At 71.9% G+C, this 54,605-nt stretch carries 59 protein-coding genes (1 of these 59 cut by a window edge); 32 read left to right on the top strand and 27 right to left on the bottom strand.

Annotated elements, in window-relative coordinates:
• From AC0680_RS16815 to AC0680_RS16785, 7 genes are all read right to left on the bottom strand, one after another.
• On the bottom strand, positions 1–1,427 hold the 5' portion of the coding sequence (locus AC0680_RS16815) for a HAMP domain-containing sensor histidine kinase (protein WP_478629062.1). 40 nt of this gene lie to the left of the window's left edge; the window shows 1,427 of its 1,467 coding nt (coding positions 1–1,427); its start codon is at positions 1,425–1,427; its stop codon lies beyond the left edge, outside the window.
• The gene (locus AC0680_RS16810) at positions 1,424–2,161 is read right to left on the bottom strand and encodes a response regulator transcription factor (RefSeq protein WP_384486708.1); all 738 of its coding nucleotides are present in this window, start codon (positions 2,159–2,161) and stop codon (positions 1,424–1,426) included. The genes AC0680_RS16815 and AC0680_RS16810 overlap by 4 nt, the downstream gene beginning before the upstream one ends.
• A gap of 132 nt (positions 2,162–2,293) precedes the next feature.
• Positions 2,294–3,322, bottom strand: a complete 1,029-nt coding sequence (locus AC0680_RS16805; protein ID WP_478629060.1) for a S1C family serine protease — start codon at positions 3,320–3,322, stop codon at positions 2,294–2,296.
• A gap of 151 nt (positions 3,323–3,473) precedes the next feature.
• Positions 3,474–4,502 carry a LacI family DNA-binding transcriptional regulator gene (locus AC0680_RS16800; protein WP_384424775.1) on the bottom strand — a complete coding sequence of 343 codons (1,029 nt, stop codon included), beginning with the start codon at positions 4,500–4,502 and terminating at the stop codon, positions 3,474–3,476.
• Positions 4,503–4,526: 24 nt separating this feature from the next.
• On the bottom strand, positions 4,527–5,366 hold the full coding sequence (locus tag AC0680_RS16795) for a response regulator transcription factor (RefSeq protein ID WP_478629057.1): 840 nt from the start codon (positions 5,364–5,366) through the stop codon (positions 4,527–4,529).
• Positions 5,367–6,156: 790 nt separating this feature from the next.
• Positions 6,157–8,172 carry an ABC transporter ATP-binding protein gene (locus AC0680_RS16790; protein ID WP_478629055.1) on the bottom strand — a complete coding sequence of 672 codons (2,016 nt, stop codon included), beginning with the start codon at positions 8,170–8,172 and terminating at the stop codon, positions 6,157–6,159.
• Positions 8,169–9,902: an ABC transporter ATP-binding protein gene (locus AC0680_RS16785; RefSeq protein ID WP_478629054.1), complete on the bottom strand. Its 1,734-nt coding sequence runs from the start codon at positions 9,900–9,902 to the stop codon at positions 8,169–8,171. The genes AC0680_RS16790 and AC0680_RS16785 overlap by 4 nt, the downstream gene beginning before the upstream one ends.
• A 210-nt stretch (positions 9,903–10,112) precedes the next feature.
• On the opposite strand from AC0680_RS16785, the gene AC0680_RS16780 reads away from it, so the two are divergent.
• The 7 genes from AC0680_RS16780 to AC0680_RS16750 all read left to right on the top strand — a co-directional run bounded on the left by AC0680_RS16780 (position 10,113) and on the right by AC0680_RS16750 (position 14,639).
• Entirely contained in the window at positions 10,113–10,358 is a 246-nt protein-coding gene (locus AC0680_RS16780) for a MoaD/ThiS family protein (RefSeq protein ID WP_468977473.1), read from the top strand.
• A 10-nt stretch (positions 10,359–10,368) separates the two neighbouring features.
• Positions 10,369–11,556, top strand: a complete 1,188-nt coding sequence (locus AC0680_RS16775; RefSeq protein WP_478629051.1) for a hypothetical protein — start codon at positions 10,369–10,371, stop codon at positions 11,554–11,556.
• A gap of 218 nt (positions 11,557–11,774) precedes the next feature.
• Positions 11,775–12,473: an LmeA family phospholipid-binding protein gene (locus AC0680_RS16770; protein ID WP_478629049.1), complete on the top strand. Its 699-nt coding sequence runs from the start codon at positions 11,775–11,777 to the stop codon at positions 12,471–12,473.
• A 225-nt stretch (positions 12,474–12,698) separates the two neighbouring features.
• Entirely contained in the window at positions 12,699–12,806 is a 108-nt protein-coding gene (locus AC0680_RS16765) for an Ms5788A family Cys-rich leader peptide (protein WP_384424762.1), read from the top strand.
• Positions 12,807–13,022: 216 nt separating this feature from the next.
• Positions 13,023–13,868, top strand: a complete 846-nt coding sequence (locus tag AC0680_RS16760) for a sulfurtransferase (RefSeq protein ID WP_478629046.1) — start codon at positions 13,023–13,025, stop codon at positions 13,866–13,868.
• A 42-nt stretch (positions 13,869–13,910) separates the two neighbouring features.
• Positions 13,911–14,198, top strand: a complete 288-nt coding sequence (locus AC0680_RS16755) for a DUF1416 domain-containing protein (protein ID WP_030660503.1) — start codon at positions 13,911–13,913, stop codon at positions 14,196–14,198.
• 153 nt (positions 14,199–14,351) lie between these two features.
• Positions 14,352–14,639 (top strand): DUF3099 domain-containing protein, encoded by a 288-nt coding sequence (locus AC0680_RS16750; protein ID WP_478629043.1) that lies wholly within the window; start codon positions 14,352–14,354, stop codon positions 14,637–14,639.
• 60 nt (positions 14,640–14,699) lie between these two features.
• On the opposite strand, the gene AC0680_RS16745 is transcribed toward AC0680_RS16750, so the two are convergent.
• Positions 14,700–15,065 carry a DsrE family protein gene (locus AC0680_RS16745; protein WP_086718474.1) on the bottom strand — a complete coding sequence of 122 codons (366 nt, stop codon included), beginning with the start codon at positions 15,063–15,065 and terminating at the stop codon, positions 14,700–14,702.
• A 340-nt stretch (positions 15,066–15,405) separates the two neighbouring features.
• On the opposite strand from AC0680_RS16745, the gene AC0680_RS16740 reads away from it, so the two are divergent.
• The 6 genes from AC0680_RS16740 (at position 15,406) to ygfZ (ending at position 20,620) form a co-directional block, all read left to right on the top strand.
• Positions 15,406–15,993, top strand: coding sequence for a heme-binding beta-barrel domain-containing protein (locus AC0680_RS16740; protein ID WP_384424756.1), 588 nt, complete (start codon positions 15,406–15,408; stop codon positions 15,991–15,993).
• Between the two features lie 248 nt (positions 15,994–16,241).
• Entirely contained in the window at positions 16,242–17,285 is a 1,044-nt protein-coding gene (locus AC0680_RS16735) for a FecCD family ABC transporter permease (RefSeq protein WP_478629040.1), read from the top strand.
• Positions 17,285–18,094, top strand: coding sequence for an ABC transporter ATP-binding protein (locus AC0680_RS16730; RefSeq protein ID WP_478629038.1), 810 nt, complete (start codon positions 17,285–17,287; stop codon positions 18,092–18,094). The genes AC0680_RS16735 and AC0680_RS16730 overlap by 1 nt, the downstream gene beginning before the upstream one ends.
• Before the next feature lie 8 nt (positions 18,095–18,102).
• Entirely contained in the window at positions 18,103–19,122 is a 1,020-nt protein-coding gene (locus AC0680_RS16725; protein WP_478629036.1) for an ABC transporter substrate-binding protein, read from the top strand.
• 45 nt (positions 19,123–19,167) lie between these two features.
• On the top strand, positions 19,168–19,605 hold the full coding sequence (locus AC0680_RS16720) for a Fur family transcriptional regulator (protein ID WP_478629033.1): 438 nt from the start codon (positions 19,168–19,170) through the stop codon (positions 19,603–19,605).
• Positions 19,606–19,636: 31 nt separating this feature from the next.
• Positions 19,637–20,620 carry a CAF17-like 4Fe-4S cluster assembly/insertion protein YgfZ gene (gene ygfZ, locus AC0680_RS16715; RefSeq protein WP_478629032.1) on the top strand — a complete coding sequence of 328 codons (984 nt, stop codon included), beginning with the start codon at positions 19,637–19,639 and terminating at the stop codon, positions 20,618–20,620.
• Positions 20,621–20,733: 113 nt separating this feature from the next.
• On the opposite strand, the gene dtd is transcribed toward ygfZ, so the two are convergent.
• Positions 20,734–21,159 (bottom strand): D-aminoacyl-tRNA deacylase, encoded by a 426-nt coding sequence (dtd, locus tag AC0680_RS16710; protein WP_468977144.1) that lies wholly within the window; start codon positions 21,157–21,159, stop codon positions 20,734–20,736.
• Between the two features lie 400 nt (positions 21,160–21,559).
• Here dtd and AC0680_RS16705 point away from each other — a divergent pair, with 400 nt between their 5' ends.
• The 4 genes from AC0680_RS16705 to AC0680_RS16690 all read left to right on the top strand — a co-directional run bounded on the left by AC0680_RS16705 (position 21,560) and on the right by AC0680_RS16690 (position 24,681).
• A complete protein-coding gene (locus AC0680_RS16705; protein ID WP_384425609.1) occupies positions 21,560–22,105 on the top strand; it encodes an RsiG family protein in 546 nt (181 codons plus the stop codon).
• A gap of 54 nt (positions 22,106–22,159) precedes the next feature.
• Positions 22,160–23,185 carry an asparaginase gene (locus AC0680_RS16700; protein ID WP_478629029.1) on the top strand — a complete coding sequence of 342 codons (1,026 nt, stop codon included), beginning with the start codon at positions 22,160–22,162 and terminating at the stop codon, positions 23,183–23,185.
• A 284-nt stretch (positions 23,186–23,469) separates the two neighbouring features.
• A complete protein-coding gene (locus tag AC0680_RS16695; protein ID WP_478629027.1) occupies positions 23,470–23,901 on the top strand; it encodes an ankyrin repeat domain-containing protein in 432 nt (143 codons plus the stop codon).
• A gap of 213 nt (positions 23,902–24,114) precedes the next feature.
• Complete coding sequence (locus AC0680_RS16690; RefSeq protein ID WP_478629025.1) at positions 24,115–24,681, top strand: NADPH-dependent FMN reductase; 567 nt, start codon at positions 24,115–24,117, stop codon at positions 24,679–24,681.
• A gap of 55 nt (positions 24,682–24,736) precedes the next feature.
• Here the strand turns inward: AC0680_RS16690 and AC0680_RS16685 are convergent, their stop codons facing one another.
• Positions 24,737–25,342, bottom strand: coding sequence for a TetR/AcrR family transcriptional regulator (locus AC0680_RS16685; protein ID WP_478629022.1), 606 nt, complete (start codon positions 25,340–25,342; stop codon positions 24,737–24,739).
• 138 nt (positions 25,343–25,480) lie between these two features.
• Here AC0680_RS16685 and AC0680_RS16680 point away from each other — a divergent pair, with 138 nt between their 5' ends.
• Positions 25,481–25,894 (top strand): VOC family protein, encoded by a 414-nt coding sequence (locus AC0680_RS16680; protein WP_478629021.1) that lies wholly within the window; start codon positions 25,481–25,483, stop codon positions 25,892–25,894.
• Positions 25,895–25,985: 91 nt separating this feature from the next.
• Here AC0680_RS16680 and AC0680_RS16675 read toward each other — a convergent pair whose 3' ends face one another.
• The 3 genes from AC0680_RS16675 to AC0680_RS16665 all read right to left on the bottom strand — a co-directional run bounded on the left by AC0680_RS16675 (position 25,986) and on the right by AC0680_RS16665 (position 28,602).
• Positions 25,986–26,882: a class I SAM-dependent methyltransferase gene (locus AC0680_RS16675; protein ID WP_478629020.1), complete on the bottom strand. Its 897-nt coding sequence runs from the start codon at positions 26,880–26,882 to the stop codon at positions 25,986–25,988.
• Between the two features lie 67 nt (positions 26,883–26,949).
• Positions 26,950–27,363 carry a VOC family protein gene (locus AC0680_RS16670; protein ID WP_478629017.1) on the bottom strand — a complete coding sequence of 138 codons (414 nt, stop codon included), beginning with the start codon at positions 27,361–27,363 and terminating at the stop codon, positions 26,950–26,952.
• Positions 27,364–27,609: 246 nt separating this feature from the next.
• Complete coding sequence (locus tag AC0680_RS16665; RefSeq protein ID WP_478629015.1) at positions 27,610–28,602, bottom strand: aldo/keto reductase; 993 nt, start codon at positions 28,600–28,602, stop codon at positions 27,610–27,612.
• Positions 28,603–28,970: 368 nt separating this feature from the next.
• Between AC0680_RS16665 and AC0680_RS16660 the strand changes: the two genes are divergently transcribed.
• Positions 28,971–29,852, top strand: coding sequence for a putative protein N(5)-glutamine methyltransferase (locus AC0680_RS16660; protein ID WP_478629013.1), 882 nt, complete (start codon positions 28,971–28,973; stop codon positions 29,850–29,852).
• Between the two features lie 45 nt (positions 29,853–29,897).
• Here the strand turns inward: AC0680_RS16660 and AC0680_RS16655 are convergent, their stop codons facing one another.
• The 3 genes from AC0680_RS16655 to AC0680_RS16645 form a co-directional block, all read right to left on the bottom strand.
• Positions 29,898–30,362, bottom strand: coding sequence for an SRPBCC family protein (locus tag AC0680_RS16655; protein ID WP_478629010.1), 465 nt, complete (start codon positions 30,360–30,362; stop codon positions 29,898–29,900).
• A complete protein-coding gene (locus AC0680_RS16650; RefSeq protein WP_478629007.1) occupies positions 30,350–31,246 on the bottom strand; it encodes an RNA polymerase sigma-70 factor in 897 nt (298 codons plus the stop codon). The genes AC0680_RS16655 and AC0680_RS16650 overlap by 13 nt, the downstream gene beginning before the upstream one ends.
• Before the next feature lie 197 nt (positions 31,247–31,443).
• Positions 31,444–32,613 (bottom strand): FAD-dependent oxidoreductase, encoded by a 1,170-nt coding sequence (locus AC0680_RS16645; RefSeq protein ID WP_478629006.1) that lies wholly within the window; start codon positions 32,611–32,613, stop codon positions 31,444–31,446.
• Positions 32,614–32,894: 281 nt separating this feature from the next.
• Here AC0680_RS16645 and AC0680_RS16640 point away from each other — a divergent pair, with 281 nt between their 5' ends.
• Positions 32,895–33,500, top strand: a complete 606-nt coding sequence (locus tag AC0680_RS16640) for a TetR/AcrR family transcriptional regulator (RefSeq protein WP_478629005.1) — start codon at positions 32,895–32,897, stop codon at positions 33,498–33,500.
• A 68-nt stretch (positions 33,501–33,568) separates the two neighbouring features.
• Here the strand turns inward: AC0680_RS16640 and AC0680_RS16635 are convergent, their stop codons facing one another.
• The 3 genes from AC0680_RS16635 to AC0680_RS16625 all read right to left on the bottom strand — a co-directional run bounded on the left by AC0680_RS16635 (position 33,569) and on the right by AC0680_RS16625 (position 36,619).
• Entirely contained in the window at positions 33,569–34,522 is a 954-nt protein-coding gene (locus AC0680_RS16635; RefSeq protein WP_478629004.1) for an SDR family NAD(P)-dependent oxidoreductase, read from the bottom strand.
• A 231-nt stretch (positions 34,523–34,753) separates the two neighbouring features.
• The gene (locus AC0680_RS16630; RefSeq protein ID WP_478629003.1) at positions 34,754–35,620 is read right to left on the bottom strand and encodes a class I SAM-dependent methyltransferase; all 867 of its coding nucleotides are present in this window, start codon (positions 35,618–35,620) and stop codon (positions 34,754–34,756) included.
• A gap of 120 nt (positions 35,621–35,740) precedes the next feature.
• Positions 35,741–36,619 (bottom strand): GNAT family N-acetyltransferase, encoded by an 879-nt coding sequence (locus AC0680_RS16625; protein ID WP_478629002.1) that lies wholly within the window; start codon positions 36,617–36,619, stop codon positions 35,741–35,743.
• Between the two features lie 169 nt (positions 36,620–36,788).
• On the opposite strand from AC0680_RS16625, the gene AC0680_RS16620 reads away from it, so the two are divergent.
• From AC0680_RS16620 to AC0680_RS16610, 3 genes are all read left to right on the top strand, one after another.
• The gene (locus AC0680_RS16620) at positions 36,789–37,232 is read left to right on the top strand and encodes a helix-turn-helix domain-containing protein (protein ID WP_478629001.1); all 444 of its coding nucleotides are present in this window, start codon (positions 36,789–36,791) and stop codon (positions 37,230–37,232) included.
• A 33-nt stretch (positions 37,233–37,265) separates the two neighbouring features.
• Positions 37,266–37,886, top strand: a complete 621-nt coding sequence (locus AC0680_RS16615) for a hypothetical protein (protein ID WP_478628999.1) — start codon at positions 37,266–37,268, stop codon at positions 37,884–37,886.
• Between the two features lie 155 nt (positions 37,887–38,041).
• Positions 38,042–38,386 carry a DUF2516 family protein gene (locus tag AC0680_RS16610; protein WP_478629291.1) on the top strand — a complete coding sequence of 115 codons (345 nt, stop codon included), beginning with the start codon at positions 38,042–38,044 and terminating at the stop codon, positions 38,384–38,386.
• 79 nt (positions 38,387–38,465) lie between these two features.
• Here the strand turns inward: AC0680_RS16610 and AC0680_RS16605 are convergent, their stop codons facing one another.
• Both AC0680_RS16605 and AC0680_RS16600 read right to left on the bottom strand, forming a co-directional pair.
• Entirely contained in the window at positions 38,466–39,902 is a 1,437-nt protein-coding gene (locus tag AC0680_RS16605; RefSeq protein ID WP_478628998.1) for a PP2C family protein-serine/threonine phosphatase, read from the bottom strand.
• A gap of 300 nt (positions 39,903–40,202) precedes the next feature.
• Complete coding sequence (locus AC0680_RS16600; protein WP_478628996.1) at positions 40,203–41,276, bottom strand: C40 family peptidase; 1,074 nt, start codon at positions 41,274–41,276, stop codon at positions 40,203–40,205.
• A 452-nt stretch (positions 41,277–41,728) separates the two neighbouring features.
• On the opposite strand from AC0680_RS16600, the gene pstS reads away from it, so the two are divergent.
• The 4 genes from pstS (at position 41,729) to pstB (ending at position 45,900) form a co-directional block, all read left to right on the top strand.
• Positions 41,729–42,847 (top strand): phosphate ABC transporter substrate-binding protein PstS, encoded by a 1,119-nt coding sequence (gene pstS, locus AC0680_RS16595; protein ID WP_384424705.1) that lies wholly within the window; start codon positions 41,729–41,731, stop codon positions 42,845–42,847.
• A gap of 135 nt (positions 42,848–42,982) precedes the next feature.
• On the top strand, positions 42,983–43,978 hold the full coding sequence (gene pstC / locus AC0680_RS16590; RefSeq protein ID WP_478628993.1) for a phosphate ABC transporter permease subunit PstC: 996 nt from the start codon (positions 42,983–42,985) through the stop codon (positions 43,976–43,978).
• On the top strand, positions 43,975–45,051 hold the full coding sequence (gene pstA / locus AC0680_RS16585; RefSeq protein ID WP_478628991.1) for a phosphate ABC transporter permease PstA: 1,077 nt from the start codon (positions 43,975–43,977) through the stop codon (positions 45,049–45,051). Before pstC ends, pstA begins: the two co-directional genes overlap by 4 nt.
• A gap of 72 nt (positions 45,052–45,123) precedes the next feature.
• Positions 45,124–45,900 carry a phosphate ABC transporter ATP-binding protein PstB gene (gene pstB / locus AC0680_RS16580; RefSeq protein ID WP_478628988.1) on the top strand — a complete coding sequence of 259 codons (777 nt, stop codon included), beginning with the start codon at positions 45,124–45,126 and terminating at the stop codon, positions 45,898–45,900.
• A gap of 130 nt (positions 45,901–46,030) precedes the next feature.
• On the opposite strand, the gene AC0680_RS16575 is transcribed toward pstB, so the two are convergent.
• Together AC0680_RS16575 and AC0680_RS16570 are read right to left on the bottom strand one after the other, a co-directional pair.
• Positions 46,031–47,029, bottom strand: coding sequence for an inorganic phosphate transporter (locus AC0680_RS16575; RefSeq protein WP_478628985.1), 999 nt, complete (start codon positions 47,027–47,029; stop codon positions 46,031–46,033).
• 9 nt (positions 47,030–47,038) lie between these two features.
• On the bottom strand, positions 47,039–47,659 hold the full coding sequence (locus AC0680_RS16570) for a DUF47 domain-containing protein (RefSeq protein ID WP_030069756.1): 621 nt from the start codon (positions 47,657–47,659) through the stop codon (positions 47,039–47,041).
• Positions 47,660–47,853: 194 nt separating this feature from the next.
• On the opposite strand from AC0680_RS16570, the gene AC0680_RS16565 reads away from it, so the two are divergent.
• Entirely contained in the window at positions 47,854–48,270 is a 417-nt protein-coding gene (locus AC0680_RS16565; RefSeq protein ID WP_384424696.1) for a metal-sensitive transcriptional regulator, read from the top strand.
• A gap of 24 nt (positions 48,271–48,294) precedes the next feature.
• Here AC0680_RS16565 and AC0680_RS16560 read toward each other — a convergent pair whose 3' ends face one another.
• Positions 48,295–48,483: a hypothetical protein gene (locus tag AC0680_RS16560; protein ID WP_478629289.1), complete on the bottom strand. Its 189-nt coding sequence runs from the start codon at positions 48,481–48,483 to the stop codon at positions 48,295–48,297.
• Between the two features lie 116 nt (positions 48,484–48,599).
• The gene (locus AC0680_RS16555) at positions 48,600–49,475 is read right to left on the bottom strand and encodes an SCO4651 family lipoprotein (RefSeq protein ID WP_478628983.1); all 876 of its coding nucleotides are present in this window, start codon (positions 49,473–49,475) and stop codon (positions 48,600–48,602) included.
• 172 nt (positions 49,476–49,647) lie between these two features.
• On the opposite strand from AC0680_RS16555, the gene AC0680_RS16550 reads away from it, so the two are divergent.
• Positions 49,648–49,827: a hypothetical protein gene (locus tag AC0680_RS16550; protein ID WP_478628980.1), complete on the top strand. Its 180-nt coding sequence runs from the start codon at positions 49,648–49,650 to the stop codon at positions 49,825–49,827.
• Between the two features lie 139 nt (positions 49,828–49,966).
• On the top strand, positions 49,967–51,565 hold the full coding sequence (locus AC0680_RS16545; RefSeq protein ID WP_478628979.1) for an FAD-binding oxidoreductase: 1,599 nt from the start codon (positions 49,967–49,969) through the stop codon (positions 51,563–51,565).
• A gap of 100 nt (positions 51,566–51,665) precedes the next feature.
• Here the strand turns inward: AC0680_RS16545 and AC0680_RS16540 are convergent, their stop codons facing one another.
• Positions 51,666–52,379, bottom strand: coding sequence for a phosphatase PAP2 family protein (locus AC0680_RS16540; RefSeq protein ID WP_478628977.1), 714 nt, complete (start codon positions 52,377–52,379; stop codon positions 51,666–51,668).
• Between the two features lie 206 nt (positions 52,380–52,585).
• The gene (locus tag AC0680_RS16535) at positions 52,586–53,584 is read right to left on the bottom strand and encodes a C40 family peptidase (RefSeq protein ID WP_478628975.1); all 999 of its coding nucleotides are present in this window, start codon (positions 53,582–53,584) and stop codon (positions 52,586–52,588) included.
• Between the two features lie 180 nt (positions 53,585–53,764).
• Here AC0680_RS16535 and AC0680_RS16530 point away from each other — a divergent pair, with 180 nt between their 5' ends.
• Both AC0680_RS16530 and AC0680_RS16525 read left to right on the top strand, forming a co-directional pair.
• Positions 53,765–53,887, top strand: coding sequence for a hypothetical protein (locus tag AC0680_RS16530; protein WP_478628972.1), 123 nt, complete (start codon positions 53,765–53,767; stop codon positions 53,885–53,887).
• 284 nt (positions 53,888–54,171) lie between these two features.
• Positions 54,172–54,480: a hypothetical protein gene (locus AC0680_RS16525; protein ID WP_046930918.1), complete on the top strand. Its 309-nt coding sequence runs from the start codon at positions 54,172–54,174 to the stop codon at positions 54,478–54,480.
• Positions 54,481–54,605: the final 125 nt, after the last annotated feature.

The following is a 54,605-nucleotide window of genomic DNA, read 5'->3' as shown; positions in this document are numbered from 1 at the left end:
AGCTGCGGCGGTGGCGTCGGCGCACCCGGCAGGGTCAGCACCGCCTCGGTGCCGCCGAGGTCGGCGGAGCGCAGCCGTACCGCGCCGCCCGCCTGCTCCGCCGTACGCGCCACGATCGACAGCCCCAGGCCGCTGCCGGGCAGGCTGCGCGCGGACGGCGAGCGCCAGAACCGCTCGAAGACGTGCGGCAGCTCGTCCTGCGGGATGCCCGGGCCGTGGTCGCGTACGGTCAGCTCGCCGCCGGCCAAGGAGACCTCGATGCCGCCGCCGGCCGGGCTGAACTTGACCGCGTTGTCCAGCAGGTTGACCACCGCACGCTCCAGCCCGGCCGGCTCGGCCCGTACGTACCAGGGCTCGATGTCGGCGGTGATGGTCAGCGACGGGCCGCGCAGCCGGGCCCGGCCCAGCGCCGAGCCGACGATGTCGTGCAGCGCCACGACCTCGACGGCGCTCTGCCCGGGCTCGGGGTTCCGCGACAGCTCCTGCAGATCGCCGATCAACGCCGCCAGCTCCCCCATCTGCGCCTTCACCGAGGACAGCAGCGCCGCCTTGTCGGCGGCCGGGATCTCGCGGCCGGACTGCTCGCTGCGCACCAGCAGATCGATGTTCGTCCGCAGCGAGGTCAGCGGCGTCCGCAGCTCATGGCCCGCGTCCGCGATCAGCTGCTGCTGCAGGTCGCGGGAGGCGGCCAGCGCCGCGGTCATGGAGTTGAAGGAGCGGGAGAGGCGGGCGATCTCGTCCTCGCCGTCCGCCGGGATGCGGATGGTCAGGTCCTCGGTGCGGGCGACGTGTTCGACGGCTTCGGTGAGGCGGTCGACGGGCTTGAGGCCGGAGCGCGCGATGACCAGCCCGGCCGTGCCCGCGCCGACGACACCCAGTCCCGCGACGGCGGCCAGCAGCAGCGCCAGGGTGTTCAGCGCGCTGTCGATCTCCCCCAGCGGACGCGAGATGGACACCGCGAACTGCCCGCCCTGGACGTCCATGTGCTTGGTCAGCACCCGCACGTCCGCGCCGCCGGTGGTGACCGCGTCGTGCAGGGTGTCCCGCAGCACGCCCTGCGCCACGGCGAGGTCCGTGCGCTGCACGCGTACCGGCTGGGAGTTGGGCCCCACACAGCGCGAGCCGTCGACCTGGACGATCTGGACGTTGTAGTACGACGGCGGGGCGTTGGTGTTCTCGGTGGGGTCGGTGGGCTGGCAGTTGGCGTAGGTGACCTGCAGATAGTCCGCCGGGACACTGACGTTCCGCAGCGAGTTGTCCACCTCGTCGCGCAGCTGGGCGCGGGTGAGCAGCCAGCAGGCGAGCGCGGAGACCGCCACCGCCACCGCCACCGCGGCGGCGGTGAGCAGGGTCAGCCGCGAGCGCAGCGGCAGCCGCCCGAAGTGCGCGCCGAGCCGGCCTCCCGCGCCCGTGTGGCCGTGGTTCATTCCGCTCCGCCGTCCGTCCGCAGGACGTACCCGACCCCCCGCACCGTGTGCACCAGCCGCGGCTCGCCGCCCGCTTCGGTCTTGCGGCGCAGGTACATCACGTACACGTCGAGGGAGTTGGAGGTAGGTTCGAAGTCGAAGCCCCACACGGCCTTGAGGATCTGCTCGCGGGTCAGGACCTGCCGCGGGTGCGCCAGGAACATCTCCAGCAGGGTGAACTCGGTGCGGGTCAGCTCGACCGGCCGGCCGCCCCGGACCACCTCGCGGGTCGACAGGTCCATCCGCAGATCGGCGAAGCGAAGCGTCTCGCCCTCCTCGGGCTGCGCGCCGGCCGCCGCCGCGTAGGAGCTGCGGCGCAGCAGCGCGCGGATCCGGGCGAGCAGCTCGTCCAGCTCGAAGGGCTTGACGAGGTAGTCGTCGGCGCCGGCGTCCAGCCCGGTGACGCGGTCGCCGACCGTGTCGCGGGCGGTCAGCATGAGGATCGGTACGGTCACCCCGCTCGCCCTCAGCCGGCGGGCGGCGGTCAGCCCGTCCATCCGCGGCATCAGGACGTCCAGCACGATCAGCTCGGGGTCGTAGGAGGCGACCTTCTCGACCGCGTCCAGTCCGTCGACCGCCTGCTCGGTCCCGTACCCCTCGAAGGCGAGCGAGCGCTTCAGCGCCTCGCGGACCGCGGGCTCGTCGTCGACGATCAGGATGCGGGCGGGCTGATCACCGTGCTCGGCGGGGCTCATGTGGATGGGTTCCTCGGGTGGGACGACGGGACGAAGGGCTGCTCCTCAGCCTCGCACGGCGGCGGCGGTCCCGGTGCGGGGACGCGGAACGTCCCGTGGCGGGGCGGTCGCGGGCGGCGCAGCGGCGGGCCGTCACACGCCGCTGTTGGAGCCACCGCTCCCGCCGCCGCGCAGCGCGTCGAGGTCGGCCTTGACGGTGTTGATCGGGATGGCGAAGCCGAGGCCGACGCTGCCCGCCGTGCTGCTCGTCGCCGAGCTCGGCGAGTAGATCGCGGAGTTGATGCCGACGATCTGCCCCTGCATGTTGATCAGGGCGCCACCGGAGTTGCCGGGGTTGAGCGAGGCGTCGGTCTGTATGGCCTTGTAGGAGGTCTTCGACGAGCCGGTGTCGCCGTTGTACTGGTTGCCGCCGAACTCGAACGGCCAGCCGCCACCGCCGTCGGGGTCGTTCTGCCGGCCCTGGCCGTCCTCCTTGGGGACGGTGACGTCCCGGTTGAGGGCGGAGACGATGCCGCTGGTCACGGAGCCGGTGAGGCCTTCGGGGGAGCCGATGGCGACCACCTGGTCGCCGACCGCGAGCTTGTCGGAGTCGCCGAGCGCGGCCGCGGTCAGGCCCTTGGCCCCGCGGACCTTGATCAGCGCCAGGTCCTTGCCGGGGTCGGTGCCCATGACCTCGGCCCGCTTGCGGCTGCCGTCGCTGAAGGTGACCACGACCGTGTCCGCGCCCGCGACCACGTGGTTGTTGGTGACGATCTCGCCGTCACCGGTGATGACGACACCGGAACCGGTGGACTGCCCGCTCGCGGTCCGCGCCTTGATCTCCACTATCGCCGGGCTGACCGCCTTGGCCACGCCCGAGACCCCGCTGCCGCTGCTCTTGCCCGCGTTGACCAGCGGGGTCGAGGTGCCGTCGGCGCTCTGCCGGGCGGTCGCACCGGCGATCAGCGCCGCGCTGCCGCCCCCGACGAGACCGGAGACGAGCGCCACCGCCGCGATCAGCGCGACCGGCCGGCGGGCCCGGCGCCGCGGGGGCGCGGGGGCGTAGGGCGGAGGCGGCGGGAAGGCCTGCCCGCCGTGGTGCTCCGCGCCGTGCTCGGTGCCGTACGCGTACGGCCGGTCCTGTGGCATCTCGTCGCCGCTTCGGCGGTAGCTCTCGGTCATGGTGATCACTGTGCTCCCGGTCCATGAGAACCGTCTGAGAACGCCCTGAGAGACCCGACAGAAGTGGGTATGCCCGGTATAAAGAACCCGCGTGGCGGCATGGACGGAGGGACGGCCGGGGGCCGTCCGACGGGTCAGGGCCGGAGCGGCCCTAGCCGCCGTCGCACCCGCACGACCGCCGCACCACCAGCCGCGACGGGAACTGCCGCAGCCGCTCCCGCCGGGAGCCGACCACCCGCAGCCCGTCGTCCAGCACCAGATCGACCGCCGCCCGCGCCATCGCCTCGCGGTCCGAGGCGACCGTGGTCAGCGGCGGATCCGTCAGCGCGGCCTCCTTGACGTCGTCGAAGCCGGCGACCGCCAGTTCCCCGGGCACATCGATCCGCAGCTCGCGGGCGGCCCGCAGCACACCGATCGCCTGGTCGTCGGTCGCGCACATGATCGCCGGCGGCCGCTCCGGCCCGGCCAGCAGCTTCAGCGCGACCTGGTAGGCGTCATAGCGGTTGTACGGCGCCTGGAAGTAGCGGCCGTCCGGTGTCTTGCCCGACTCCAGCATCGCCCGCCGCCAGCCCTCGACGTGGTCGGTGACCGGGTCGCCGGACTTCGGGGTCTCCTCCGTGCCGCCGAGGAAGGCGACATAGGGGTGGCCGTGCTCCAGCAGATGCCGGGTCGCCAGCTGCGCGCCCCAGATGTCGTCGGTCATCACCGCGACGTCGTCGATGGCGTCCGGCCTGCGGTGCAGCAGCACCACCCGGGCGTCCCAGGCGTCGATCTCGGCGGCGGCGTGCTCGCTGGGGCCCTGGCTGATCAGGATCAGCCCCGACACCCGCATCCCGAGGAACGCCCGCAGGTAGTGCACCTCGCGCTCGTCGAGGTAGTTGGCGTTGCCGACCAGCACCATCTTCCCGCGCTCGGCGGCGGCCTGCTCGACCGCGTGCGCCATCTCCGCGAAGAACGGCTGCCGGGTGTCCGGCACGATCAGGCCTATGAGGTCGGTACGGCGGGACGCCATCGCCTGCGCGACGCGGTCCGGCCGGTAGCCGAGCTCCTTGATGGCGGCGAGCACCCGCTCGCGCGTGGCCGGGGCGACCGGCCGGGGTCCGTTGTTGATGACGTAACTGACAACGGCGGTGGACGTACCCGCCAGTCTTGCCACATCATCCCGCGTCACCTTGGCCACGCGCGGCAGTCTACGCGGGTGGTCCTACCGGCGGGCAGGCCGTACGGCGGTGGATTCCGCGCCGGCGGCGACCGCCCTGGGGGAACCGTCACCGTCGACGGCGCCCCGGCCGTCCGCGGACTCGCCCCGGGCGGACCTGGCGGCGGCCTGCTCGGCGCCGTCCTTGGCCTTGGCCTCCGTCTGGCGCTCCGCCTTCTCCGGCGTCACGAAGCGGTAGCCGACGTTGCGGACCGTGCCGATCAGCGACTCGTGCTCGGGGCCGAGCTTGGCGCGCAGCCGCCTGACATGCACGTCCACGGTCCGCGTACCGCCGAAGTAGTCATAGCCCCACACCTCCTGCAGGAGCTGGGCGCGGGTGAAGACCCGGCCCGGGTGCTGCGCCAGGTACTTCAGCAGCTCGAACTCCTTGAAGGTCAGGTCCAGGACCCGGCCCTTGAGCTTGGCGCTGTAGGTCGCCTCGTCCACCGAGAGATCGCCGTTGCGGATCTCCATCGGGCCGTCGTCGGTGGTGATCTGCTGGCGGCCCATCGCCAGCCGCAGCCGCGCCTCGACCTCGGCGGGGCCGGCGGTGTCCAGCAGGACGTCGTCGATGCCCCAGTCGGCGGTGACCGCGGCCAGGCCGCCCTCCGTGACGACCAGCACCAGGGGGCAGCCCGGCCCGGTGGACCGCAGCAGCTGGCACAGGGACCGTACGTGCGGAAGGTCCCGGCGGCCGTCGATCAGTATGACGTCGGCCCCGGGGGTGTCGATGAGGGCCGGGCCCTCGGCGGGGGCCACCCGCACACTGTGCAGCAACAGGCCGAGCGCCGGGAGCACCTCCGTCGACGGCTGGAGTGCGTTGGTCAGCAGCAGGAGCGAACTCACCTCCGACCACCTACCCGGTTCCCGGAGCATTTCGCCCTGTCCTGCTCACGGTCCTGCCTGCTTCGCTCGCCCATGACGTCTGGTTCCTCCTCGGTCCCTGCGACGGGGGCACCTCCCGGCCCTGGCCGGGGGAGTCTGCGGCACTGCTTCGTACGGTCCCCTCAGCCGCGCGGCTCGCGGCTGAAAGCACAAAAGGACCCGGGGGCTACGCTGCCCGGATCCTTCTTGTCCAGCAGAATAGCCCACCCGGCTTCCGAGCCCGAGGCCGATTTTGCACGTTCTTGTGTTCTCTCGATCACTTCGAGTGGTCGGCGCGTGTCCTCAGTTGACGGAAAGAGGGGCCGGCCCACGGCCGCCCACACCCCCGCGAAGCCCGTCCTGAAGCGGATCCGGCGCCCCCGGCCGACGCCGTGGCCGCCGCCCTCGCGCGGCGCCCCGCCGGCGCCGGCCACCTCCGCACCTTTTTTCGCCGCAGCCGCGTTTTCCCAGCATGCGGACATGATCACGGCCTCCCACGAGGTCCGGCGGCGGCCGGACACCGGGCGGCAGTCCCGGCCGCGGGCCCCGGCCGGGTCTGCGAACCGCTCCCCGGGCCGCCGCCCGGCCGCCGCCCCGACCACCGCCCGACCACCGCCGCCGGCTGCCCGCCGGCTCCCCGCCCCGCGCACGAGCGGACGGCGCTTTGCGGCCGGGGGGGAGCACAGGGAGCGCACGGATGCGCACCCCGTGCGCGCCCCGGCCCGGCCCGGCACCGCCGTCAGGTCACGGGCGCACCGCCGGCGAGACGGCCTCACCCCGTCTCGGCCACCGCCTCCGCGAACTGCGCCGCGTACAGCCGCGCGTAGGCGCCGTTGGCGGCCAGCAGCGCCTCGTGCGAGCCCTGTTCGACGATGCTGCCCTGCTCCATGACCAGGATGGTGTCGGCGTCGCGGATGGTGGACAGGCGGTGGGCGATGACGAAGCTGGTGCGGCCGGTGCGGAGTTGGGCCATGGCGTGCTGGATGAGGACCTCGGTGCGGGTGTCGACCGAGCTGGTGGCCTCGTCCAGGACGAGGATCGCGGGTTCGGCGAGGAAGGCGCGGGCGATGGTGATCAGCTGCTTCTCGCCCACCGAGACGTTGCCGCCCTCCTCGTCGATGACGGTGTCGTAGCCGTCGGGGAGGGTGCGCACGAAACGGTCCACGTGGGTGGCCTTCGCGGCGGCGACGATCTTGTCCATGGAGGTGCCGGCGGGGGCGCCGTAGGCGATGTTCTCCGCGATCGTGCCGCCGAAGAGCCAGGTGTCCTGCAGCACCATGCCGATGTGGCCGCGCAGGTCCTCGCGGGACATGGCCGCGATGTCGGCCCCGTCGAGGGTGATCCGGCCGCCGCCGACCTCGTAGAACCGCATCAGGAGGTTGACCAGGGTGGTCTTGCCCGCGCCGGTCGGGCCGACGATGGCGACCGTCTGGCCGGGGCGGACGGACAGCGACAGGTTCTCGATCAGCGGCTTGTCCGCGGTGTACGAGAAGGACACGTCCTCGAACTCGACGCGGCCCGCGACGTGTTCGGGCCGGGCCGGTTCGGCCGCGTCCGGCTCCTGCTCCCGGGCGTCGAGCAGCTCGAAGACCCGCTCGGCGGAGGCGACGCCGGACTGGACGAGGTTGGCCATCGAGGCGACCTGGGTCAGCGGCTGGCTGAACTGGCGGGAGTACTGGATGAAGGCCTGGACGTCACCGATGGACAGGGATCCGGACGCCACCCGCAGACCGCCGACGACGGCCACCAGGACGTAGTTGAGGTTGCCGATGAACATCATCGCGGGCTGGATGACGCCGGAGATGAACTGGGCCCTGAAGCCGGCGGAGTAGAGCGCCTCGTTCTGCTCGCGGAAGAGCGCGGCGGACTCCTTCTGGCGGCCGAAGACCTTCACCAGGCTGTGGCCGGTGTACATCTCCTCGATGTGCGCGTTGAGCTTGCCGGTGGTCTTCCACTGCTGGACGAACTGCGGCTGGGCGCGCTTGCCGACCTTGGTGGCGACGACGACCGAGACCGGGACCGTGATCAGGGCGACCAGGGCCAGCAGCCAGGAGATCCAGAACATCATGGCGAGCACGCCGAGGATGGTCAGCAGCGAGGCCACGATCTGGCTGAGGGTCTGCTGCAGGGTCTGCTGGATGTTGTCGATGTCGTTGGTGGCGCGGGAGAGCACCTCACCGCGCTGCTGCTTGTCGAAGTAGCTCAGCGGCAGCCGGGCGAGCTTCTCCTCGACCTGCTCACGCATCCGGAAGACGGTGCGCTGGACGACCTTGGTGGCGATCCGGGCCTGGACGAAGCCGCACAGGGACGCCGCGGCGTAGATCACGGTGACCCAGAGCAGGACCTGGCCGACCGCGCCGAAGTCGATGCCGTGGCCGGGGACGACCGGCATCGTGGTGAGCATGTCGGCCAGCCCGCCCTGCCCGTCGGCGCGCAGCCGGGCCGCGGCCTCGGCCTTGCTGAGCCCGTCGGGCAGCCGGCGGCCGATGACGCCGGAGACGATCAGGTCGGTGGCGTGCCCCAGGACCTTGGGGCCGACGACGGTCAGCGCCACGCTCAGCACGCCGAGCAGCAGCGCGACGGACATCGCGGCGCGGTCGGGCCGCATCTGGGCCAGCAGCCGCTTGCCGGAGCCCTTGAAGTCCATGGACTTCTCGGTGGGCTGGCCGCCCATCATGCGGGCCGGGCCGGCCGCCGGGGCCGGGCCCCGGGCCGGAGCCTTCGAAGGGGCCTCCTCGGTGGCCGCGGGAGCCGCCGCCCCCTTGTCCGCCTTGTCCGCGGTGGTCACGCCGCCTCCTGCTCGGTGAGCTGGGAGAGCACGATCTCCCGGTAGGTCTCGTTGTCGGCCATCAGCTCGGTGTGGGTGCCGGTGCCCACCACGCGGCCCTCGTCCAGGACGACGATCCGGTCGGCGCCGCGGATGGTGGAGACCCGCTGGGCGACGATCACCACCGTCGCCCGGTCGGTCTCGCGGGCGAGCGCCGCCCGCAGCGCGGCGTCCGTCGCGTAGTCCAGGGCGGAGAAGGAGTCGTCGAAGAGGTAGATCTCCGGGCGGCGCACCAGGGCGCGGGCGATGGCCAGGCGCTGGCGCTGGCCGCCGGAGACGTTGGAGCCGCCCTGTGCGACGGGGGCGTCCAGGCCGCCCTCCATCCGCTCGACGAAGTCCCGCGCCTGGGCGGTCTCCAGGGCGTGCCACAGTTCGTCGTCGGTGGCGTCCGGATTGCCGTAGCGCAGGTTGGAGGCGACCGTCCCGGAGAAGAGGTAGGGCTTCTGCGGGACCAGGCCGATGGTCTTGGCGAGGGTCTCCGCATCGAGGGTGCGCACGTCCACGCCGTCCACCAGGACCGTGCCGCCGGTGGCGTCGAAGAGGCGGGGGACGAGCCCGAGGAGGGTGGACTTGCCGCTGCCGGTCGAGCCGATGACGGCGGTGGTCTCACCGGGGCGGGCGGTCAGCGAGATGTCCTTGAGTACCGGCTGCTCGGCGCCCGGGAAGCGGAACTCGACGTCGCGGAGTTCCAGTTCGCCGTGGCGGCGCAGCTCGGTGACGGGGTGCGCGGGCGGTACGACGCTGGAGTCGGTCGCCAGCACCTCCTGGATGCGCTCGGCGCAGACCTCCGCGCGCGGCAGCATCATCACCATGAACGTCGCCATCATGATCGACATCAGGATGTACATCAGGTAGCTGAGGAACGCGGTCATCGCGCCGATCTGCATGTCGCCGCTGTCGATGCGCAGGCCGCCGAACCAGACGACGGCCACGCTGGAGAGGTTCATGATCAGCATGACCAGCGGGAACATCATCGACATCAGCCGGCCGGCCCGCATCGACACGTCGTACAGGTCGGTGTTGGCCCCGGCGAACCGCTCGCGCTCGTGCCCGTCGCGGACGAAGGCGCGGATGACGCGGATACCGGCGATCTGCTCGCGCAGCACGCGGTTGACGGTGTCGATGCGCTCCTGCACCCCGCGGAAGAGCGGGCGCATCCGGCGCACGATCAGTGAGACGAGGATCCCGAGGGCCGGGACGATGACCAGCAGCAGGGCGGACAGCGGAACGTCCTGGTTGAGCGCCATGACGACGCCGCCGACGCACATGATCGGCGCCGAGACCATCATCGTGAACGTCATCAGCACCAGCATCTGGACCTGCTGGACGTCGTTGGTGGTGCGGGTGATCAGCGACGGGGCGCCGAACGTCCCGACCTCCCGGGCGGAGAAGGACTGCACCCGGTCGAAGACCGCGAGGCGGATGTCCCGGCCGAGCGCCATGGCCGTACGGGCACCGAAGTAGACGGCGGCGATCGCGCAGACGATCTGCAGCAGGGTCACGGCGGTCATGAAGCCGCCGATGCGGAGGATGTAGCCCGCGTCCCCCTTCACGACACCGTTGTCGATGATGTCGGCGTTGAGGGTGGGCAGGTAGAGGGTCGCCAGGGTCTGGATCAGCTGCAGGAGCACGATCAGGGATATCGAACGCTTGTGGGGCCGCAGATGCGCCCGTGCGAGTCGGACCAACACATAGGGAGCCTATGTGAACACTTGCCCTCGGCAATCGAATTTCCCTCAGCCCGCCGGCGACGTGCCGGGCGGTCCGCTGCCGGGACGTGCCCGGAACGGCACCGGCCGCCGCGTGCGCCATCATGGAGGCGGCAGACGACGGGGCGGCACGCAAGGCGGGCGGCCCCCGACCGACACGACGAAGAGGCCGCCGTGACAACAACTGGCACCGTGCGCTACTGGGCCGCGGCCAAGGCCGCCGCCGGCACGGCTGAGGAGCCGTATGCGGCGGCGACGCTCGCCGAGGCGCTCGACGCGGCACGCGCGGCGCACTCCCAGAACCCCGAGTTCGCCCGCGTCCTGATGCGCTGCTCGTTCCTGGTGGACGGCGATCCGGTCGGCACCCGCGACCATGCGGCGGTGCCGCTGGCCGAGGGCGGCACGGTCGAGGTGCTGCCGCCGTTCGCGGGAGGGTGAGCAGGAGACCATGAACGACCATCAGCCGCAGGACCACCAGCCGTACCCGTCGCACGACCCGTACGCGCAGCCGGATCCGTACGCCCAGCAGGCCCGGCACTCCGGGCACCCGCCCCACGACGCCCCGGCGGCGTACGGCGACCCGTACGGGCAGCAGGCCTACGACGCCTACGGGCAGCAGCAACAGCAGCCCCGGCACGACCCGTACGGGCGCAGCCCCTACGGCTACGAGGCGTACGGGCAGCAGCCGCAGCAGCAGCCCGCACCGCCCCAGCAGCACTACGGCCAGCTGCCCGCCCAGCACCAGAGCGCCCCGCCGGCCGAGGAGGCGCACGCCCACCAGCACCCGCCGGCCCGGCCCGCACCGGCCGCCGCGCCGGCTGCCACCGCGCAGGTCGGCACCGCACCGGCCGCCACCGCGCCGGTCGGCACCGCACACCTCGCGCCCAACCAGCGCGCCCGCGCCGAGGGCCGCTCGCCGATCATCCCGCCCGGTATCCAGCCGGCCGCGCTGACCGCCGTGCTCGCGGCCCTGCTCGCGCTGACCGCGCCGCTGGGCCGCCCGGTGCTCGCCGTACCGGTGGCGCTGCTGCAGGCGGTCACCGCCGCCGGCTGGTTCCGGCTGAACGGCATGTGGCCGGCCCGCCAGGGCATCGCGCTGGCGTTCCTGGCCGGACTGACCACCGACGCCGCCCTGCTCGCCACCGACCGCGAGAGCGCGCCGCTGGTCGGCATCGGCACGCTCGGCGTGTGGTGCCTGCTCGTCCTCATCCTCCAGCTGCGCAACCGCAGCAGCGCCGACGAGCGGATGTACGCACTGACCGCCGGGCTGACCTCGACCGCGCTGGCGGTGCTCGCCGCCGGGCAGCTCGCGGCGAGCGGGCACGCGGTGACCGTCGGCGCCGCCGCGGTCGCGGTGGCCACGCTCGCCAGGGCGCTGCCGCTGCCGTCCGCCGTCTCGATCGGCGTCGCCCTGGTGGCCGCCGCCGGGGCCGGCATCGGCGCCGGCCAGCTGACCGGCCTGGGGACGTCCGGCGCGCTGCTGGGCCTGGCGGCCGGCGGCTGCGCGCTGATCGGCCTGCGGGTGGCCAGCTACGACTACCCGTCGCGCTTCGTGCACATGACGGCCGGCGTCGCGCTGCCGCTGGCCCTGGCCGCGCCCGCGGTGTACGTGCTGGGCCGGGCGCTGGGCCAGTAGGGCCGAGCGCCCGCGTCCCGTCCGCCCCGGGGGGGGGCGGGGGGGACCCCGCCTCCCGACGGCCGCCGACGGCCGCATCGCGGCGCTTCTTGCGCCTTGCGGCGGCCGCCGCTCCCGCTTGCTCGACCCCGTCATCTAGGGTCTGTCCGGAACGCAGGCAGGGGGCCTGCACGGACGATCCGGCCGGGTTCCGGCCCAGGTGTGGGGGAAGTGGTTCGATGCGTGCACTTCGCGTGCTGTTGATCATCCTCGTCATATTCGGCGGGCTCTTCGTGGGCGCCGACCGGCTGGCGGTCAATCTCGCCGAGGACAAGGCCGCCGAGAAGATCCGCGGCAGCCAGGGTCTGGAACGGACCCCGGTGGTCTCCATCAAGGGCTTCCCGTTCCTGACCCAGGTCGCCGGCCGCAGCATCGACGAGGTCGACGCCGAACTCGGCGGCATCGAGGCCCGGGCCGAGGGGCGCACCCTGCGGATCGACAAGCTCTCCGCACAGTTCCACGATGTGGCGCTGACCAGCGACTACATGTCCATCCAGAGCGCCGCCTCGGCCACCGGCACGGCCCGGATCAGCTACGCCGACCTGACCAAGGCGGCGGGCGGCGGCGTCAAGATCTCCTACGCGGGGCAGAAGGACGGCCGCAGCCAGGTCAAGATCTCGCCGAACGTCCCGCTGCTGAGCTCGCTGGACGTGACCGGTTCCCTCACGGTGGACGGCAACACCGTCCGGCTGCGGGCCGACAAGGTCCCCACGATGTGCAAGGTGCTCCCGGGCTGCGAGTCGAAGGTGCGCTCCCAGACCGACCACGAGTGGAAGCTCGACCAGCTGCCCGGCAACCTGAAGCTGGACAAGGTCACCACCCGGGCGGACGGCATCTCGATCTCCGCCTCCGGCACGGACGTCAAGCTCCCCGGCTGACCGGGCGGTTCACGGCGGGCCGCCCCACCGGCCCGCCGTCGACCGACCCACCGTCCATTTCCTGAGACACCCGGTCCGTACGCCAGACCCCCCACCGGCGCGCGGGCCCCGGGCCGGCGCCCGCGCCCGCCCCGCACCACCTCTCATCCCACATCACGGACAATCACGTCTCGGTATTTGACACACCGGTGACATGCCCGGCTCCGCGTCCCTACGATCGGTGCCATGCAGAGCGCATGGAGCCCTCTCCGGCATCGGGGACAGGCGGTACTCACGAAGCGGCGGGCAGTAGACCTGTGTCGCGTCGCCGCCATGCTCTGTCGCCCTGCCTGACGGGCTTGAGCACCCTCCCCCGAGCTCTCGGAGCAGCGGAGGGAGCCCCTCGCCCGGTCGGCCCTTCAGGGCCGCAACCCCCCGCGAGTCCCCACTCGGCGCCACTTTGGTCCCCGTTCGAATGAATCGGGCCTTCCGGAAGAGATCGGCGCATAACCGGCGTACCCGCGTGCAAGTCTGCAACCGCCCCCCGCAACTGCCCCGGAGGAGAAGAACATGAGCCGTAGCGACGTCCTCGTAGACGCCGACTGGGTCGAGGCCCACCTCGAGGACCCGAAGGTCGTGATCGTCGAGGTCGACGAGGACACCTCGGCCTACGACAAGAACCACATCAAGAACGCGGTCCGCATCGACTGGAAGAAGGACCTCCAGGACCCGGTGCGCCGCGACTTCGTCGACCAGGCGGGCTTCGAGAAGCTGCTGTCCGCCAAGGGCATCGCCAACGACGACACCGTCGTCCTCTACGGCGGCAACAACAACTGGTTCGCCTCCTACGCGTACTGGTACTTCAAGCTCTACGGCCACGACAGCGTCAAGCTGCTCGACGGCGGCCGCAAGAAGTGGGAGCTGGACTCGCGCGACCTGGTCGACGGCGCGCAGGTGCCCCAGCGTCCGGCGACCGAGTACAAGGCCAAGGCCCAGGACACCGCCATCCGCGCCTTCCGTGACGACGTCGTCGCCGCGATCGACAACCTCAACCTGGTCGACGTGCGGTCCCCCGACGAGTTCAGCGGCAAGCTGCTCGCCCCCGCGCACCTCCCGCAGGAGCAGTCGCAGCGCCCCGGCCACGTGCCCAGCGCCCGCAACATCCCGTGGTCGAAGAACGCCAACGACGACGGCACCTTCAAGTCGGACGACGAGCTCAAGGCCCTCTACGAGGAGGAGTCCGTCGACCTCGCCAAGGACACCATCGCCTACTGCCGGATCGGTGAGCGCTCCGCGCTGACCTGGTTCGTGCTGCACGAGCTGCTCGGCCAGACCAACGTCAAGAACTACGACGGCTCCTGGACCGAGTACGGCTCCCTGGTCGGCGTCCCGATCGAGCTCGGCGCCAACAAGTAAGCAAGACAGCTTCTCCCCCGAACCCCTCAAGGAAGTACCGCTATGTGTGGAGCACAGGCCGGCGGCCCGGACGCCTCGACCATCAAGCCCGGTGAGACCACGATCCAGGGCAGCGTGACCCGCGACGGCCAGCCCGTCACCGGTTACGTCCGACTCCTGGACAGCACCGGAGAGTTCACCGCCGAGGTTCCGACCTCCGCGACCGGACAGTTCCGCTTCTACGCGGCCGAGGGCACCTGGACGCTGCGCGCCCTGGTCCCGGGTGGCACCGCGGACCGCACCGTCGTCGCCCAGAAGGGCGGCCTGGCGGAGGTCGCCATCGCCGTCTGACGGCGGCCTTCGGGCACCTTCGTACGGCCGGAGGGCCGCACCCCAGAGGTTTGGACGCCTTTGCGGGGGTGCGGCCCTTCGGCGTGCCGGGGGGAGCGGAACGGGCCTTCGCGGCGGCTTCTTTCCGCCCCGCCGCGGACTTACCGTGGAGCTATGGACAGCCGCCGCCGGTCGCCCGCCGAGCGCCGCCACCGCCGCTACTTCGTGCTGATGGGCGTGTGCCTGGTGCTGTTCGTGCTGGCCTGGGGCGTGGTGCGGCTGTGGTCGGTGCCGGCCGCGGTGGGCATGTGCCTGGCCGCGATGGTCATCCCGCCGATCGCGGCGATCATCGGCAACCGGCGGGAGCCCGGCGAGCGCTGGTGGGACGAGTCCGGCGACCCCGAGTCCGACCGCTGGTGGCGCGAGCTGGACGACCGGGGCGACGACAAGCATCCGCGGTAGACCGCCCGGCCGGGCGCGCTCAGTACACCGGCGCCCGGTGCGCGTCCGTCGGGACCACGGTCAGTACACCAGCGCCTGCACGTCATCCGGCATGATCTCGCTGACGAAGAGCTGGGACCCGGCGATGCCCGCCCCCTCGATCAGGTCCTTCTGCTCGATGTCCCGCCGGGCCGCGCACTGGGTGCACACCGTGATCGCCCCGCCGCCCGCGCGGATCCCGTCGATCAGCTCCGGCAGCGGCGCGGCGTGCGGCAGCTCGAACTCGGCCGCCCGGCCCGGCAGCGCGAACCACACCGACTCGCCGGTCAGCCACAGCGACACCTCCACGCCACTGGCCACCGCCACCGCCGCCACCGTGAACGCCTGCGAGCACCGCTCGGGCGCGTCCGCGCCCGCCGTCACCTTGATCACGAGCTTCTTCGCCATAAGGTCAAGAGTAGGGCGGGCACCGGCGCGATGGGGGCGCCCCTTGCTCCTTTAGAGCTCGGGGGAAGACCTCACAGCGCCGCCGTCACCCGCGCCGACTAGACTCGCAGGCGGTCCGTTACACCCTCACTCCGTCCAAGGAGCGCGTCGTGCTTGAGGCATTCTTCACCACCCTGCTGATTCTGGTCGGCGTCGGCGTGATCGCGTTCGCCGGTCTGACCTGGAAGAAGCTGTACCAGGGCCAGCGCTGACCGGCCTGCGCGCCGCCCAGCACCGACCTTCGCCAGAGCGCTTCGCGCACCCCTGCCGACTGCCCCCTGAAAAGATCGCCTGAGCTGTCATGATCGAGATCCCGTCCGACCTGAACCCGGCCCTGGTGCCGCTCGCCTTCCTCCTCGGCCGCTGGGAGGGCGCCGGCGTCGCCGACTTCCCGGGCACCGAGAAGTGCAACTTCGGGCAGGAGGTCATCTTCGCCCACGACGGCCGTGACTTCCTCGAATACACCTCGCACAGCTGGGTGCTCGACAGCGAGGGCAACAAGGTCCGCCCGCTGGAGACCGAGAGCGGCTACTGGCGCGTCGACGCGGACCGCAAGGTCGAGATCGTCATGATCCGCGACCAGGGCGTGGTGGAGGTCTGGTACGGCGAGCTGGCCGACAAGAAGCCGCAGATCGACCTGGCCACCGACGCCGTCGCCCGCACCGCCGCCTCCGGCCCGTACAGCGGCGGCAAGCGGCTCTACGGCTACGTCAAGGGCGACCTGATGTGGGTCGGCGAGAAGTCCACCCCGGACGTGCCGCTGCGCCCGTACATGTCGGCGCACCTGAAGAAGGTCGCCGGCCTGAAGGAGTGGGCCGAGAGCCTGCCCGACGACATGCCGGACGGGGTCGCCTTCTTCAACCCGGACGGCACTCCGTACCAGGGCTGATCCGGCCCTTTCGTGTGACGCGCCCCGCGGGGGAAGTCCGGTGAGAGTCCGGCGCTGACCCGCAACGGTAAGCGGAAGCCCCCTTCCGCAAGCCCGATCGCCCGCGGCGGCGCCCGATCCTTTCAACTCGCCGTGGACTGCGAGGGGACGTAGCCGTTGCCTTCGGGCGCCTCCCGGTGTGAGCCGGGGCGCCCCGGCCGCCGCTCCTTTCCTGCGCCCGCGGCCCGAGCCGAAGGCGCAGGCCCCTCTTGGCACCCCCCGCCCGAACGACCCCCCTGGTGGCCGCGCTGTGCGCCGTCCTCCTCGGCTCCCTGCTGTGCGGCGTCGGCCTCGGCGCCGCCGGGGTGAGCTGGGCGCAGGTGCTGCGCTACCTCGGTGCCGGGCTGACCGGCGGCGCCATCGCGCCCGACGAGGTCGCCCCGTACACCATCGTGTGGGAGCTGCGCTTCCCCCGGACGGTACTGGCCGCGGTCGTCGGCGCCGGGCTGGCCGCCATCGGCGTCGCCGTCCAGGCACTGGTCCGCAACGCCCTCGCCGACCCCTTCGTCCTGGGCATATCCTCCGGCGCGGCCGTCGGCGCCAACGCCGTCCTGCTCTTCGGGGCGCTGGGCGCACTGGGCGTCTGGGCGCTGTCGGTGTCGGCGTTCGCCTCCGCGCTGCTGGCCATGGCCCTGGTGTACGCGGCCGCCCGCACCGCCCACGGGCTCACCCCGCTGCGGCTGGTGCTGACCGGCACCGCGATGTACTACGGCTTCTCCGCCCTGACCACCTTGATGGTCTTCACCGCCGACCGCGGCGAGGCGGCCCGCTCGGCGATGATGTGGCTGCTGGGGAGCCTGAGCGGGGCCGGCTGGGGCTCGCTGCCGATCGCCGCGGTCGCGGTGGCCGCCGCGCTGGCCCGTCTGCTGCTGACCGCGGGCCGGCTGAACGCGCTGGCCATGGGCGACGAGACCGCCGCCGCGCTGGGCGTGGACGCCGGGCGGATGCGCCGCGAGCTGTTCGTGATCTCCGCCGCCGTCACCGGCGCGGTGGTCGCGGTCAGCGGCGCGATCGGCTTCGTCGGGCTGATGGTGCCGCATGTGGCCCGGATGCTGGTCGGCGCCGACCACCGCCGGGTGCTGGCCGTCGCACCGCTGCTCGGGGCGGTGCTGCTGGTGTGGGTGGACGCGCTGTCCCGTGTGCTGCTGGCGCCCGTCGAGCTGCCGGTCGGGGTGATCACCGCCGTCATCGGCGTGCCCTGCTTCGTCGTGCTGATGCGGCGGCGCGGCTACAGCTTCTCGGGCGGTGCCTGATGCGGGTCGACATCGAGGACGTGTCGGTGGACGTGGCGGGCGTGCGCCTGCTGCGCGAGGTCACCCTGCACGCGGGCAGCGGCCGGTTCATCGGGCTGGTCGGCCCCAACGGCAGCGGCAAGTCCACCCTGCTGCGCTGCGTCTACCGCGCGCTGCGCCCGGCCGCCGGCACCATCCGGCTGGACGGCGCCGAGCTGGCCGCCATGACCGCCCGCGAGCAGGCCCGGCATCTGGCCGTGCTGCCCCAAGAGACCGCCACCGACTTCGACTTCACCGCCGCCGAGGTCGTCGCGATGGGGCGGCTGCCGCACCAGCGCGGCGGCTCCGGGCGCCCCGGCGCCGCCGACCGGGAGATCTGCGCGGCGGCGCTGTCGCGCACCGGCACCGGCCATCTGGCCGACCGCGGCTTTGCGAGCCTGTCCGGCGGCGAGAAGCAGCGGGTGCTGATCGCCCGCGCGCTGGCCCAGCAGCCGAGGGTGCTGGTGCTCGACGAGCCCACCAACCACCTCGACATCGCACAGCAGTTGGAGGTGCTCGCGCTGGTGCGGGACTGGGGGTGCGCCGGGGACGGGTCGCGGGGCGGCCCGACCGTGCTCGCCGCCCTGCACGACCTCAATCTGGCCGCCGTCCACTGCGACGAGCTGTACGTCATCACCGGCGGCCGCATCGTCGCCTCCGGCGCCCCGCACGAGGTGCTGACCGAGGACCTGCTCGCCGAGGTCTTCCACGTCCGCGCGCACCGCGTCACGCACCCCGCATCCGGCGCCGTGCAACTGCTCTTCGACCGCATCGCCCCGACCGCCCCGTGAGGACCACCATGCGCATCCGCCGCCCCGCCGCCCTGCTCGCCGTCCTCGCCCTCGCCCTGACCGGCTGCGGGGCCGAGGTCGCCCCGGACCGCGCCGCCGGCCGGGCCGCCGACGGCCACTACCCGGTCACCGTCGAGAACTGCGGTGTGCCCACGACCTACCGCCAGGCGCCCCGGCGCGTGGTCACCAACGACGTCGGGATCGCCGACATCATGTTCGCGCTCGGCTTGGAGGACCACATGGCCGGGTACGTCATGCCCGCCTACCGGGGCAGGATCGACGCGGTGGCCTGGAAGGACGCCTACGGCAAGGTCCCCTGGCTCTCCAAGAAGGCCATCACCAAGGAGATCGCGCTCGACGCCCGGGCCGACCTGGTCTTCGCGGGCTGGAACTACGGCTTCGGCGAGGACAACGACCTCACCCCGGCGTCCTTGAAGAAGCTCGGCATCGGCAGCTATGTGCTCACCGAGTCCTGCCGCAACGGCGCCTCCGGCGGCTCCCGCGGCGTGCTGCCGCCCCTGGAGGCGCTCTACGCCGACCTGGAGAACCTCGGGAAGATCTTCCACGTCGAGGACCGGGCCGCCGCGCTGGTGAAGAAGTACCGCGCGCAGGTCGCCGAGGCCGCCGCCAAGGCCCCCGCGCCCGCCCGCCGCCCCTCGGTCTTCCTCTACGACGACGGCCGCGACAAGCCGCTGACCTCGGGCAGGTACGCCGGCCCGCACGACATCATCACCAAGGCCGGCGGCGACCATGTGATGAAGGACCTCAAGGACTCCTGGACGACCGTGGGCTGGGAGACCGTCGTGGCCCGCGACCCCGACGTCATCGTCGTCAACAACTACGGCACCCCCACCGGCGCGCAGAAGAAGGCGTTCTTGAAGTCCTACCCGCCGCTGGCGAACGTCTCGGCCGTCAAGAACGACCGGATCTACGTCATGGACTACGCCGATCTGGTCGAAAGCCCCCGCAACCCGGCCGCCGTCAGCGCGCTCGCCGGCTATCTGCGCGGCGTGCGGGCGGGCGGCTGACGCGGCGGGCGTACACGCCCGCGCCCGGCCTCCTACACTGGCGGTGTGGTGACCACCGACTGGCAGAGCGACCTCCGCAGGCGCGGCTACCGCCTGACCCCGCAGCGTCAGCTCGTGCTGGAGGCTGTGGACAGGCTGGAGCACGCCACCCCGGACGACATCCTCACCGAGGTGCGCAAGACGGCGGGCGGGGTGAACATCTCCACCGTCTACCGGACGCTGGAGCTCCTCGAGGAGCTCGGCCTGGTCAGTCACGCCCACCTCGGGCACGGGGCGCCGACGTACCACCTCGCCGACCGCCACCACCACATCCATCTGGTGTGCCGGGACTGCACGGACGTCATCGAGGCGGACCTGTCGGTGGCCGAGCCGTTCACCGCGACGCTGCGCGAACAATTCGGCTTCGAGACGGACATGAAGCATTTCGCGATCTTCGGGCGTTGCGCCAACTGCCGCACCGCGTCCGAGGAGGGCGACGGCTGAGGCAACCGCCGGCGGGTCGTAGGCTGGCCCCATGCTGCGACAATCACCCGCCAGCCCCCTGCTGTCGCTGCCCGGCGCCGTCCCCGCCGAGGCGCCCGACGAAGGCGTCGCCGCGCACTACGGCGACCTGTTCCGCGAGCAGCGCGCCCTCGCCGACGGCTCCGGCTTCGTGGACCTCTCCCACCGCGGGGTGGTCACCGTCACCGGCCCCGAACGGCTGACCTGGCTGCATCTGCTGCTCACCCAGCACGTCAGCGAACTCCCGCCCGGCCAGGCCACCGAGGCGCTGATCCTCTCCGCGCACGGCCACATCGAGCACGCCGTGTACCTCGTCGACGACGGCGAGACGACCTGGCTGCACACCGAGCCGGGCCGGCAGGAGGCGCTGATCGCCTACCTGGAGAGCATGAAGTTCTTCTACCGGGTCGAGGTCGCCGACCGCACCGCCGAGATCGCCGTGGTGCATCTGCCGGCCGGCTCCATCACCGAGTCCCCCGCGGACACCGTCGTACGCGAGACCGCGCACGGCCGCGACCTGTTCCTGGCGCGCGAGCACCTGGAGTCCTTCGCCGCGGCCGCGGACGGCCCGGCGGTAGGCGTGCTGGCGCTGGAGGCGCTGCGGGTGGAGGCGCACCGCCCGCGCCTGGGCCTGGAGACCGACCACCGCACCATCCCGCACGAACTGGGCTGGATCGGCACCGCCGTCCACCTCCAGAAGGGCTGCTACCGCGGCCAGGAGACCGTCGCCCGCGTCCACAACCTGGGCAAGCCGCCCCGCCGGCTGGTCTTCTTGCACCTGGACGGCAGCGAGGTGCATCTGCCGCCGCACGGCACCCCCGTACGCCTGGCCGCGGACGGCCCGGAGGGCCGCCAGCTCGGCTTCCTCACGACCTCGGCCCGCCACCACGAGCTCGGTCCGATCGCCCTGGCCCTGGTCAAGCGCAACGTCCCGGTGGACGCCGAGCTGATGGCGGGGACCACGGCGGCGGCGCAGGAGGTCGTGGTCGAGCCGTAGGGGACGCCCGGGGCGGGGCGGGGCCGGGGGCCACGCCCCGGGGCTCAGGCTGCTCCCCGCAGGCCGCGCCCCGCAGACCACGGCCTGCCCGCCGCTGACCCGTCGGACGGGCCCTAGACCTCCACCAGCACCGTGAAGGGTCCGTCGTTCGTCAGCGACACCTTCATCTGCGCACCGAAGCGGCCGGTGGCCACCTGGGCGCCCAGCGCCCGCAGCTGGGCGACGACCTCGTCGACCAGCGGCTCGGCCACCGGTCCCGGCGCCGCGGCGTTCCAGGTGGGGCGACGGCCCTTGCGGGCGTCACCGTAGAGAGTGAACTGGCTGATCACCAGCAGCGGCGCCGAAGTGTCCGAGCAGGACTTCTCGCCCTGCAGCATCCGCACCGACCACAGCTTCCGGGCGAGCTGCGCCGCCTTTTGCGGGGTGTCGTCGTGGGTCACGCCCACCAGCACGCACAGGCCCTCCCCCACGATCTCCCCGACCGTCTCGCCCGCCACTTCGACGCGTGCGCCGTCAACTCTCTGCACCACAGCTCGCATACCCGCCATGATGCCGGGCAGGCGGAGCGCTTCGGACAGCCGTGCCCGTACAGGGGCCGTTCGGGTGCCATGGCCCTGCAGAAGGACCGCCCAGAGTGGCACGATGCGTGCACGTGGTGCGTTTCATGGACAACATGCCCTGGACGCGGCACCGGACGAGGGGACGGAACGATTCATGAGCACTCTCGGCGCCGGACAGACACCCGGGCCCGTACCAACCGCCCGTACGACACCGACCGGACGGACACCACCGGCCTCCCCCGCACCAGACCCCGGATCTGCGGTACCCGTCCCACCGGCGCCGCCGGCCGCCTCCACGACGAGCACCACCACCGCACCGACCACCACTACGACCACGGCAGCGGCTCGGGTCGAGCCCGCCGGCACCGAGGACGGCCCCATGCTCCAGGCAGGCCAGGCTCAGCACCCCCGCCCCCCGCAGCAGCGCGACCACTGCCGCCCGGCCGACATTCCCGATCTCTCCGGCCTGGGGCTGCCCGAGCTGCGGGTGGTGCGGCGCGACTCGCAGCAGGAGGAGGCCGATCTGAGCTATCTGCGGCGGCTGCTGCAGGGCCGGATCGACATCCTGCGGGCCGAGATCGCCCGCCGTACCGCGCAGCACTCACCGCTGCTCGACCGGCTGCCGGAGATCCTGACGGACCTGCCGTCCCGGCACCGCTCCTCGGCGCGGCATGTGACGCTGGGCACCCCGCACAGCGAGGAGTACCGCAGGCTGGCCGACGAGATGCTCGGTGACGTGGAGCTGTCCGATCTCACCGCGCGTACGGACCAGGAACTGCACGACGCCATGGGTCGGCTGATTCGCTACGAGCGACAGGTCTCGCAGCGCCGTCAGTCGCTGCAGCGGACCACCGACGAGTGCAGCGCGGAAATCGCCCGCAGGTACCGTGAAGGCGAAGCACAAGTAGACGACCTGCTGTCCTGAACGGGCCACAAGCCTCCGGGCCAGAAGGTCACTCCCCCACCCGGAAGGCCGCCGATGACCTCGTCCTCGCCCACCCCGATCCCCGCGCCGGCCCCGGCGTCCGCCGCTTCGGTGCCTTCCCCGGCCGCCCCGGCTTCTCCGGTCTCTCCCGTCCTCGCCGAGGTCGTGCGTTCCGGTTTCGTCGAGGGCCGGCACCGCGGCTCGCTCGTGGTGCTCGCGGCCGACGGCAGCGTGGAATCGGCGCTGGGCGATGTGGCCGCCCCGGTCTTCCCGCGTTCGTCGAACAAGCCGATGCAGGCGGCGGCGGTGCTGCGGGCGGGCCTGGAGCTGTCCGGTGAGCGGCTGGCGCTGGCCGCCGCGAGCCACTCCGGCGAGGCCTTCCACCTCGATCTCGTGCGCACGATGCTGACCGAGCACGGCCTGACCCCCGACCATCTGCAGACCCCGCCGGACCTGCCGCTGGACCCGGCGGAGGCGGAGGCCTACCTCGCCTCGGGCCGGGTCCGTGACCGCCTCGCCATGAACTGCTCGGGCAAGCACACCGCGATGCTGGCCGCCGCCGCGCTCAACGGCTGGCCGCTGGCGTCGTACCTCGACCAGGACCATCCGCTGCAGCAGCTGGTGGCCGAGGGCGTGCGCAGCGCCAGCGGCGAGGACGTCGCCCACATCGGCACCGACGGCTGCGGCGCGCCGCTTCTCTCGCTCTCCCTGACCGGCCTGGCCCGCGCCTTCCGGCACTTCGTTCTGGCCGAGCCGGGCACCCCGGAGCGGCGGGTGGCGGACGCGATGCGCGCCCACCCGGAGTACGTCGCCGGCACTCGCCGCCCCGACACCTGGCTGATGCAGGCGCTGCCCGGCACCCTGTCGAAGATGGGCGCCGAGGCCGTGCAGGCACTGGCCCTCCCGGACGGCCGCGCCGTGGCCTTCAAGATCGACGACGGCGCCACCCGCACCCTCGGCCCGATCCTGGCCCGCACCCTGCGCCAGATGGGCATCGACTCCCCCGTACTGTCCCGCCTGGAGGACGCACCACTGCTGGGCGGCGGCGTACGAGTGGGCGAGATCCGAGCGGCGTTCTGAGGGAGGGCACAGGCGGGCGTCCGTCCGGACCGGATCACCCGGCCCGCGCCGGAATACCGCCCACACCCACCACGTTGTGGACCCACAGGGGGCCGTCGCGCCCCCTACGGGATCTGTTCGCCCAGCCCGTAGGGCCCCTCGGGCCGAACATGGCCGGGAGCCGTCGGCAGACGGGCAACTCCCGGCCACCATCGGCCCCGCGACCGCTGCCGCGACGGCCATGGCCTGCATAAAGTGGCGATGACAGTGCACGCACCATCCACCACAGCAGGAGGCCGGCGACCATGAGCGACGCGAATCCCGAGCCGCAGGGACCCGAGGCGATCGAGCACGCGCACGACCCCGAGGTGCTGCAGCTCGCGGCGAAGGTCTTCGACCTGGCACGGCACGGTGACACCGACACCGTCGCCGCGTACGTGGACGCGGGTGTCCCCGCCAACCTGGCGAACGACAGGGGCGACTCCCTGGTGATGCTGGCCGCCTACCACGGCCACGCCGCCACCGCGGAGGCCCTGTTGCAGCGCGGCGCCGACGTCGACCGCACCAACGACCGCGGCCAGACCCCGCTGGCCGGAGCGGTGTTCAAGGGCGAGGACGAGGTCGTCAAGGTGCTGATCGCGCACGGCGCGGACCCGTCGGCCGGCGCGCCCTCGGCGATCGAGACGGCCCGGATGTTCGAGAAGACGGAACTGCTGAAGCTGTTCGGGGCGCAGTGAACCGGCGGGCGGGCGCCCGTGACGGCGGGCGAGGGGCGCCCGTGACGGCAGGTAAATGACACCTGCGGTGAGGGGCGAGCGGCGCTCGTCATGGCGGCTGAACAAGGTTTCCGTGGCGCTTGACCTCAAGTCTGCTTGAGGTCCTAGCGTCGGGTTTCGGCGACGGTGACACCGCCGTCCGCCGCTCACCCGCCACGCCACGAAGGGCCACACATGTCCGAGCACCGCTACCGCCTCGCAGTGATCGTCGGCAGCACCCGGGAGCGCCGGTTCGCACCCGTCATCGCGAACTGGTTCACCCGGCACGCCGAGAGCCACGCCCACATCGACGTGGACGTCGTCGACCTGGACACCGTCCGCCCGTACGAACTCCGCCACGGCAGCGAGGAGTTCGAGTCGTTCGCCAAGCGCGTCGACGAGGCGGACGCCTTCGTCGTGATCACCCCCGAGTACAACCACTCCTTCCCGGCCCCGCTCAAGCACGCCATCGACCTGCTGCACCCCCAGTGGCAGGCCAAGCCGGTCGGCTTCGTCTCGTACGGCGGGATCTCCGGCGGGCTCCGCGCCGTCGAGCAACTGCGGCTGGTCTTCGCCGAGTTGCACGCCACGACGGTGCGCGAGACGGTGAGCTTCGCGTTCGCCGGCAACCTCTTCGACGACGCCGGCCGGCTGCACGACCCGGCCCCCGTCGCACAGGCCGCCGACGCCCTGCTCCACCAGCTGACCTGGTGGGCCGTGGCCCTCCGCGAGGCCCGTACGGCCCGCCCTTACGGCGCCTGAGGCGCGGACACGCCCTGGCCGCGCCACCCCGGGACGTCGGCGACGGGCGACACCCCTACGGGGAGACCTCCTGGTCCCCCGCGCCGTCCTGCGCGGCGATCGCACGGTCGACGAGCGCCGAGATCAGGCCGTCGGTCTCCTCGACCGGGACCACTCCAGGCAGCGTGAGCTGCTCGAGCATCAGCCCGGTCATCGCGAGATAGATCAGCGTCACGCCGGTACGGTCCCCCGGCAGCCCGCTCTCCAGGTGGAAGCGGAGGTCGTCGTCGAGCGTCGTCCGGATCGCCCGGACCATCTCCACCTGCAGTTCGGGGCGCCGGGTCGCCTCCAGGCGCAACTCCAGCATCGCCAGATAGCCGGTGCGGTTCTCGGCCACCCGGCGGTTGAGCCAGCTCAGCAGCTCGACGACCAGCGCCCGGCTCGGCGGCGCCGCCATCACCTCGGCGACCTCGTCCGGGTCGGGCGCGATGCGCTGGTGGATCTGCCCGGTGACCTGGCCCAGCAGGTCGTCCCGGTTGGCGAAGTAGTTGGAGGCGGTGCCCTTGGGCACGCCCGCGGCCTCGTCGACGGCCCGGAAGGTCAGCCCGCGCGAACCGTCCCGCGCCAGCACCTCGATCGCGGCATCCACCAGCGCCGCCCGCCGCTCCGGGTTACGCACCATGTCGTCCACCTCGCACCATGCCGTCCGCACTCCTTCCGAGCATTCCCAGAAAACGACTTGCAACCACTACAGGCAGAGTACTACAACTGGAGTTGTTGCCGCGGCCGGACCGGCCGACCGCGAACGGAGAGGACCACCATGCGCTTCGCCAAGCTCGGAACCGCCCTGCTCACCGACGATGTCGCCGTCAGCACCCGCTTCTACGCCGACCACTTCGGCTTCCGCCCGCTGGCGGAACTGGACTGGTACTCCAGCCTCCAGCACCCCCAGCACCCCGAATTCACCCTGGACTTCGTCCAGCGCGGCCATGAGTCCATGCCCGAGGGCTTTCGCACTCAGGACACCGGCGGCATCGTGATCGCCTTCCTCGTGGAGGACGCGGCGGCCGAGGAGGCCGCACTGCGCGCCAAGGGTGTGCCGATCGCCGAACCGGTACGCGACGAGCCGTGGGGCCAGCGCCGTTTCAACGTCTGGGGGCCCGAGGGCGCCCTGATCGAGGTACTGCAGATCATCGACCCCGACCCGGAGTGGATGGCCGCCCAGGGCCTGTGAACGAGGCCGTGACCGGTGAACGAGGCCGGGACCGTGGCCGGTGCACGGGACCGGAAGGCCCCACCCCCGGCCCCGCCCGCCGGCGCCCGGCTCAACGAGGCGCCGGCCCCTGGCCGCCCGGGGCACCCGGCGCCCGCCCACCCCGGAGGCCGCCGTCCCGCCGCACCGCCGTGGCGATGTGCACCCGCATCGCGCACGGGATCCGCCCGTCCGGCAGTGCGGACGCCGCCGTCTCCGCCTCGAAGCGCCCCCGTAGCTCCGCCGTGACCGCGGGATCGAGCGGCCCGAGGTCGTAGATGCCGCCCACCGTCGCCCAGACCCGCTCCGGCGACCCGGTCAGATCGATCCGTACGGTCTCCCACTCCGCGGGGCCGAATCCGGCCGGGCCGAACACCGCGTCGAACCCCTCGTGGGTCCGCAGCCGCCGGTCCCCGAGCGGCGGTATCCGCTCCCCCTCGGGCGCCGCCTCGAACCGCGGCTTGGCCAGCCGCAGAAACGTCTCGTACGCCTCCCCGCCGGCTGCGCCGCCCCCCAGCACGACGGCCAGCGTGCCCCCCGGCGCCAGCACCCGCGCGACCTCGGCCGCGACCCGTTCCGCATCGCTCATCAGCATCAGCGCCATATGGGACACACAGCCGTCGAACCGGCCGTCCGGGAAGGGCAGTTGCTGTGCGCGCCCGAGGCGCAGATCGGCCCGGTCGAGACCCGGACGCCGACGTGCGAGCGCCAGTTCCTCCGGGGACAGGTCGAGCCCCGCCAGCGCGGAGGCCGCCCGGCCGGGGCCCGGGCCGCGGGCGGCAAGGAGTTCCAGCAGCAGCCCGTCGCCGCAGCCCAGGTCCAGCACCCGCCGGCACGCCGCCACCCGGTCCCGGAGGATCTCGTAACTCGACCGGCCGTCCCCGGCCCGCCCGTGGGCCATCGCCCGCACGGTCACCGCCGGACGAGCGGCGTGGAAGGTTCGCAGAAAGTCTTCCTGAGGCGTCGTCATCCACCAGACCCTAGGAGAGCCCGCCGGCATCCGGCTGCCGTCCGGAAACATCGACCGGGGGGGCGCCTCAGACCTCCTCGGGCCGCTCCTGCAGTGCCCAGCCGTTTCCGTCCGGGTCGTTGAAGTAGACGAACGAGTTCCAGGCCCCACCGGGGCCGTCGGCCATCGCTCCGTCCTCGACGTGCTGCACGGGGCTGACCGGGACGCCCCGTCCGACCAGCTGCGCACGGGCCGCGGCGATGTCGGAGACCACGAGCTGCAGCCCCTGCACCGAACCGGGCGGCACCCGTGTGACGCCGGCACCGCTCCCGATGACGATCGAGCAGCCCGATCCCGGCGGCGTCAGCTGCACGATGCGCACCCCGCCGTCGCCGACGCAGACGTCGTGGTCCACGGCGAAGCCCAGCTGCTCGCTGTAGAAGTGCTTCGCCCGCTCCACATCGGACACCGGAACCGGCACCAGTTCGAGCTTCCAGTCCATGGCGCGCCGTCCTTCCGCACGGGCGGCGGCCCCTGCCCGGGCCGCCGTCACCACCGGCCTTGTCGCGCTGCAAAGAGTCTAGGGAGGGGAGGCTGATACCCGCATCCTGTGCGCCGCCGAGGCCGTGGGCACGGACCATGCCATGCCGCCTACCGCGATCCCGCCCCTCGGCCTCCTCACCGGACCCACCCGCCCCCATGGCCCCACCCCTCCCCTTCTCGGGGCCGTCTTCTCGGGCCGTCAGCCTCAGCCGTCGACGAACGTCAAGCTCACCTCGTCGTAACGGGTCCCGGCTACTCCGGCCGCGGGGGCCGCGGCGTCGATGGCGGCGAGTTCGTCGGCGGACAGTTCGACGGCGAGTGCGCCGAGGTTCTCCTCCAGGTACTTCTGCCGACGCGTGCCGGGGATCGGCACGACATCGTCTCCTCGGTACTGGACCCAGGCCAGCGCGAGTTGTCCGGCGCTGACGCCCTTCTGCGCGGCGAGCTCGTTCAGCTTGCCGACGATGGCCAGGTTCTGTTCGAGGTTGCCGTCGGCGAAGCGGGGCTGGGTCCGCCGGACGTCGGACTCCGCCAGCCCCTGCACCGAGGTGTACTGCCCGGTCAGGAAGCCCCGGCCGAGGGGCGAGAACGGCACCAGGCCGATGCCGAGTTCACGGCACACCGGCGCGATCTCCTGCTCCAGGTCACGGGTCCACAGCGACCACTCGCTCTGCAGCGCGGCGATCGGATGCACCGCGTGCGCCCGCCGCAGCGTCGCCGCGCTCGCCTCGGACAATCCGAGGTGCCGCACCTTGCCGGCCGCGACGAGCTCGGCCATCGCCCCGACGGTCTCCTCGATCGGGGTACGGGGATCGACGCGGTGCTGGTAGTAGAGGTCGATGTGGTCGACCCCGAGCCGGCGCAGCGACGCGTCGCAGGCCTGCCGTACGAAGGCGGCGTCACCCCGGATCGCGGTCGGCTCGCCGAGCCGGTTGGCGAACCCGAACTTGGTCGCCAGCACCACCTCGTCGCGCCGCCCCGCGACGGCCCGGCCGATCAGCTCTTCGTTGTGTCCCGCACCGTAGAAATCGGAGGTGTCCAGCAGGCTGACGCCGAGGTCGAGCGCCCGGTTGATGGTCGCGATCGACTGCTCGTCGTCCGATTCCCCGTAGCCGTGGCTCATCCCCATGCAGCCGAGCCCCTGCGCGGAAACCACCAGGTCACCGAGCTTGCGCGAAGGAATGTTGGTCGTGGTCATGCTGCGCTACCTCCTGGGCCGGGCCTTTCCCGGAGTCCCCTTCGGGACGGTATTCATTGGAGCGCACTCGAAGTCAACGACACCTGGATTGCAGGTTGCTGTCAGGGCGAGGCGCCCGTTCGGCACCGGTCGGCGCGGTCGCCCCGTCCTCCGCCTCCCCCGCCCCGCCCTGCCCCACCCCCTTATCTGCCCCCGCCCCAGGTCAGGTACTGTTGCGTGCCAGTAGTGGACCGACCGAGGAGGTGAGACCGATACCCCGCCAGAGCAGGCAGGCGCTTTCGTCTCACGCCCGTACGGCCCACCCGGTGCAGGTGACCGTCCGGCACGCGTGACCCGGTAAGCGCCCTCGGCGCCCCGAAAGGGCTCACATGTCGTCATCTCAGAAGTCACCGCCCGCGCAGTCGTCACCTCTCACCTCCGCACAGTCGCCATCTCCCGCCCCCGGGCACGTGGCACCGCTCCCCCGCTCCGCCGTCGTCGCCAGGCTGCGCGCAGCCGGCTGCGTCTTCGCCGAGGACGAGGCGGAGCTGCTCGTCTCCGCGGCGCGTACGCCGGACGAACTCGCCGTCATGGTGGAGCGGCGGGTGATCGGCCTGCCGCTTGAACACGTCGTCGGCTGGGCGGAGTTCCGCGGTCTGCGGGTCGCCGTCGACCCCGGTGTCTTCGTGCCGCGCCGCCGCACCGAGTTCCTCGTGGGGCGGGCCGTGGAGCTCGGCCGCCGGGCCACCGGCCGCACCCGGCGCCCCCTCGTCGCCGTCGACCTGTGCTGCGGCTCCGGCGCGGTGGGTGCCGCGCTGGCCGCCGGCCTGGAACGGGTCGAGTTGTCCGCGGCCGACATCGAGCCCGCGGCGGTGCGCTGCGCCCGCCGCAACATCGCCGCCGTGGGCGGTGAGGTCTACGAGGGCGACCTCTTCGACCCGCTGCCGGCCGCCCTGCGGGGGCGTATCGACATCCTGGTGGCCAACGTCCCCTACGTACCGTCCGAAGAGGTCGGGCTGCTGCCCCCGGAGGCACGTGATCACGAGCCGCTGGTGGCGCTCGACGGCGGTGCGGACGGGCTCGACGTGCTCCGGCGGGTGACCGCGGCCGCCCCGCGGTGGCTGGCGCCGGGCGGCCATCTGCTGGTCGAGACGAGCGAGCGCCAGGCGCCGCGGGCCGTCGAGGCCTTCACCCACGACGGACTGCTCGCCCGGGTGGAGGCCTCCGACGAGCTGTACGCCACGATCGTGGTCGGGACCCGCCCGGCCTGAACGGCGGGGCGGGGCCGGTCTCCGCCCGTCGGCACATAGCCGCCGTCAGGCTCGCCTCCGGTCGGGGTGCCGGGCCAGCGCGGCATCGGCGGTGTCGAGGATGTTGCGGAACGTGCGGGTGATGACCGGTCGTGCGAGGCGCCGGGTGAGGAAGGCGCCGAGCAGCGGGACCGGGATCTCGGCGCGGGTGGTCCAGCACACGTGGGTGCCGCCGTCGACCTCGGTGAACGTCATCCGGCCGAGTTCGTGCCGGGACGGCGGCAGGCTGCGTTCGACGACGTACTCGGTGGCGTACGGCGGGTCGTACCGGGTGATGCGTTCCCGGAACCAGCCGATGAGCCAGAGGTGGTTGCGTACCGCGCCGACCCCGTAGGGCGCGGCCGCGCCGTGCCGGGTCAGACGGCAGCGCAGGATCAGCGGCGACGCCGTGTAGTTGGTGGTCGTGGTCAGCCAGGCGAACACGTCCTCGATCGGGGCGTCGATGACGCGCTCGACGGTCATGGTTTCCACGGCTGGTGGCCTCCTCTGTCGAGTGGGAGCACCGCCTCGGCGCGGTGCAGCTTGTCCGGGTTGCGGATGCCGTAGAGGCCGGTGATCCGTCCGTCGTGGATCTCGAACGCGACCAGCCAGTCGAGTTCGCCGTCGGTGACGAACCGGGCCGCGGGCATGCCGTTGTAGGTGGCGTGCTCGATACGGGTGGCGGCGGTGGTGGTGCGCAGCACGCCGAGGACGAAGCGGGCGACCTCGGTACGGCCGGTGATCGGGCGGCGGGCGGCGACCACCTTCCCGCCGCCGTCGGAGATCTGCACGACGTCGGGGGCCAACAGGTCCATCAGGGCCTGGACTTCGCCGGTCGTCGCCGCGAGCAGGAACCGCTGGACGACCTCGCGGGCGGCATCGGAGTCGGGCTCGAAGCGGCGGCGGCGCGCGTGGACGTGCCGGCGTGCGCGGTGGGCGATCTGCCGGACGGTGACCTCGGTCCTGCCGACCGAGGCGGCGATCTCGCCGTGGGTGTAGCCGAACACCTCGTGCAGTACGAAGACCGCGCGTTCGGTCGGGTTCAGCGTCTCCAGGACGAGCATCATGGCCATCGACACCGACTCGGCCAGGATCGTGTCGTCGCTCACGTCGGGCGCGGTGCGGATCGGCTCGGGCAGCCACGGGCCGACGTAGTCCTCGCGCCGCGCCCTGACCGTGCGCAGGTGGTTGAGGGCCTGCCGGGTCACCACGCGGACCAGGTAGGCGCGCGGATGCTCGACCGTGGCCGGATCGACCGCGCTCCACCGCAGATAGCTCTCCTGCAGCACGTCCTCGGCGTCGGCGGCGCTGCCCAGCATCTCGTAGGCGATGGTGAACAGCAGTGGACGGTGTTCGGTGAAGTCGTCCTCAGCCATGGCCCGCCCCCGCCATGAGCATGCGTTCGTACCGCGGCATCACACCCGGCTCCTCTCCTCGGACGCCCATCGAGACACCCCGCACCGGTAAACCGTGACAGCCCGCCGGTGTGATTCAGTTCACGGCGCCGCCCGATGGGGCCGAGCGCCACCACCTCCCTTCGCAGGAACGCGGGGCGACGCACCGCCCGCCGGACTCAAGCGGTGTGCGCGGGCCGGGAGTCGGGCGGCGTGTCGGCCGGCCAGAGGGTGTCGGGGAAGGCGGCCTCGTCGGAGTCGGTGTCGGGCATGAGGGTGGCGAGCAGCTGCCGGGCGGTCTTCGCGTTGTCGACGGCGCGGGGCAGCATGACGCTTTCGTAGGCGTCGAGTGCCGCGTCGACGGTGGGGTGGCCGATGACGGCCTGGGCGAGTTCGGCGCCGTCGAGCAGGGCGAGGTTGGCGCCGACGCCGACGGGCGGCATCAGGTGGGCGGCGTCGCCGAGCAGGGTGACGCCGGCAACGCGCTGCCAGGTGTGCGGAACGGGGAGGACGAACATCGGCCGGTTGAGGAAACCGCCCTCGTTGTCGCGCAGGATCTCCAACAGGCTCTCGTGCCAGCCCTGGTACTGGGCGAGGAGGCGGACGCGTACGGATTCGGTGTCCGCGAGGTCGAGGCCGGCGTGCCAGTCCTGGGGGCCGCGGAAGGTGATGTAGACGCGCACGTGTCCGTTGCTGTTGCGCTGCATCACCAGGCTGCGGCGGCCCGCCTTGGCGGACATGGTGCCGCGGCCGACCAGATGGGCGATGCCGGGGTGGCGGTGGTCGACGTCGTCGAAGTGGGTTTCCACCATCGTGACGCCGGCGTAGGCGGGCCGGGCGTCGGAGAGCGCGGGCCGCACCCGGGACCAGGCGCCGTCGGCGCCGACGACCAGGTCGAAGTCCTCGGTGGTGCGGTCGTGGTGGTGCAGGCGGGCGGCGCCGTTCGGTAGCGGGGTGGCGGCCCGTACGGAGTGGCCCCAGCGGACCGTGCCGGGGGCGAGGGAGTCCAGCAGGAGGGTGCGCAGCTGGCCGCGGTCGATCTCGGGTCTGCTCAGATCGCCCTCGTCGGCCCGGTCGTGGCGTATCAGGGTCGCGTGGCGGTCGAACAGGCGCCACTCCTGGCTTTCGGGCCGGGACAGGGCGAGGAACCGGTCGAACAGTCCGGCCGCGCGCAGGGCGACCTGACCGGTGTCCTCGTGGATGTCGAGGGTGCCGCCCTGGGCGCGGGTGTGGGGGTCGGCCTCCTGCTCGAGGACCGTGACCGGTACGCCGTGCCGCTGCAGGACGCGTGCGCAGACGAGGCCGCCGAGTCCGGCGCCGACGATCGCGATGCGGGGAGTGGTGGACATGAGGGTCACGCTCCGTTCCACGGATCAAGAGAGGGCGAAGAGAGTGCTGGCGAAGGAGTGCTTACGCAGGAAGTGCTTACGCAGGGAGTGCTGACGCAGGAAGTGCTGACGAAGCGGGTGCTGACGCATCGGGGGCCGAAGGGCGTCCCGGGGTCCGGCAGCCGAGTCCCGGTCAGGTGCGCCCACCCACAGAAACACAGTCGCTCGAAAAGTACAACTGCTCCGACTTTCCATCCGATCGTCTTTACGATCGAATCCCCTCAAGGGGGTAGGGTGGGGGCATGGCCGAGACGACGACAGGGCGCCGCGAGCGCAAGAAGGCCCGGACCAGGCAGGCCCTGGCGGATGCCGCGGTGCGCCTGTTCACCGAGCGCGGCTTCGACGACGTCGGCGTACGCGAGGTGGCGGAAGCGGCCGACGTCTCGCTGAGCACGCTCTTCAAGCACTTCCCCAGCAAGGAAGCCCTCGTCTTCGACCTGGACGCGGACGTCGAGAGCGCGCTGGTCGCCGCCGTCCGCGACCGGGCCCCCGGCCGGTCCGTGCTGCACGCCCTGCGCGACCACATGGTGCGTACCCGTACCGCCGTCCGGACCGACGACCCCACGTTCGTCCTCGTCGAATCCACTCCCGCGCTGCGGGACTACGCCCGGCGCATGTGGTCGCGCCATGAGAAGGCACTGGCCGCCGCCCTCGCCGAGGCCACCGGGCTCGCCCCGGACGCCCCCGCGGTCACCGCCCTGGCACGCTTCACCCTGGAAGCCCCCGGCATCGCCCGTGCCGGCGAGGACCCGGCCCGGACCATGCGCGAGGTGTTCGACCTGCTGGAAGACGGCTGGGGCGGCACCCCGCTGGCACGGCAGGAAGAGCGCCCGGGCAAGGGCGGGTGACCGCGACCGGACGCCGCATCACGCGCACCGCCGGAAGGGCGACGCCACGCGCCACTTGGAGGGCCGCCTCACACGCCACCGGCGCACGGGTCGATGCCGGTCAGGTCGCAGCTCGCGTCCCACAACCGCGCCGCGACCGAGGCGTCGGCGAGCCGGCTCCACACCACTTCCCGTCGGGGCCTGCCGCGCAGGCCGAAGACGCGCGGCCCCCACAGCTCCCCGCCGCGCACGGCGGGGTCGAGCACCGCCCGGACCGCGGGCCGGGCGCCGGCGTGCTTGCCCTGGACGAGGAGCGCGGCGGGCGCCCCGCGCAGCCGCGCACCAGTGGTGCGTATGTGGACCGGCGGCCGTGACGGGGTGAGGGAGTCCAGTGCGCCGCCGGGATGGACCACCACGCTGGCCACCGTGCTGCCGACGGCCCGTAGGCGGCGGTCGAGTTCGAGGCCGAAGTGCATCTGCGCCAATTTGGAGCGGCCGTACGCGCGCGGGGGCCGGTAGTCGTGCCGGGACTGGAGGTCGTCGAGGTCGAGCCGTTCGGACTTCGCCGCGAAGCTGCCCATGGTCACGATGCGGGCCGCCGGCGCGGCCGACAGCAGCGGCAGCAGCCACCGGGTCAGCGCGAAGTGCCCGAGGTGGTTCGTGCCGAACATCAGCTCGTGGCCGTCTGCGGTCTCCCGGCGCGGCGGGTCGTCGAGTGCGACGCCGGCGTTGTGGACCACCGCGTCGAGGCGGTCCACCTCCAGCGATTCCGCCGCCGTCCTCAGCGACGAGAGGTCGGCGAGATCGCACCGCACGGCCCGCACCCGCGCGCCGGACACCCGCGAACGGATCGCGGCCGCGGCACCTTCGGCCTTGGCGGGATTCCGGCTGCCCAGCACGACGGTGGCTCCGGTCGCGGACAACTGCTCCGCGACGAAGTACCCGATGCCGGCGTTGCCGCCGGTGACCAGGAAGACGCTGCCGTCGGCTCGTGGCGGCCGTCGGACGTCCCAGGGCGGGGTGGAGGAGGTCGTGGGCACCATGGGTGGCGGGGCTCCCTTGCAGTGGAGGGCGGCTGCGGCCGCCCCGCGGGCGGCTCGACACCACGGTGCCCGCGGAGACCGACACCTCGCCTACAGACCGTGGACAGCCCCGCCGGACAGCCACAGACCGCCGACAGCCCCGCCGGACAGCCGACATCCCGAGCCGCTGTGGCCGGTGACCGTCACTACGGCTCCGGTGCCCGGCCCGGCCGTCGGGCGGAGTCGCGCCCCCTACTCCGGCCGAACCGCCGTGACGACGTAGTAGTCGAGGACCTGCTCCTCGTAGGCGCGCAGGAAGTTCCGCGGCCAGGTCTCCGGCGCCCACCACCGGCCGAGCCAGAGGTCCCACCCCTGCCAGACGTGCGGCCCGATCGATGCGACGCGGACGTCCGTGAGCCCGGCCGCCACGAGCGCGTCCGCGAGTACGCTCACCGGCCGGGCGATGTCCAGCCCGTTCGCGAACGTGTCCAGCAGCCCCGCGAGTTCCTCGGGCCGGCCGGGCGCGTCGTCCACCGTGAAGAAGCTGGCGACCGCCACCCGGCCCCCCGGTCGCAGCACCCGCGAGGTCTCCGTGACGAAGGCTTCGAGATCCGGGAAGTGCTGAGCGGCCTCCACACTGGTGACGACATCGAACTCGCCGTCCTCGAACGGCATACGCTCCGCGGCCCCCTGGACGAACCGCAACCGTCCCGGTTCCTCCCGCAGCAGATCCGCGTGCGCCGCACGCGCCCGCTGCAGTTGCCGCGGATGGATGTCCATACCGGTCACCGCAGCGGAGCCGTACTCCCGCAGGGTCACCGCGCAGCCCATGCCCAGCCCGCAGCCCACTTCGAGGATCTTCGGCTCCGTCGACTCCGCCGGCTCCGTCGGTTCCCTGCCCAGACCGGCGGCGCCGAGGACATGCCGGTAGAGGTCCTCCTGGCTGCGGACCCGCTCTGCCTCGCCGAGCGGGCGGCCCAGGTCGATGGCGCGCCAGTACCCGAAGTTGATGAACCCACCGGCGAAGATCGGCTCCCCGCTCAGATCGGCCGGACCATACGCCTCCTGCACCATGGGACGCATGGCGGGGAGACCCGATCGCTCAGCACTGTCGGTCATAGTGCCCACCTCCTGAAAACACCTGTCGTGCGGTTCCATTGCCGTCCGTGCCGTCCGCGTCGGCTCATCCTGTGGCCCTGCTGCGGATGTCCTGCGCCCGCGCCGCGAGTTCGCCGCCCTTCAACCGGCTTCGGGGGCGGCAGGTGCGAAGTCGTACGCGGCCCACTCGGTCACCGGGACGTATCCGATGCGTCGGTAGAGGGCGTTGCTGGTGGGGTTGGCAGGGTCCGCGTAGAGCACGACGTCCGTCGCGCCCGCAGCCAGTGCGGCACCGCTGACCTCGACCGTCACGGCGCCCGCGTAGCCGCGGCCCCGGAGGGGGGCCGGGGTGTAGACGGGGTCCACCCGGACCATGCCGGCGATCATCGAGGTCACGGCCGCCATGGAGACGGGAGTGCCGTCCGGCGCCTCCCAGAACGTGAAGTGTCGGTCCGCGAAGCGCGAGCCGGCCCAGGAGCCGGCGTCCACGGCGGGGACTTCTCCGACGGTGTCGCAGAACTCGCCGCACCAGCGCACGATTTGCCCACGGTCCCGCTCGCCCGCGACTCGCCCCCGGCCCTCCGGGAGCGGCTCCGGCGGGGTGAGCGTGCCGAGGCGGTACAGACGGATCCGCTTGCTGAGCGTCGGCGCCGCGCCTGTGTGGCGCTGCCAGGACTCGGCGAAAGCAGTGGCGGTGCGGTGGGCCGCGCTGACGTAGGGGAGAAAGTGCCCGAGGGCGGCCAGGCGGGTGGCGAGGGTGTCGGCGTGCTCGGGGGCGAGGGGGGTGAGGCTCACGCCCCGGGAGGGGAGGCGGTAGCAGACGGCGCGGACCTCGCCGCCGAGCTCCAGTCGGCCGAATATCGGGGGTTCGGCGCCGTATTCGGCCGCCCCGCGCGTTCGCAGTCTCTCGATCACCGTCAGCGGGGTGTTGTGCAGGGCGGGACGCGAGCGCAGGAAGTCCCCGGCTCGGGCGAGGAAGTCGTCGACGTCTTCGGTGAGGTGCCAGCCATCCGGTCGCATCCTTCATGGTTCCCCATGCCGCGGGGGTGCCCCCGCGGTTTTCCGCCAGGGAGGCCGCACCGGGCCGGGCTCGGCCGCCTGCCGGCCGGATCGCTCGGCCCGCTCCCGCCCGAACCACTTTTGCTAGCACTTGCTTGCAATAGTTAGCACGAGGATGCAGTATCGAACCATGGCATCACTCAACGTCGGCAATCTCGGCGAGTTCCTGCGGGAGCAGCGGCGCACGGCGCAGCTGAGCCTGCGGCAGCTCGCGGATGCCGCCGGGGTGTCCAATCCGTATCTCAGCCAGATCGAGCGCGGCTTGCGCAAGCCGAGCGCGGAGATCCTGCAGCAGCTCGCCAAGGCGCTGCGGATATCCGCCGAGACGCTGTACGTCCAGGCCGGGATTCTGGACGAGCGCCGTGGGCTCGACGGGGTCGAGGTGCAGACCGCGATACTCACCGACCCCGCGCTGAACGAGCGGCAAAAGCAGGTCCTGCTGCAGATCTACGAGTCCTTCCGCAAGGAGAACGGGCTGGTCGGCGGCGGCAAGGACGACGCTGCGAGCGGGTCCGGGAACGGGCGCGGCACGGACACCCAGACAGAGGCCGAAGACGGCCCGCACGCCACCTGAGCAACCGATTTCGTTTCCAGGAGGAACCACGTCATGGCCATCAACACCGATGACCTCCGCAAGGCCCTGACCGACACGACCCCGCTGTACGCCCTGGCCGGCACGGTCGACCTGGCCGCCGAGAAGCTCGGCGAGGTGCCGCAGCTCGTCGAGAAGATCAAGGCCGAGGCGCCCAAGCGCTTCGAGTCCGTGCGCAGCACCGACCCCAAGGACGTCCAGGCGCTGGTCGCCAAGCAGGCCAAGGACGCCCAGGAGAAGCTGGCCGAGCTGCTGGACTCGCTCGACGGCGACTTCAAGAAGTTCCGCGACCAGGCGCAGGAGCTCGCGCTGCAGGGCGTGGGCCGGGTCGCCGAGACCGCGGTGCGGGCCCGTGAGGGCTACGAGGAGCTGGCCGAGCGCGGCCGCGGCGCGGTGGCGACCTGGCGCGGCGAGGCCGCCGACCAGGTCGAGGAGCTCGCGGTGGCGATCGAGCCGGAGCCGGCCTCGAAGTCGTCGGCCAAGGCCGGCGCGAAGACCGAGACCGCCAACGGGGCCAAGCCGGAGACCAAGGCCACCCCGTCGACGACCCAGGCCAAGCCCGCCGCCCCGAAGAAGCCGGTGGCGCAGCGCAAGCCGGCGCCGGCGAAGAAGAGCACCCCGCCGTCCGCGAAGTGAGCCGGCGCCCCTTCACGGGGGACGCGGATTCACCGGCCGGGCCGGGCACCCTTGAGGTGCCCGGCCCGTTGTCCGGGTACGGTGGGGCCGCGGCGGGCCGGTGGACGGCCGCGGCCGACGAAGACGACACGACCGGCGAACGGGCGGTGTATGGCGTGCTGATCTACGGGTTCCAGAGCCTTCTGAGCTGGGTGCAGCTCGCCCTGGGCGTCTATGCCGGCGTGATGCTGATCGATGCGGCGGTGCGCCGCGAGGACGCCTACCGCGCCGCGAGCAAGCAGTCCAAGGGCATGTGGCTGATCTTCCTCGCCCTCGCCACGGCGCTGCTGTTCATCCTCCCGCTCATGTCGTTCCTGCCGATCATCGGCGTCATCGCGGTGATCGTCTACACCGTCGACGTGCGGCCGGCGCTGCGGGAGGTCACCGGCGGCGGGCGCGGTCCGCGGCGCGGCGGCTCCAGCTCGGACGGGCCGTACGGGCCCTACAACGGCGGGCGCTGAGCGCCGGACGCGACCCCGGACACGGCGCGGCCGGCCGCTTCGCCGGGCCCCGGCGGTCCAGCAGCGATGAAGTCTGCTCTCAGCGGTCCAGCAGCAGCACGGCCACGTCGTCGGTCAGCTCGCCGCCGTTGAGGTCGCGTACCTCGCGGACCGTGGCGTCGAGCAGGTCCTCGCCCGTCAGGCCGTGCGCCATCTGCCGGCTGACCAGTTCGGTCATGCCCTCCTGGCCCAGGCGCCGGTTGCCCTCGCCGATGCGGCCCTCGATCAGGCCGTCGGTGTACATCATCAGGCTCCAGGAGCCGCCCAGCTCGACCTGCCGGCGCGGCCAGCGGGCCTGCGGCAGCAGGCCGAGCGCCGGGCCGCCGCATTCGTACGGCAGCAGCTGCGGGAGCTCGCCGGCGCGGGCCAGCAGGGGGGCCGGGTGGCCGGCCAGGGACAGGCCGGCGTGGTGGCCGTCGGCGGAGATGTCGACGGTGCAGAGCGTGGCGAAGATCTCGTCGTCGGAGCGCTCGTGCTCCAGGACCTTCTGGAGGGTGGCCAGCAGCTCGTCGCCGGACAGCCCGGCGAAGGTCAGGGCGCGCCAGGCGATCCGCAGCTCGACGCCGAGGGCGGCCTCGTCGGGGCCGTGGCCGCAGACGTCGCCGATCATCGCGTGGACGGTGCCGTCGGGGGTGCGGACCGTGTCGTAGAAGTCGCCGCCGAGCAGCGCGCGGCTGCGGCCGGGGCGGTAGCAGGCCGCGAAGCGCAGGTCGGAACCGTCGAGGAGCGGTGTGGGCAGCAGGCCGCGCTCCAGGCGGGCGTTCTCCTGGGCGAGCATCCGCGACTCGGTGAGCTGGCGCTGCGCGAGGTCGGCGCGCTTGCGTTCGACGGCGTAGCGCACGGCGCGGCTGAGCACCGCGCCGTCCAGCTCGTCGCGGAAGAGGTAGTCCTGGGCGCCGACGCGTACGGCGTCGGCGGCGCGCTCGGCGTCCGTCTCGTAGGTCAGGACGAGGACGGCGTGCGAGGGCGCCATCCGCAGGACGTCGTGCAGCATGCCCAGCTCGGCGCCGGGCGCGCCGTCCGGGCCGCCGTCGCGCTCGGTGCGGTCGTCGCGCTCCGCCGGGGGCAGGTCGAGCAGGATGCAGTGCACGTCGTCGGTGAGCAGCCGCTCGGCCTCGGTGAGGTTGCGGGCGGTGCGCAGGCGCACCCTGCGGCCCGCCCAGTCCGACATCTCCGGGACATGGCTGTTGGGGTCCTCGCCGATGAGGAGCAGGGTCAGGCCCTGCTGGGTCGTCCCGTGGTCGACCGAAAGTCGCCGTTCGCCCATCAGCGGCTCCTCGGGCTCCTGGAGGCCCTGCGGCACCGCGTGGGCGGTCCACTGGCCGGCGGCGGGTGCAGGGACGCGCACGTCCTGGTCCGTCGCGTCCCCCGCGCCCGGCGCGCCGGCCGCCCGCGCGGAATCCGCGCAGGCGTCGTTCACCGGTCCTGCCTGGTGAGGCAGCACGACCGTCCGCTGGTGCGGTACGGGTACGGGCATCGGTCTGCTTCCTTCCCTCCCCCCGAGGGGGTCCGGTGAGCGCCGACCGGCGCATCACCGTGCCCGGCTCCGCACCCGCCCGTCGGTCTACGGGGCGGGGCGCGCACCGGCACTGACAGGCGACCATAGCGGCAGCGCGGAGGAAGAGGGAATGGCCGACGGCAATCGGCCATTGTCATATGCCGCACCCGATAAGGCATTTGACCTGCGGCAGACGGAATACGGAATGACGAATATCACCCCGCTTGAGTGCATTCAGCTACAACGCGGCAACCCTCGGAGAGGAAACATTCCGGTCATTTATCGCGCGTGACCCTCGTCATGGTGTCCGCCGTCACGATCGGGGCGGACCACCCCGAGGATCGGCATCGAGCCGGCGCCGGTGATCGTCACCTGGCGGCCGGGGCGCGGTGCGTGCACGATGGCGCCGTCCCCGAGATACATGCCGACATGGCTGGCGTCCGAGAAGTAAATGATCAAGTCGCCGGGGCGCATGTCCCGCAGCGCGACGCGCGGCAGCTGCCGCCACTGCTCCTGCGAGGTCCGCGGGATCGTCCGGCCGCCGTGCTGCCAGGCCCGCAGGGTCAGCCCGGAGCAGTCGAAGGTGTCCGGCCCCTCCGCACCCCACACATAATCCTTGCCGATCTGCGCGGTGGCGTACGAAATCGCCTTCTTGCCCGGGGCGGAGGCCTTGTTGCTGATGTCGTCGAGAACACCCGAGTCGAGCCACTTCTGCTGCTCCCTGAAGGCCCGCTCGTCCTCCAGTTTCCGCAGCCACTCCTTTTCCTTGGCGGCCAGCTTGGATTCCAGCTTCTTTGCCGCGTCGATCTTTTTCTTGATGTCCCGCTGGGCGCTTTCCTTCTTCTTGCGGTTCGCCTCCAGCCGCTCCCAGCGATCGGTGGCGGAGTCCGCATATTTCTTCAAGTCGCCTTCGAGGCGGGTGAGTTCACCGATCACGCGCTTGGCGGCGAGCTGCCCCTTGCGGGCCAGGGTGACATTGTCGAGAAAGGCCTCGGGGTCGGTGTTGAGCATCAGCTTCGCCTCGGCGGGCAGCCCGCCGCCGCGGTACTGGGCGCTGGCCAGCGCGCCCGCCTGCCGCTTGAGGGCGGCCAGCCTGCGCTGGGTGCCGTCGATGCTGCGGGCCAGCCTGACGATCTCCTTCTGCTGGAGTTCGACCTGCTCCTTGGCCGCGTTGTAGGCGTCGGTGGCCCGCTCGGCCTTGCGGTAGAGGGCGTCGATCTTCTGACGTACCTCGTCGAGGTGCCGGGCGTCGGACTCGGTCGTAGCGTCGGGTTTGGGGTCGTCGGCGTACGCGGTCCCCGCCGTGCCGCCGAGCAGACCCGTCGCGCACAGGACGACGGCCGTGCACGCCACCAGTCGGCCGCCCCGGGCGCCGCGCCCGCCCCTTACGCCGCATGCGCCCTCTTCATCCCCTAGCTCCCGAACATCCCGAACGCCCTGTTGTGCCCCCTGGCGTCCCACCAGCCACCTCCGGTCGTTCCGCACCGATTCGCGTGGTCCTCCGGCGCGGATGCTGCCATACCCATCGGTAATTCAACAGAGCGACGGGCCCTTTAGTACGAGTGGGCGAACACTTCTTCCCCCGCACCCATCTGATGGCCGAGGTTCACCTTGCGTTCACTCTCCTCCATCGGCTGCTTCACCTGATCTGCCTAATTTCGGCCGTACCGAGTGCGCGTCATGCCTGATCGGCAACCGCGGCACGGCTAGCTGACACCGCACCCCCACGGCGGTCACCACACACCACACGCCTCATCACCTCGCACGCCGGAGAAGCGGCGCGCCCCAGGAAGGAATTCCCGACTGTGAAGCTTCAGCGCAAGAACCGGGTTCGCGCCCTCGCCGTTGGCGCTCTCGCCGTCTCCGGTGCCCTGGCCCTGACCGCGTGCGGCTCCGACGACACCACCGGCGCCAACGGTGGCGGCGGCTCCGCCAAGGCCTCGAACATCAAGTGTGAGGGCAAGGGCAAGCTGCTCGCCTCCGGCTCCTCCGCGCAGAAGAACGCCATGGACGTCTGGGTGCAGAACTACTCCGGCGCCTGCAAGGACACCGAGATCAACTACCAGCCGACGGGCTCCGGCGCCGGCGTCACCACCTTCCTGCAGGGCCAGACCGCCTTCGCGGGCTCCGACTCGGCCCTCAAGCCCGAAGAGGTCACCAAGTCCAAGCAGGTCTGCAAGGGCGGCCAGGCCATCGACCTGCCGATGGTCGGCGGTCCGATCGCGGTCGGCTACAACGTCCCCGGCGTGGACGACCTCGTGCTGGACGCCCCGACCCTGTCGAAGATCTTCAACTCCGAGATCACCAAGTGGAACGACAAGGCGATCCAGAAGCTGAACCCGGACGCCAAGCTCCCGGACCTCAAGATCCAGGCGTTCCACCGCTCCGACGACTCGGGCACCACCGACAACTTCACCAAGTACCTCAAGGCCGCCGGCGGCTGGAAGCACGAGCCGGCGAAGAAGTGGGAGGGCGAGGGCGGCCAGGCGGCGTCCGGCTCGGCCGGCGTCTCCTCGCAGGTCAAGCAGACCAGCGGCGCGATCTCCTACTTCGAGCTGTCCTACGCGACCTCCAGCAAGATCCCGACGGTCAAGCTGAACACCGGCGCCAAGGAGCCGGTCGAGGCCACCGTCGACAACGCCTCGAAGGCCATCTCCGAGGCCAAGCAGGTCGGCAAGGGCGACGACCTGGCCCTGCAGCTCAACTACACCACCAAGGCCGACGGCGCCTACCCGATCACCCTGGTGACGTACGAGATCGCCTGCGACAAGGGCAACAAGGCCGAGACCCTGCCGGCCACCAAGTCCTTCCTGACCTACGTCTCCAGCAAGGACGGCCAGGCCGCCCTCAAGGAGCTCGGCTACGCCCCGCTGCCCACCGAGATCGCCGACAAGGTCCGCGCGACCGTCGCCAAGATCTCCTGACCTACCGGGCGGCGGCCCAGATCGCCGCCGTACGGCCGTAGGGGTCCTGTGACCAGGGCCCCTTTCGGGCCGCCGCCCGTCCGGTGCACCGCCGCGCCAGGAGCCCCCACCCGGGCTCCGCAGACCGGAGAACCCATGAACACACCCTCCTCGATAACCGACAACCCGCCCGCGCCACGGGCCGACGGCTCCGCCGTGTCCGGCAAGGCGGTCCGTCCCGGTGACCGGATCTTCCTCGGGCTCTCCCGGGGCTCCGGAATCACCCTCCTGGTGATCATGGCCGCCATCGCGGTCTTCCTCACCTACCGGTCCGTGCTCGCCATCTCCGGCGACAAGGCCAACTTCTTCACCACGCTGGACTGGAACGCCAGCGGCACCGAGCCCAAGTTCGGCATCGCGGTGCTCGCCTTCGGCACCCTCGTCAGCTCGGTGGTCGCGATGCTCCTCGCGGTCCCGGTCGCGGTCGGCATCGCGCTGTTCATCTCGCACTACGCCCCGCGCAGGCTGGCCTCGCCGCTCGGCTACGTCATCGACCTGCTCGCCGCGGTGCCCAGCATCATCTACGGCCTGTGGGGCGCGCTCTTCCTCGTCCCCCACCTGGGCGGCTTCTACGGCTGGCTGGACGACTACCTCGGCTGGACCGGCATCTTCGAGTACGGCGGCGGGGCGGCCCGCTCGCTGTTCACCGTCGGCATCCTGCTCGCGATCATGATCCTGCCGATCGTGACCAGCGTCAGCCGCGAGGTCTTCCTGCAGGTCCCGCGGATGCACGAGGAGGCCGCGCTGGCCCTCGGCGCCACCCGCTGGGAGGTCATCCGGATGTCGGTGCTCCCCTTCGGCCGCTCCGGCGTCATCAGCGCCTCCATGCTGGGCCTGGGCCGCGCGCTCGGCGAGACGATGGCCGTCGCCACGGTCCTCTCCCCCAGCTTCCTGATCAACGCCAGCCTGCTGGACCCGGGCGGCGGCACCTTCGCCCAGAACATCGCCAGCAAGTTCAGCGAGGCCGACGAATTCGGCCAGGACGCCCTGATCGCCTCCGGCCTCGTCCTCTTCGTGATCACGCTCCTCGTCAACGGCGCGGCCCGCCTGATCATCGCCCGTCGCAAGGAGTACTCGGGAGCCGCAGCATGAGCCTCACCACCGACCGCGTCGCGGTCTCCAACGGCGGCACTCCGCTCCCCTCCCTCAAGCACCCCCGGCTGCCCCGCTGGGCCCCCGCGGCCCTCGCGCTGGTCGCGGCCGGCGCGGGCTGCGGCATCGGGCTGGCCGCCGGCCTGGACAGCGCGATCCAGTGGGGCCTGATCGCCGCCCTGCTGTTCGTCTTCGGCACCTTCGCGCTGGCCGCGGGCGTCGAGGGCACCCGGCAGGCCAAGGACCGGCTGGCCACCAGCCTGGTCTGGGGCGCCTTCCTGCTCGCCGTCGTCCCCCTCGCCTCCCTGCTGTGGGAGACCGTCGCCCGCGGCATCAAGGTCCTCGACGGCTACTTCCTGTCGCACTCCATGGGCACCCTGCCCGACGCGATGCCCGGCGGCGGCATCTACCACGCGATCATCGGCACCCTGGAGCAGGTCGGCCTGGCCACCCTGATCGCCGCGCCGATCGGTCTGCTCACCGCGATCTACCTCGTCGAGTACGGCCGCGGCCGGCTCGCCCGCGCCGTCACCTTCTTCGTCGACGTGATGACCGGCATCCCCTCGATCGTGGCCGGCCTGTTCATCCTGTCCGTGTGGATCCTGATCCTCGGCTTCGGCCCGTCCGGCTTCGCCGGCGCGATGGCCCTGGCGATCCTGATGATGCCGGTCGTGGTCCGCTCGACCGAGGAGATGCTCAAGCTCGTCCCGAACGAGCTGCGCGAGGCCTCCCTGGCGCTCGGCGTGCCCAAGTGGCGCACCATCCTCAAGGTCGTGCTGCCGACGTCGATCGGCGGAATCACCACCGGCGTGATGCTCGCCATCGCCCGCATCGCCGGTGAGACCGCGCCCGTGCTGCTCCTGGTGTGGGGCGCGAAGACGATCAACAACAACCCCTTCGAAGATGCCCAGCAGTCGCTTCCGCTCTACGTTTTCCAGCAGTGGCAGCAGGGTTCCGAGGCCTCCTACGACCGCGCCTGGGCCGCGGCACTGGTCCTCATCGCCTTCGTCATGATCCTCAACCTGGTGGCCCGCGGCATCGCCCGCTGGAAGGCCCCCAAGACCGGTCGCTAACGCGACACTCTCCGCTCCCGCGAGCGGGGCCGACCAGCGACCCTCTGAAGCACCGAAAGAAGCAGTGATCCCATGGCCAAGCGAATCGACGTCAGCGGCCTCTCCGCGTTCTACGGCAACCACAAGGCCATCGACGACATCTCGATGACGGTCGAGCCGCGCTCCGTCACGGCCTTCATCGGCCCCTCCGGCTGCGGCAAGTCGACCTTCCTGCGCACCCTGAACCGCATGCACGAGGTCACCCCCGGCGGCCGCGTCGAGGGCAAGGTGCTGCTGGACGACGAGAACCTCTACGGCGCGGGCGTCGATCCGGTCGCCGTCCGCCGCACCGTCGGCATGGTCTTCCAGCGCCCCAACCCGTTCCCCACGATGTCGATCTTCGACAACGTCGCGGCCGGCCTGCGGCTGAACGGCTCGTACAAGAAGAGCGAGCTGACCGACACCGTCGAGAAGTCCCTCAAGGGCGCCAACCTCTGGAACGAGGTCAAGGACCGCCTGAACAAGCCCGGCTCGGGCCTGTCCGGCGGCCAGCAGCAGCGGCTGTGCATCGCCCGCGCGATAGCCGTCGAGCCGCAGGTGCTGCTGATGGACGAGCCCTGCTCGGCCCTCGACCCGATCTCCACCCTCGCCATCGAGGACCTGATCGGCGAGCTGAAGGAGCGCTTCACGATCGTCATCGTGACGCACAACATGCAGCAGGCCGCGCGTGTGTCGGACCGTACGGCGTTCTTCAACCTCGCGGCCGTCGGGCAGCCCGGCAAGCTCGTCGAGATCGACGAGACCGAGCGGATCTTCTCCAACCCCTCGGTCCAGGCCACGGAGGACTACATCTCCGGCCGCTTCGGCTAGGCCCCGCCCGGCCGACGCCCCCTGAGCGTCCTGCGGTGCTGCATGGCGGTGCCACCGCAAGACGAAGGGCCCGCCCCTCCTTCCCGGGGGGCGGGCCCGCTGTTCTTGCCCGGCGCCGTGGCGCCGGCCGTCAGCCGAACGCCAGCTGGACCAGCCAGTACGCCATCGCCGCGACCAGCGCCGCCGCCGGCATGGTGATGAACCAGCCCATCACGATGTTCTTGGCGACGCCCCAGCGCACCGCGCGCGAGCCCTTGGTCGAGCCCACACCCATGATCGCGGAGGTGATGACATGGGTCGTGGAGATCGGCGCGTGGAACATGAACGACGCGGTGTACATGACCGAGGCGGCCGTGGTCTCCGCGGCGAAGCCCTGCGGCGGGTCCAGCTCGATGATCCGGCGGCCGAGCGTCCGCATGATCCGCCAGCCGCCCGCGTACGTACCGAGCGAGAGGGTGATGGCGCAGGCCAGCTTGACCCAGATGGGGATGGCCGCGTTCGCCTCCTCGACATCGGCGATGACCAGGGCCATCACCACGATGCCCATGGTCTTCTGGGCGTCCTGCAGACCGTGGCCGAGCGCCATGCCCGCGGCCGAGACCGTCTGCGCTATGCGGAAGCCCCGCTTGGCCTTGTGCGGATTGGCCTTCCGGAACATCCACAGGATGACGACCATCACCAGATAGCCGACGACCAGGCCGATGACGGGCGAGATGAACATCGGCAGGACGACCTTCTCGATCACCCCGGTCCAGATCACCTCTGTGCCGCCCGCGAGCGCCGCGCCGACCATGCCGCCGAACAGGGCGTGCGAGGAGGACGACGGCAGACCGAAGTACCAGGTGACGAGGTTCCAGACCACCGCGCCGAGGAGCGCGGCGAAGAGGATGCCCATCCCCTTGCTGCCGTGGGGAGTGGAGATCAGCCCCTCGCTGACCGTCTTGGCGACGCCGCTGCCGAGGAAGGCTCCCGCGAGGTTCATCACGGCGGCCATCGCCAGCGCGGCACGTGGGGTCAGCGCCCGGGTCGAGACCGAGGTCGCGATGGCGTTGGCCGAGTCGTGGAAGCCGTTGGTATAGGTGAATCCGAGCGCGACCGCAATGGTCACGACGAGCGCGAAGGTGTCCATGGCCGGGGCTCAGGACTCCTTGACCGCGATGGTCTCGACGGTGTTGGCGACGTGCTCGAAGGCGTCGGCCGCCTCCTCGAGGATGTCCACGATCTGCTTGAGCTTGAGGACCTCGATGGCGTCGTACTTGCCGTTGAAGAGGTGCGCGAGCAGCTTGCGGTGGATCTGGTCGGCCTGGTTCTCCAGACGGTTGACCTCGATCCAGTACTCGGTGAGGTTCGACATCGTGCGCAGGTTCGGCATCGCCTCGGCGGTCAGCTCCGCCGCCCGCGCCAGCACCTCGATCTGCTGCTCGATGCCCTTGGGCAGCTCCTCGACCTTGTAGAGGACGACCAGATCGACGGCCTCCTCCATGAAGTCCATGATGTCGTCGAGCGACGAGGCGAGGTTGTAGATGTCCTCGCGGTCGAACGGCGTGATGAACGAGGAGTTCAGCTGGTGGAAGATCGCGTGCGTCGCGTCATCTCCCGCGTGCTCCGCCGCACGCATCCGTTCGGCGATCTCGGTCCGCGCGGAGGCGTCCGCCCCGAGCAGTTCCATCAGGAGCTTGGAGCCCGTGACGATGTTGTCCGCGGAGGCGGCGAACATGTCGTAGAAGCTCGTCTCCCTGGGGGTCAGACGAAAGCGCACGTGAAATCCTCGGGGTGCATGGGATTCGGTCGGGTTGATGCTAGGCGCATCATCCAGCCACTGCTAACCGGCATTCCCTCAGTGTCGCCCATCGGGCAGCATGCTCTGCACGGGGTACCGCAGGTGCCCGCAAAGTTCGGTACCATATACCCACCAGGGGTATATAGATCGCCTAGATACCACGGGAGACGGCCATGACGACCACGGACGCCGACGCCAACGGCCCCGCCGCAGCCGCCGCGGCCCGCCCCGCCCCGAAGCCGGAATCCGCCCCCCACGGCGCCCCCCGGACCGTGACCGATACCGCAGAGACTTCCCCCACGACCGGCGTCCACGGCTACGCACAGCAGAAGGACGCGCACATCAAGCGACTGCGCCGGATCGAGGGGCAGATCCGCGGACTGCAGCGGATGCTCGAAGAAGATGTCTACTGCATCGACATACTCACCCAGGTCTCGGCGAGCACGAAGGGCCTGCAGTCCTTCGGTCTCCAGCTCCTGGAGGAGCACCTGCGGCACTGCGTCGCCGACGCCGCCGTCAAGGGCCCCGAGGCCATCGACGCCAAGGTCCAGGAGGCGACCAAGGCCATCGAGCGGATGCTGCGCACCTGACGGCGGCCGGGGACTCCTCCCCCCTTAAGCCGGCTCACGCGGCGGTTCGCGGCCGTCCCCGTCCACGTCCAGTACCTCGTCGATACGGTCCGGGCTGAGCCGATCCTCGCTCGCCGCCGCGGCCGCGATCATCAGCTCACCGGTCAGGTCGATCTCGACGAGGGCCACGTGGTCCTGAACCGTCGTACGGCGGTGACCGGCCACGTACGACACCTCCTCCTTCGAGCGCCTTCCCACGCCTCTGAGTGGCTACCGCCCAGCGTAAGGACGGCCGTCCCCTGGGCCCATGGCACGGAAGGACCATTTCCGCCACGGGGCAACCGCCCTCGTCACGTGCCCCGGCCCTGGGGAGCGGCGGAAGCGATCTTCCCCGCGTAGATGTCGCGCCGGTCCGGCAGCCGCACGGCGATCCGGCCGCCGAAGCCGGACAGCTCCGTCGTGGAGGTCACCGAGGCCCCCTGGGGCGCACCGTTGGCGAAGCGGAACCGCTGGCGCACCTTGCGCAGCCGGCCGGCCTCGTCCAGATACGCGTCGAACGGCACCGCGTCGGTGGTGAACCCTTTCTCCGCGGCGACCAGCGCCGGCCTGGTGCGCGGCGAGGCCGCCCGCGCGGCCGTCCCGATGTCCGTCGTGCCGCGGTAGTGCCGCACCACGACGCCGTCCAGGCGCTCCTGCCCCTGATACGTCACGTCCCGCGCGCCGCGCAGCAGCTCCGCGGCGGCCAGCGGATCGGTGGCGCCGCCGGTGACCAGGTTGCCGTCGGTCAGCGTGCCGGTGTCCACCCGCACCCATTTGTCGGCGGGCACCCCCGCCCCGCGGTTCTTCATGAACAGCGCGCCGGGCGCGAGGATCTCCGTGATCGGCTGGCGGCCCTCGCTGGGCCGGCCCGCGGGGTCGGGCAGGACGACGCGCAGCTGCCCGCTGCTGGTGGTGAAGTCATAGCCGCCGGTGCCGCGGATGGCGACGCGGGTGCCGCCGCTGACCGTCTCCATGGCCGTACGGACCTCGGCGGAGCGGGCGCGGACCAGGGCGTCGGCGCTGCCGCGGACGGCGGTCACGGCGCCCGCGGCCCGGCCGGGCGCCTGCTGGTCGTCGGCCACGGCGCCCTCGGAGGAACAGCCCGTCGTCAGCAGCCCGACCGCCAGTCCCGTCCCGCACGCCACGGCCACGGCGGCCGCCCCGCCTCGCCTGTCCTGCACCACCATCGCGTACGAGCCCCCTCGGCCGCCGTCTTCGGGACCGGCCTGTCCGGCCGGTCCGCTCGGGAGGGTCGGACGTACCGCCAACGCCACCTCTGACGTTCCGTCGACCGACCCGTTCAACGACCGTTGAGGGGGCTCGTCACGCAACGGCGGCCGGGGCGCGTAGCGTGGACGGGTGCCCGACCGAGCCCACCACGCGACCTCCACCACCGAGCGGGGTTCCTTCTGCACGGCCCGCTGCACCTGCGGCTGGCGCGGGCCGGCCCGCCGTGCCCGCTCACAGGCGCGCACGGACGCGGAGCGGCATCTGGTCGAGGCCGGGGCCGGAGCCGGCCCCCAGCCCCCTGTGGAATGACTCAGTCCGTTCCGGGAACCCCCAACGCCCTTACGGCATCTGGCTAATGGAGGGAAGCAACGGCGCGGCACGCCCCGCGACCACCGGCCGCCATCGGCCGCCGGGGCCGGGCCGCAGACATCGAGGGGGACTCATCCCAGTGAAGCGGCGCACACTCCTGCAGGCCGGCACCGGACTGGCGGCCACCTCGGTCGCCCTGGCCACCGGCTGCGACAACAAGACCGGCGCGGCGGCCGCGGCGTCCTCCACCTCGGCCGACGGGGCCGTCGCCGGTGGCGTGCGGACCCAGACGGCGGCCGCCGCCGGCCGCGCCACCCAGGCCTCCTGGACCGCGCTCGGCAAGAGCCTGGACGGGCGGCTGATACGGGCCTCCGACGCCGCCTACGCGACCGCCCGCCGCCTCTACAACACCCGTTACGACACGCTCAAGCCGTCGGCCATCGCGTACGTCAAGCACCCGGCCGACATCGCCGAATGCCTCGCCTTCGCCCGGCGCCACGGCACCCCGGTCGCCATCCGCAGCGGCGGCCACTCCTACGCGGGCTTCTCCAGCGGCAACGGCCGGCTCGTCGTCGACGTCTCCGCGCTCTCCAAGGTCGGCGCGCCCTCCGGCGGTATCACCCGCATCGGCGCCGGAGCCAAGCTCATCGACGTCTACCAGGGGCTGGCGGCGCACGGCGTGACCATACCCGGGGGCTCCTGCCCCACCGTCGGCATATCCGGCCTCACCCTCGGCGGCGGCCACGGCGTGGTATCCCGCGCCTACGGTCTGACCTGCGACAGCCTGGTCGGCGCGACCCTCGTCACGGCCGACGGCAAGACCGTCTCGTGCGACAAGGACCACCATCCGGACCTGTTCTGGGCACTGCGCGGCGCCGGCAACGGCAACTTCGGCGTGGTCACCGAACTCCGCTTCCGTACGCATCCGGCGCCGCGCGCGGTGATGGCGTACCTGACCTGGCCGTGGGCCAAGGCGGCGAAGGTCGTGGCCTCCTGGCAGAAGTGGGGGCCGGTGCAGGCCGACGAGATCTGGTCCGCCTGCCATCTCGACACCCGCCCCGGGGGCACCCCGGCGGTCTCCGTCGCGGCCTTCTCCCTGGGCGGCTACGGCGAGCTGAAGAACGCCCTCGACAAGCTCGCCGACCAGGCGGGCGGCCCCGGCCCCGCCGCCACCGTCCGCCTCACCCCGATCGGCTATCTGGACGCGATGGAGGCCTACGCGGGCTGCTCGAAGAAGTCCACCGCGCAGTGCCACACGCCGGGTTCGCTGCCCGGCCAGACCGGCGCCGGCCAGCTCGGCCGCGAAACGTACGCGGCGCGCTCGCACTTCTTCGACCGCTCGCTGTCCGCGGCCGGCATCCGCACCCTGATGGACCAGATCGAGAGCGGCGGCCGCAAGGGCGTCGGCGGCAATGTGGCGCTGACGGCGCTGGGCGGTGCGATCAACCGCGTCGGCCGCACCGACACCGCGTTCGTGCACCGCGGATCGCGGTTCCTCGCCCAGTACTTGACGTCCTGGCCGGCGAACGGATCGCCCGGCACGCGCACAGCGTGGCTCAATTCGTTCCATGACGCGATGCGCCGCCATGCGTCGGGCGCCGCGTACCAGAACTACACCGACCCCGGGCTGACCGACTGGAAGTCCGCCTACTACGGCGCCGCCGCCGGGCGCCTGGACCGGGTCAAGCGGACCTACGACCCGCAGCGGCTGTTCAGCACCTTCGCGCAGGCGCTCTGAGCGCCTGTCGGCGGCCCGGCGGACATACGGACGGCCCGGTCCCCGTGAGGGGTCCGGGCCGTCCCTATCCGCCAGGCTCCGTCGTGCTTGTGTGCCGCCCTCAGGCCGCCAGGTCCTTGTCCCGCTCCTTGTGCCCGCTGGGCAGCGCCGATCCGGCGGCCACCACCCGGCTGCCCTCGGCGCCGTCGTCCGCCTCCGTGCCCGGCGCCCGCACCAGCCACGCCAGCGGGGAGCGGGCGACGGCCGCCGTCAGCGGCACCAGCAGCGCCTGGGCGAGCGGCGCGAGCAGCAGCGCGACGGCGGTGCCCAGCGCGAAGCCGCCGACCACGTCGGTCGGGTAGTGCACGCCCATGTAGACGCGGCAGAAGCCCTCGGCGAGCGCCAGCGCGATCCCGATCAGGCCGTACCTGCGGTGGGCGACGAACAGGCCGACGCCGACCGCCATCGTGAGCGTCGCGTGGTCGCTGACGAAGGAGAAGTCGCTCTTTCCGGGGATGAGCACTTCCAGGCCGGCGTGGTCCTTGAAGGGCCGCGGCCGCTCGACGAACTCCCGGATGGGGATGTTGGCCAGAAGGGCGATACCGGCGGCCAGCGGCGCCCACACCAGGCCCGCGACCGCGGACGGCGCGCCGGGCCGGCGGCGCGCGGACCACCAGGCGACCAGGCACAGCACCGCGAGGGCGGCGATGAGGCCGTACTCGCCGATGAACTCCATGGCCTTGTTGACCCAGTGGGGGGCGTCCTTCGCGAGGCCGTTGACGCCCTCGAGCACGTCGACGTCGGGGTTCGGCCCCTCGAGTGCGAGTCCAGCCATCTGCCGCGGCCCCTTATCTTTCGCGCGCGCGAGCGCCTTCGTGTTGCTGCCAGCCCCCGTGGTCGTCGAGCGTGTGCTGCTTCGAGCGCGCTTACGTCCCCACGCAAAGGAAACGCCATGCCCGCCCCGGTCGTTCCACTCTCCACCGGAAGATCACCAGGACGTTATCGAAGCTTGACTCATCGCTGCAGTTCAGGGCCTTATGTTTACGCAGCGTTGGCACGAGGGAGCGCTTTTGCGCCATCCGAGGTGACGCGGGTCGCACCGATGTAGTCCGGCGTATCGATCTTGTCGAACCGGATCACTGCACCGGTGTAGGGCGCGTTGATCATGTACCCGCCCCCCACATAGATCCCCACGTGGTGGATCGAGCGCGGATCGTGCAGGTCGTAGGCGAAGAAAACCAGGTCCCCCGGGAGCAGCTCGTCGCGCTTGGGGTGCGGACCGGCGTTCCACTGGTCGTTCGCCACCCGCGGCAGCTCGATGCCCACCGAGTGGTACGCGGCCTTGGTCAGCCCCGAGCAGTCGAACCGCCCGCCCTGCTCCGGCGTCCCGTTGCCGCCCCACAGATAGCGCGTACCGAGCCTGTCCTGCGCGAAGTAGATGGCGCCCGCGGCCTGCCGCGACGGCGCCACCGGCCCGGCCGGCGCCTCGAAGCTCTTGGCCAGCGTCGTGATCGTCTTCACGTAGTTCTGCGTCTCGCGGTACGGCGGGACCCCGTTGTACTGGATCACCCGGTACGCGCCCGCGTTGTACGCGGCGAGCATGTTGTGGGTGTCGTTGCCCGGCGCGCGCTCGACGTATCTGGCCAGCTCGCAGTCGTACGACGCGGCCGACGGAATCGCGTCCTCCGGGTCCCAGACGTCCCGCTTGCCGTCGCCGTTGCCGTCGATGCCGTGCGTCTGCCAGGTGCCGGGGATGAACTGCGCCATCCCCTGCGCGGCCGCCGGGCTCTGCGCCTTGGGGTTCCAGCCGCTCTCCTGGTAGAGCTGCGCCGCCAGCAGCGCGGGGCTTATCGCCGGGCACAGCGTGCCCCACTTCTGCACCAGCGACTGGTACGCGGCCGGCACCGCGCCCTTGGCCAGCCCGACCGCCCGGCCGCCGGCCAGCCCGGCCGCCGCCGTGTACGTACCGATCACAAGCAGCCCGAGCAGGCAGAACACCAGCCCTGCCCCGAGCCCGCCGGCCACCCAGAATTTACGCACCTCACAACCCTCCCCCATTCAGCGGCGGTTCACTGCCTTTTTCCGGCCGCTCGGTGCGCGTTGCGTCACACGGGGGGCGCAGCAGCGCTCCGGGCCGGGCGTGGCTGCGCGCACCGCGGCGCCCGGGGGCGCCGCCGGATGAGCGACACTGCATCCAGCATCCGGAACAGGACGAGAGCCATGGACCCCAACAACCACAAGCAGATGAACCGGCACCTGTGGTGGCGCGTGGCGTACTTCCTCTTCGCCATCCACCTGGTGGCCCTCGTCATGATCTTCGCCATGTCGCACGCCCCGAAGTAGCCGCCCGGCGCCCGCCCCGGATCGCCGCGCACCCCCGCGCCGATGATCATTGCTCAGGGTTACCACCCGTGATACACACGGTGAGACCAGTCGGTTCAATGGAGGACGTGCGCCCACCCGCGCACGTCACTCGCATCGGATCCGCCAAAGAAAGGCGCCAAGTCGATTTCTGACGGCGCCTTCGTCAGCGAAGATAGAAGCCGACCCGTGCCGCACCGGCGCGGGCGAGGGCAACCAACTACCCATAAAGGGCGGTGAGTTCACACATGGCACACATGTCACACATGTTCCTTGCGGCCGAAAAGGGCGACATCACCACCATCATCGGCGGAATCGCCCCGGACTGGGGCCCGTTCGGCAGCCTGGGCAACGAGGCCCGTGTGATGGTGGAAGTGGTCATGGCCGTGGCGATCCTGCTGTGCCTCGGCATCGCGATCTGGGGCGCCGCCAAGCAGCGCATCGGCGCCACCGCGCTGCGCGACACCTTCAGCGCCGAGCAGGGCAAGGGCCTGATCGTGGCCGGCCTGACCGGCGTCTTCATCATCGGCTCCCTGGGGACGCTGTTCACGATCGTCTACGGCATGGCGGTCTAGACAGGCCGCGGCGGGGGGGGGGGGGGGGGGGGGCGGGGGGGGGGGGGGGAAGCGAACAGCACCAACCCAACCCCGCACCCCCGGCGCGAGCCCGTCCCCCCGTCTGCTGACATGCCGACACGTCC

This window comes from Streptomyces sp. NPDC043738, assembly GCF_056436545.1.
This window is presented reverse-complemented; position numbering and strand designations above follow the sequence as displayed.

Bases quoted from the DNA above. Each gene is read 5' to 3' on its own strand.
- AC0680_RS16640 (WP_478629005.1), top strand. From the start codon at position 32,895: ATGGCCGAGACGACGACAGGGCGCCGCGAGCGCAAGAAGGCCCGGACC.
- AC0680_RS16745 (WP_086718474.1), bottom strand. From the start codon at position 15,065: ATGGCGAAGAAGCTCGTGATCAAGGTGACGGCGGGCGCGGACGCGCCC.
- AC0680_RS16755 (WP_030660503.1), top strand. From the start codon at position 13,911: ATGTGTGGAGCACAGGCCGGCGGCCCGGACGCCTCGACCATCAAGCCC.
- dtd (WP_468977144.1), bottom strand. From the start codon at position 21,159: ATGCGAGCTGTGGTGCAGAGAGTTGACGGCGCACGCGTCGAAGTGGCG.
- AC0680_RS16575 (WP_478628985.1), bottom strand. From the start codon at position 47,029: ATGGACACCTTCGCGCTCGTCGTGACCATTGCGGTCGCGCTCGGATTC.
- AC0680_RS16530 (WP_478628972.1), top strand. From the start codon at position 53,765: ATGGACCCCAACAACCACAAGCAGATGAACCGGCACCTGTGGTGGCGC.
- pstB (WP_478628988.1), top strand. From the start codon at position 45,124: ATGGCCAAGCGAATCGACGTCAGCGGCCTCTCCGCGTTCTACGGCAAC.
- AC0680_RS16635 (WP_478629004.1), bottom strand. From the start codon at position 34,522: ATGGTGCCCACGACCTCCTCCACCCCGCCCTGGGACGTCCGACGGCCG.
- AC0680_RS16565 (WP_384424696.1), top strand. From the start codon at position 47,854: ATGACGACCACGGACGCCGACGCCAACGGCCCCGCCGCAGCCGCCGCG.
- AC0680_RS16540 (WP_478628977.1), bottom strand. From the start codon at position 52,379: ATGGCTGGACTCGCACTCGAGGGGCCGAACCCCGACGTCGACGTGCTC.
- AC0680_RS16690 (WP_478629025.1), top strand. From the start codon at position 24,115: ATGTCCGAGCACCGCTACCGCCTCGCAGTGATCGTCGGCAGCACCCGG.
- AC0680_RS16805 (WP_478629060.1), bottom strand. From the start codon at position 3,322: ATGACCGAGAGCTACCGCCGAAGCGGCGACGAGATGCCACAGGACCGG.
- AC0680_RS16730 (WP_478629038.1), top strand. From the start codon at position 17,285: ATGCGGGTCGACATCGAGGACGTGTCGGTGGACGTGGCGGGCGTGCGC.
- AC0680_RS16645 (WP_478629006.1), bottom strand. From the start codon at position 32,613: ATGTCCACCACTCCCCGCATCGCGATCGTCGGCGCCGGACTCGGCGGC.
- AC0680_RS16810 (WP_384486708.1), bottom strand. From the start codon at position 2,161: ATGAGCCCCGCCGAGCACGGTGATCAGCCCGCCCGCATCCTGATCGTC.
- AC0680_RS16705 (WP_384425609.1), top strand. From the start codon at position 21,560: ATGCTCCAGGCAGGCCAGGCTCAGCACCCCCGCCCCCCGCAGCAGCGC.
- AC0680_RS16675 (WP_478629020.1), bottom strand. From the start codon at position 26,882: ATGACGACGCCTCAGGAAGACTTTCTGCGAACCTTCCACGCCGCTCGT.
- AC0680_RS16725 (WP_478629036.1), top strand. From the start codon at position 18,103: ATGCGCATCCGCCGCCCCGCCGCCCTGCTCGCCGTCCTCGCCCTCGCC.
- AC0680_RS16680 (WP_478629021.1), top strand. From the start codon at position 25,481: ATGCGCTTCGCCAAGCTCGGAACCGCCCTGCTCACCGACGATGTCGCC.
- AC0680_RS16660 (WP_478629013.1), top strand. From the start codon at position 28,971: ATGTCGTCATCTCAGAAGTCACCGCCCGCGCAGTCGTCACCTCTCACC.
- AC0680_RS16555 (WP_478628983.1), bottom strand. From the start codon at position 49,475: ATGGTGGTGCAGGACAGGCGAGGCGGGGCGGCCGCCGTGGCCGTGGCG.
- AC0680_RS16620 (WP_478629001.1), top strand. From the start codon at position 36,789: ATGGCATCACTCAACGTCGGCAATCTCGGCGAGTTCCTGCGGGAGCAG.
- AC0680_RS16695 (WP_478629027.1), top strand. From the start codon at position 23,470: ATGAGCGACGCGAATCCCGAGCCGCAGGGACCCGAGGCGATCGAGCAC.
- ygfZ (WP_478629032.1), top strand. From the start codon at position 19,637: ATGCTGCGACAATCACCCGCCAGCCCCCTGCTGTCGCTGCCCGGCGCC.
- AC0680_RS16750 (WP_478629043.1), top strand. From the start codon at position 14,352: ATGGACAGCCGCCGCCGGTCGCCCGCCGAGCGCCGCCACCGCCGCTAC.
- AC0680_RS16740 (WP_384424756.1), top strand. From the start codon at position 15,406: ATGATCGAGATCCCGTCCGACCTGAACCCGGCCCTGGTGCCGCTCGCC.
- pstC (WP_478628993.1), top strand. From the start codon at position 42,983: ATGAACACACCCTCCTCGATAACCGACAACCCGCCCGCGCCACGGGCC.
- AC0680_RS16770 (WP_478629049.1), top strand. From the start codon at position 11,775: ATGCGTGCACTTCGCGTGCTGTTGATCATCCTCGTCATATTCGGCGGG.
- AC0680_RS16525 (WP_046930918.1), top strand. From the start codon at position 54,172: ATGTTCCTTGCGGCCGAAAAGGGCGACATCACCACCATCATCGGCGGA.
- pstA (WP_478628991.1), top strand. From the start codon at position 43,975: ATGAGCCTCACCACCGACCGCGTCGCGGTCTCCAACGGCGGCACTCCG.
- AC0680_RS16615 (WP_478628999.1), top strand. From the start codon at position 37,266: ATGGCCATCAACACCGATGACCTCCGCAAGGCCCTGACCGACACGACC.
- AC0680_RS16625 (WP_478629002.1), bottom strand. From the start codon at position 36,619: ATGCGACCGGATGGCTGGCACCTCACCGAAGACGTCGACGACTTCCTC.
- AC0680_RS16665 (WP_478629015.1), bottom strand. From the start codon at position 28,602: ATGACCACGACCAACATTCCTTCGCGCAAGCTCGGTGACCTGGTGGTT.
- AC0680_RS16630 (WP_478629003.1), bottom strand. From the start codon at position 35,620: ATGACCGACAGTGCTGAGCGATCGGGTCTCCCCGCCATGCGTCCCATG.
- AC0680_RS16685 (WP_478629022.1), bottom strand. From the start codon at position 25,342: ATGGTGCGTAACCCGGAGCGGCGGGCGGCGCTGGTGGATGCCGCGATC.
- AC0680_RS16670 (WP_478629017.1), bottom strand. From the start codon at position 27,363: ATGGACTGGAAGCTCGAACTGGTGCCGGTTCCGGTGTCCGATGTGGAG.
- AC0680_RS16775 (WP_478629051.1), top strand. From the start codon at position 10,369: ATGAACGACCATCAGCCGCAGGACCACCAGCCGTACCCGTCGCACGAC.
- AC0680_RS16605 (WP_478628998.1), bottom strand. From the start codon at position 39,902: ATGCCCGTACCCGTACCGCACCAGCGGACGGTCGTGCTGCCTCACCAG.
- AC0680_RS16765 (WP_384424762.1), top strand. From the start codon at position 12,699: ATGCAGAGCGCATGGAGCCCTCTCCGGCATCGGGGACAGGCGGTACTC.
- AC0680_RS16650 (WP_478629007.1), bottom strand. From the start codon at position 31,246: ATGGCTGAGGACGACTTCACCGAACACCGTCCACTGCTGTTCACCATC.
- AC0680_RS16760 (WP_478629046.1), top strand. From the start codon at position 13,023: ATGAGCCGTAGCGACGTCCTCGTAGACGCCGACTGGGTCGAGGCCCAC.
- AC0680_RS16700 (WP_478629029.1), top strand. From the start codon at position 22,160: ATGACCTCGTCCTCGCCCACCCCGATCCCCGCGCCGGCCCCGGCGTCC.